This is a genomic window from [Phormidium] sp. LEGE 05292 (assembly GCF_015207735.1).
Taxonomy (GTDB): domain Bacteria; phylum Cyanobacteriota; class Cyanobacteriia; order Cyanobacteriales; family Aerosakkonemataceae; genus Floridanema.
Genome location: NZ_JADEWG010000009.1, coordinates 1 through 57,671 on the forward strand (window position 1 = coordinate 1; position 57,671 = coordinate 57,671).

The window sequence follows — 57,671 nt, forward strand, 5'->3', positions numbered from 1 at the left end:
CAAAAACTCCAAAGCAGCTATTAAGCGTCAAGTAGTTGCGCTCGTCATGGTAGGTTATCGCAATGCTTCCTTGCTGGTATCCCGTCGCGGCATCTTGGATAAAGGTAAAACAACCAACTTGGGCATGTCTAGAATGGTTGAGCTAGTCATGGAACGCACGGCGGGACTAACATCCTCCCAATTAGTTCCGGCGATATTGGCAGCAGGAAATCATCCAAAACCACAACATTTTCTCAAGTTAGTTAGCGGTAGCGAGCGATCGATCCGCGATACCGAGATAGAGAAGATAATATCTGCGGTAGAATCTGCCAGGACAGAGTATGCAACCTCACTTGCCTCATGGTTAAAGGAAGTGTTGCCACCTAGTAGTGAATTAGACGAAGCTATTGTCTGCGGTGGCACAACAGATTATTTGCACGAAGAACTAAATGCGATATTTCCCGGAACACCTGTAACGTGGCATGGCGGGGTAGAAATCCCCACATCGCTAAACGAACAATGGTTGGGTACTCGCTTGGCAGATGTATGGGCACTGTCAGTTTACCACGCAGCCAAGGTGAAGGCACTGGCTAAGTTGCAAGAACAGGAAAAGGAGGCGGTGGTAAATGGCTAACCGAAAAAAAGATTTGACCTGGCGTTATCAACCATCTGTTGATTCGGATAAAGCAAAGTTACTCAGTTACATCCAGAATCAAAAGCTGCATCCAAATCAAGACAAAACAGCAATGATTATCAATGCTCTGACTTCATACTATATGCCAGTAGCATTGCACAGCGAGGGCAGTTATTCGCAGGAAACTTTGGAATTGCTACTGCTAGATTCAGCAATGGCTTTTGCCAATCAACTCAAGTATTTATGTGCCGTATTGAATGTAGAACCAATGCGGGTAGGCAGCGTTTTGTGCAGTGCTTTTCCCATATCGAATCCAGACTACAAGCAAGCCAAAGTTTCAGATGCAGCACGGAATGAAATTGTGGATGAATTGGATGATTTTGACCCACAAGCTTGGAATTTGTCAGGAATCACAACTGACAGCGAAACTTTTGAATTTATTAATTAGGAGAGAAGTTGATGGCAAGAATACACTTAATTGATGGAGAAAAAGGCGGCGTTGGAAAATCATTATTTGCCCGCGTTATGGTGCAGTATTGTATTGAAAATAAGATAGAACACGCCTTAATAGATGCTGATATCACCAATCAAGATGTGAAGCGGTTCTATCACTATGCCGTTAATGCAGAATTTTCCGAAGCTCTGAATAAGGGAAATAAAGCTGACATTATTTTTGAGTTAGCTAGGGAAAAAGCGGTAATTGTTAACCTTCCGGCTAATGTATTTCCCTTGGTAAATAACTGGGTTACAAAGGGGAGATTGCTGGATGTGGCTGATAAATACGGTGTTGATGTGTGCAAGTGGTTTATCTGCGATGGTGGATTTGAATCGATCGAGTTATTCTATCAATCAATGGAGCAATACAAAGACAAAATGCTGCACGTTTTTGTCCGAAATTTAGGAAAAACGGACGACTGGAGTTTTTTAGAAAGCGAATCTAAGTATCAAGAATTGAAAGATAAGTACAAAAAGACTTTGCAAGTTATTGATTTTCCATTGCTGTATCCAGGTGATAGATATTTCATCGACTCGAACAAATTCAAATTCAATGACCCTCAAATTGAAGAGAAGATGCCAATTATGTCCCAACAGCGATTGATGACATTTCTCGAAGATTCCTACTTGCAAATTGCGGTTACAGAACTATGGACACCGGATAAGCAACCTAAAAAAGCTGAGAAGGAAAAAGCAGTAACTTCTAGTAAGTGAGCCAAATGTACCAAATCAATCCGATACGCGATACCGCTGCGACTCTCAACTGTGATGTTACCCAGGATGGACAATATCTAGGACGGCTGTATGTATTTCCAACCACTAATCCCAACTTCATAGCAATGGGAATTGAGAAAGAGTGGTTTTTAGCTCATGCAGAAGGAGAGTTTGTTATTAGCGGTTACATTAATACTAATGGACAGTGGAGTTTATCACCTCACCAAAGCTTGCAATTGTCAGAGGAGTATACCGCTCAATCTGCAATATTTGACCGAGTATTTAGCCCAGAATACATTCAAGATGTACTGGTATCCCTATCTTTGGCTGTAAAAGATATGGCGGTTGCAAATCATAGTAGTAGCAATGGTAATGGAGAATCTGGTGAGGGTCAACTAATGAAGTTTGACAATAAATTAATGGCTGATTGGAATGTGATGATTCCCCATCTCGATGTGTTAAGAGAATTGCTAGTTCATGAAGTTGAACAAGAAGCGTTTTTCGATCAATTTGAAGAAAAACAACCCAACGAATTAGCGGCAGAAACTGAACGTCTTAAGGTTCAAGATACTTTAATTGACGCAGTTTTGCAAGAATACCAGGAACAAGAAACAACAGAATTTGTACTGCCACCTTTTGGCATTGTAACAGTTCACGCGGAAGAGGAATATTTTGTACTGCGTTTTGAGAATGACGGACAGACAATACTGGTTGCTAGCTTAGATGGGGAAGTCATCGAAGAACTTTCACAGAATGATGCTGCCAAATTCGAGGAGGTTTTGAAGCAGTCGGAAGTAGAGATAACTAAATGGCTTGATACGAATAGCAATCTAATCGGTCAAAAAAGTAAACAAGTGCAGGATGTGGAATATGGTGATTAATTTTAAAGAAGGCGTACAAGCCAGAAATGAAAATGCTCTGTTGCAGTTATTGGCAGATAAGGATGCTGAGTATCAAAAGCGGGTACTAGCAGTAGCAGTTGAATATGGTTTGAAAACAAACGACCCCCTGTTCCTAGTGATGTTAGCGACAGGACAATTGCAAGTAATTTTAGAAGATAAACCGCACGAACTAAGTGCTTTGTTTGATAGGTGGACTGAAGCCATTCACGACCAATTAGAAACAGCAAAGCGTATTGCTACTAAGGGTCAAGAAATCGAAATTCGCAAAATGGTAGACCGATTGATTGCTTATTGTTCTGCCAAAGAACGCAGTCGTCTTTCGTTAATGTTACCTGCTTTTGGGTTGTTTGTGGCGGCAATGGGATTGGGTTTTCTAGGCGGAATGGCTGTTCCAATTTGGTTGGAAGGTGGTTATGCGCCAGGACAAAAAATCACAATGGATGCAGCTGAAAGTTTACGCTGGGCACAAAGTCCTCAAGGTCAGTTGGCAAGAAATATTGTGACTTGGAATTCTGAAAGTTTAGCTAATTTGAATTGTACCAAATTAGCTGCTCAACAATCGTTGGTAGCTAAAGAAAAGGGAAAAGCAGCTGTGTCTCAATACTGTTTATTACGAGTAAAACCAGTTCAATAAAGGAGTAATTGTGATGAAAAGTGAAAGTAAGTTGATGCGAGTGTTGGGGAGAGTACAGGATATCTGTGGATGGGTGCTCGCAGTTAGTATGGCTATTTTGGCAATCGTGCTAATGTTTTTCTTGCCCCTGCGTGCGGCTTTGTTTGGGTTAATTGCAATCGGTGTTTGTCCCAGAGTGAATCTTCCTGATACTGTGAGGGTTGTGGTGGCAATTGTCGCTTTGATTGGTTTGAGTGTTTGAGTATTGTTGGTTTCTATGATAGCCGATACTACTTATATTATCGGCTATCGTCAGCAACTTAGTTTATTACAATTAGTGAATCAGTTATCAAAACTGACACAAAATTCCATTAAATCTAAATTATTTAGTTGACCGCTCCCCATCAAGGTAACGTGCATTAATTTATCCATAAAAAATCAAACCACTTCCCATTAGAGAAGCGGTTAAATAAAGTTATTAAATATACTGGTGATAGCCCAAGATACCTCTATATTCGTAAATATCAGGATATCCTTTATGTTCGTCGCCCAGAGTGCATTTACCTAAGTAGAATGCGATGTGGTCTGAGTTCCAGTCAAAGCTACCATCAGAACAGCGATAAAACCGAGTTTCGAGCCAGTTCTTACGGCGAAAACTTAGCCCGTATTGGTTAAACTGCAATGCAGGTGCAAAGCAATTACCAGAACAATTAGAAAACCAAATTCCCAATAATTTGAAATTAAATTGCATAAGTTTTGTATATTTTGGATAACTTGTTCAGTTTTCTTTACCCCGTTAGGGGAGATTGTTGTCACTTGAAGCATAAATTGGCGTGAAACGCCAATTTATGCTTCATAAGTGGGTAAGCCAATTTATACTTCACAATTCATTTTTTGAGTAATAGATGTCTCAAATGCTCTCCATATAAGCTTTTGATTTAAATACTGCTGTTGACAACTCCCAAAACTATAGCTCTCCTGTTAGTAAATTTTTGCTGTGGAAGATAATAGTTCAAAAAAAGTTTTTGTGTACAAAAACTTCTTTTGAACCATATCTTGGCTGTTTTAAACCATATATTGGCACAAAAGTTCCCATATAACGGGCAAAAAAATAATATTTCTGACTTTTTTATTTTCCTTTTAGCTAGGAAACTTATAGCCACTTTATCATGCAAAATTTGAACTCTAGCCAAGATTTGATACAAAGTTTCAGACGGCTAAACCGTCTGAAACTTTGTATTTCCGTGGCGGTTTAGCCAGTTTATGATTCACAAACTACGCCATTTTATGTTGCAAGTGACAATTGTATTTATGCTGAAAAAAAGCTAGCCCGCCCTCATCGTAAGAGCGGGTATAAGTTGGTTAAAATTCGTCAGCAGCTGCAACTTCTGGTTTGTTAGCTTTAGCAGCTTGGATGCGTTCGTAACGATCGCTAGAACGCTTACCAACTTCAATTAGTGTTAGTAGTTGATGGCATAATGTTAGCAATTCATCATCGCTAACTTCTTCAAGTTGCTGATACAGTTTGGCACGTACAGCTTTACCGTTATGAGATTCTACTGTACCATCTGCTAATGCCTGGAAATAAAGGCGCGATTCTGCTAATTCCACAGCAGTATTTAGCAGTTTACGAGAATTGGTACGAACGCCCAAAGAACCTAATGAAATAGCCATAATGTTTGTCCGTTAATTAACTAATTTCAGTATTTTTTTGCCGTTAGGCATGGCTTGAAAAACCATTAATCAAGGCTTCTAAATGTCAACCTTTACATCAATCTACAATTGATAAAAAAACTGCTCCCTACAACCAGGGAGCAATGTTATTGGCTATGAAATTTCATCAATTGCAACCAATCTAACAAGTTGAGGAACTAGCAGTTTATGAGCAGTTTCTAGATTTTTCGTCATGCTAGAACGACCTTGAATATTATGATTAGCAGCTAGTTCTTTGAGCTTGGTCAGTGTTAATTGTTCCAGTTGTGACTCGGTAGCAATTGTCAAACCTGAACTATTGGATAAATGATTGGCTTCAGGTTCGTTACTTGGCTTGGAGAGTACCAACCATTCTGCGACCTCAACAGCTACTTCATCGATTGATTCATCTGCAACTATCGCCTTAGTTGCTTGAATTGTTGTTGCTAAATCCAAAGAATCAGTAGAAGTTTCATCAGTTGACGATAGCTTTTGCAACAGTGCCTTAGTGCTATCTCTAACTACCTGCAAATTCGATAGACGTGCAGTTTTTAGCAGCTTTTGGTAAGTTGATAGAGGTGCATTAAATACCAAACTTGACCATCCGGTAGTCGCTATTGCATCTCCAACGCATTGCTGCGATAAAACAGTACCTTGATTTTCTACTAATTGCGCGATAATTTCTCTAATTGCAGTACGAGCGCATAATGGTGGAAATCGTAGACGACCTGCAATAATTGTTGCATTATTTTCTGCTAACTCAAATTCAACTAAACTAAATTCTGCTAGTTTAATCGCTGCTTGACATTCGGTGACAATGGTGGGATTAGCGGTAGCAATCATGTACAATTACCTCTGCTTGTTGTTCGATAGACTTTGTGCGTTAGCACGCTTTACTTATTACTCATAATGTTCTATCAATAGCCTAATTTGACGTTGTAATTTGTACAAATGTTGCGTTAACATTCTTCTGACGCGATGTTTTTTCTGGTGACGACGTTGGTAATAATAATGCCGGAATTCTTTAATTAATTGGTCGAGGCTTTTCTTTTTGTGATAGTTCATAAAAAAGTACCTAAAAAAACTTCCATTCCTACTGCGCGTGTGAACGCAGTGAGAATGGATAATTAATTACAATTGAATAAAAGTTTCGCCTTGGATAACACGACGTAGGTTTTGGATAAATTCAGTTCGATTGGCTTGACTACCAACTTGGGCGACTACTGCACGATCTATTTGCAATGCTTGTAATAATGGTTGCAATAGTGCGAGTTTGGATTGCTTTTGGGCAACTGCATTACTGTTAGTGGTAGCATCGATACCAATGCACCATCCCCGCCAGAGAAATACAACATCTAGTCCATACACATAATCGAGAATGATAGCAGCTGGTACGGCATCCCATTCCACAGCATATTTGCCATTTTTGGTATGCCGTCCGTATTCTGATAGCAGGTAAGGAAAAGCTTTTTTGAGACGCTGCCATCCGATTCTGGTAGCTTTGGCAACACGCACCAGTTGTCTAGTATCAAAGCGAACTGGTTTTGCACCTGCTGTAATTGCTAGTCGTTGCACAATGCTTTCTGCGGCAAAACTGTTGATTTTTGTGATTGTAGACATGATTGATAAACAAGTGAAATGTTTGATTACCAGCCGTTTTGGTGGCTGTGCTTGCTGTTTCACTTGTTTTCTTGCGTTAGCAATAACTAAGATATCTGTGGTAAGGGCAAGGTTTTATACTACTATCAGAGGATTTGTCTTATGTAACGCAATGGAAGAATTATGATGGGAAGCCGTTACATAATACGATTTAAAAATGATCTTAATGGTAAGTTGGAGATAAGTCAGAGATTTCTTAGACCAAGCTTCTAAAAGTTATTGCTAGAGTAAAAGAATCCATAAATAATCTGAAAATTAATTATGTCGAAACGTTCTTTGAGATTATCTGACCAAGGTTCAAAAACTGCCCAAATCGCTCTCAATCTAAAAGGGTGGACTAAGGAAAAATTAGCGATCGAAGCTCAATTATCTAATGCAACTATCTATAACTTCTTCTCTAGCAAGCCTGTTGATAAAGAAAATTTTATGAAACTCTGTAATATCCTACAGATAGAGTCCGAAGTTGTTGCTGATTTATCCGAACTTGAAAATGCTGAATCAATCGAGGAGCTAGTTGTAAATGTTCGGCAAAGATGTCAATCAAGCATTATTCAAAAATGTGGAATAATGCGGATATTAGATATGCAGTACTCTATTGAGGTGAATCATATTTATACAACTGTCAATATTCTAGAGAAAATTACTAATAAACAACGAAAAAGCATTGATGAGCTTACCAAAGAATTTTCAGTAAATTATTTTGAGCGCTTAGGACTTCCTAAAGTTGCTCAAGAAAGAGTGCCTGGATTAGAGGCAGTGACCAAGTATGACAAATTGATGGTTTTAGGAAAACCAGGAGCAGGGAAAACGACTTTTTTGAGGTATTTAGCAACTCAATGTATTTCAGGAAATATTTTTAATAATTATGTACCAATGTTCATATATCTCAAAGACTTTGCTAACCCTGATGTTAAAATAGGTTTACTCGATTACATTGGTAAGGAATTATCTAATAACCACATTGACAATAACCAAATAGTTCGGTTATTTGAGCTAGGACGAATACTATTATTGCTAGATGGATTAGATGAGGTTCGGCAAGAATACGATCGCCGCGTCTTAAAAGAAATTCGTGATATTTCTCAAAGATTCCCTAATAACAAATTTATCCTGACTTGCCGAATTGCAGCCAAGGAATATACATTTGAGCATTTTACAGATGTAGAAGTTGCTGATTTCAACCAAGAACAAATCCAAGCCTTTGTCAGTAAGTGGTTTTCATATAAAAATAATATCTCTAATTCTGACCAACGGTTTATGGAAAACCTCCAAAATAACCAATCAATCAAGGAACTAGCTAATAACCCACTACTGTTAACTTTGTTATGTATTGAATTTGAAGATGCTGGAGACTTTCCTAATAGTCGTGCTGAGTTATACAAAAGGGCAACTCATACACTCTTAAGGAAATGGGATGCTACTCGTATTATTGAACGTGATAACGCTTATAAACATCTCTCTGTACCGCGCAAAGAAGATTTACTTAGTTATTTAGCTTTAACAACTTTTGAGAAGGGGGAATACTTTTGGAGACAACAGGATGTGCAGGAATATATAGCTTCTTATATTAAAAACTTGGCAGAATCTTCTCAAGTTCCAGAAGCTTTAGCGCTAGATAGCGAAGCTGTATTAAAATCTATTGAAGCACAGCATGGGTTATTAGTAGAACGAGCTAGAGAAGTTTATTCCTTTTCTCATTTAACATTTCACGAGTATTTCGCTGCCAAAGAGATTGTATCAAAAGCTAATCCAAATGAATTTAATGATTCGGCTCTGAATAATTTAATCAAATACGCTTTTTATAAACAATGGCGTGAAGTTTTCTTACTAACTGCTGAGATGTTAAGAAGTGCTGATGTTCTTTTGCTATCAATGAAATATCAAATCGATCTAGCCGCCGCACAGAATAGAACCATTCAAGAATTGTTAACTTGGGCTAGTCAAAAATCGCGTCAAATATCTAGCTCTCATCAGCCTAATGCAATTAAAGCATTTTACGTTTGTCTAGCTGTAGGTATTTGCATATTAGATAATACAAACTCTTTTCCCTATTCAACTTGGGAATTTTTAGAGATGAGCGAGCTATTACAATCTTTAGATTCCCATATTCAGTTAAGTTTTTATGAAGGATGTGCTTCAGGATTTGGTATGGGAGATTTCCGTGCTTCTCTTGACGATCCAAATCTAGCTTTAGACCTTAATTTGGCTCATGCTCGCGCTCAAGCATCTTTGTTAAATCGCATTGCTAACAGGAATTCTGAAAATGAGGAATTTACATCTATTAGCCTTGATGAAGGAGATGAGGATTATGAAATTGATGAAATGTATAACAAGCATCCGATTGACGATACTAATTTTTACACCTTATCTGATACGTTATATTCAGCTATAGCATTGACTGATAATCAAGATTTTCAGCAGGAACTTATCAAACTAGATGAAGAATTGCCAGAAGGTGTTTACGATCATTGGGATGAATATTACCATTGGTATAAGCATGATAGTGCTGCTTGGGGTGATAAGCTTAAAGACTTGAATCGTAAATATCGCAATATTGATTATGATTGGCAATTAGATACCGAGCAAGAATGGGGAATGTTACGAGCATACTGCTACGCTAACAAATTGTTGTTAGATTGCCTTCAATCACCATGTTATGTCAAGCGTGAAACTAGAGATTTTATCCAATCAACATTGCTTTTACCATTAAATGAAATTGAGATAGACGCTTTCTTAAAATGCTTTTAATTATGGTATTTTCAGATTAGACAACTTCTGCCATAAGCTGCAAGATGTTCTTCAAACCCTAATCATACCAAATCCGCTTTGATTACTCCCTTTTTAAACTAACCGCAAAGGACACACTAGCGATAGGCGTAAGCCTTTCCGTAGGGTAGCTATGTACGATAGCGCTATAGAGTGCAAAGAAGAGAAAAAATTAAAGCGGGTAGTTAACCCGGATTTGGTATCAAATAAGAACATGAACTCGTCCTCGACATTGCTACCGGATTCTTCCGCATAAAGGTATGGCTGTGATTAGAAATTACTATCAATTGTGGAAAATTGGTATAAGTTTCCAAAAGACCTAATACTCCTATCATGAATTAAACTTACGCTGCTTTAGTTGGTTTGGCTTTAGCCCTCTGTTTAAAACTTTCAAAGTCTACAATATTAGACTTTTTAGCAGAAGATGAAAATGCTAAAACTATTCATATTTACGGTGATAATTATGGTAACAATACGGGAGCAACCGTAAGTGAAACAAACATCGATCAAAGTAAATCTTCTATAGGAATTGGGGTTAACCAAGGAGAAGTCAAAGCAGATAAAATAGCTGGTATTATCAACGAAAAGGAGATTATGATGTCACAAGAATCAAAAAAGTCCTCAACTTTTAATCTACAAAATGCCCAAATTGCTGGAGGGATTGTAGACGCTGAGACAGTCCACGCGCAGCACTTAGGCGGTAATATAAACAACTACGCACCCGAACAAAGACAAAACTTAGTTGAAGCCGCAGTAGAAATTCAGCAGCTATTGCAACAACTAGAGCAAACGTATCCGACCAATACCCAGCAAGAAAAACAGACAGTTGTAACAGAAGCGCTCAAGCAAATTGACAGTAATCCATCTCTCAAGGCGCGAGTGGTTGGAACGCTAAAAGCAGGGAGTATTGAAGCTTTTAAAGAATTGATTAACCATCCTTTGGTTAATATCTTTATAGCAAGTTTAGAGGGTTGGAAAGAAGGCAAGTAATCATCTTATTTGTAGAGGAAACAAACTTAAGTTTTGGTGCAATAAGATGATCAATGAGAAACATCTTGCTCTGCTTAAGCAGGGCATAGAGGTTTGGAATAAGTGGCGGTTAAACAATCCTGAAATTAAACCCGAACTTTGCGGAGCAGACTTTAGCAATCTAAACCTACGCGGCATTGACTTTAGCCAAACAGACCTTGGTATAGTCAACCTAAGTGGTGCTGACCTCTCGAATGCTAATCTTAGGGGCGCTGACTTTCGGAGTGCCAAGCTTAGTAGGATAAAACTTAATGGCGCTTCCTTGGATGGAACTAACTTTAAAAGTGCTGATATTAGCAATACAGACCTCTGTGGAATCGATTTCAGCAGGGCTATTGTCAAATGGGCAAAGTTTAATAGGGCAAATCTTAGCAGAGCAAACTTCCGTCGAGCAGACCTTGATAGAACTAGCTTCCAAAATGCTTGCTTAAAAGAAACTAACTTCACAGAAGCCAAACTTACAGAGGCAGATTTTAGTAAAGCTAATCTCAGTGGAGCTTACCTTCAGAAAGCAGATATGCTAAATGCTAACTTCAACAAAGCTAATCTGAGTGAGGCAGATCTCAGGGAAGCAGAGTTAGGGATGGCCATCCTGAATCGAGCTAACCTTAGCAGAGCAAATTTTCAGGGAGCTAACCTCAGCATTGCTAAACTTCGCGGCGCACGCTTTACGGAAGCCAATTTCTGTGAAACAAATCTCTGTTTGGTTAATCTTCAAGAAGCTAATCTCAGTGGAGTAAACTTTCGTCAAGCAAACTTGACAAGGACAGACTTAACAGGAGCAGACTTAACAGGAGCAGATCTCAGTGGCGCATTCCTTACTATGACGAACCTCACCCAAGCTAATCTCAGCAATGCGGTTTTGTACAAAGCCAACCTGAAGGGGGCAATTCTCAACAAGTGCAACCTCGATCGAGCTAATCTTACAGAAGCAATTCTCGTTAGCGCACAAATGTGGGAATCATCCCTTATATTGGGTTCTCTAAATCAAGCTAACCTCACAGGGGCGTATCTTACAAAAGCTGATCTCACAGATGCACAGTTAGTTGAATCCTTGCTTGTGGCGACTTTACTAGGGGAAGCAGACCTCAGTGGAGCAAACCTCGGCAAAGCAGACTTTTGGAAAGCATCTTTGAGTAAGGCAATATTGGCAAACACTAATCTAGCTAAAGCTAATCTGGCAGAAGCCGATCTCAGAGAATGCCACTTGTGTAATGCTAACCTCACTCAGGCCAATTTATCTACGGCTCTAGTAATGGGTAGTAACTTTCAGCAAGCAACATTAACAGGAGCCTGCATCCAAGATTGGAATATTAATAGTACCACCCAGTTGGATGGGGTAATTTGTGACTATATTTATCTTCAAGAAAGAGGACAAGAACGCCGCCCTAGTAGTGGAAGCTTTGCCTCAGGAGAATTTACTAAATTATTCCAACAAGCAGTAGCAACAGTCGATCTAATTTTCCGTAACGGCATTGATTGGCAGGCATTCCTTAATTCATTTCAAAAGCTGCAAGTTAAGTGTGGTAGTGAGGAGCTATCTATTCAAGCTCTTGAAAATAAAAATGATGGTGCTTTTGTCATTCGGGTTAATGTTCCTTATAATGCGAACAAAGCAGAAATTGAGAAATACCTCAAGCAAGAGTACGAACTGCAATTAAAAGCATTAGAAGAAAAATATAGATACCAGTTAGAAGCTAAGGATGAACAGATAGCTATCCATCGTCAGCAAAATGCAAATCTCACGGAAATTGTTAAGATATTGGCTAATAAACCCATCACTGTAGAGGCAAAAGCTGTGGTTAAATCCTCTAATTACGACCTACAACACTCTCAAATAGCTGGTGGAATTGTAGATGCCGAAACAGTTCATGCCCAGCAGATAGGCGGTAACATTGACAACGCCGATCGCTAGGAGATTTTCAGATTATATTAACCTATCTACAATCCTTTGCTAAATGTATGTCTGAAGCGCAAGATCCTAAAAAAGTTTCTAATCATGACCTAAGAGGTTCTCAATTTGGGGGCGGTATTGTAGATGCAACAAATGTTTATGCTAATCAAATAGGCGGCGATATCTACAATAATATTTTTCTGGGTCAGCAGTTTGCAAAAGGAAACAATTTAGTTCGAGCGCGTAAAGAACAATTCCTGTTAGAGGAAATGAAGCAAATGGTTAGCGCTTGGCTAAAGAAATCTCTACTTTATACTGAGCCGATAAACTTGGCTAAGGAGTTGCAACCTCAGCAGGTAAAGCAGCTTTGTAATATTGAAATTAAGATCGGCGAAAAACCTTCCTCTCTTTTACCATCGAATACTAACATTATTGAAATCTTTGACTTAGAAGAAATCGCAGGTAGATTGTTAATCCTGGGTGCGCCAGGAGCGGGAAAGACTACTATTCTGTTAGAACTAGCTAAAACTTTGATTAGTCGTGCTGAAGCCGATCCTAACCCTGTTTTGTCACTCTAGGCAGACGAAAATAATAAATTAGGGTTAAACGGAGAAAAGAATGTTGAAGGGGTGAGGCAATTAATAATGTCTTGAAGTTGAGAAAATCCCCAAGATAATTGGGGAATAGTAAAAACTAATAACCAGGGTTTGATAAGATTAAATAAGATGAAAGGTTGAAGGATTAAACGAAGGTTATTACAGCGCTTTGCGCTGTTATAAGGTACAGTAGCAGCAACGAGCAAACCAATTCCTTAAATGTTGAGGATTGATTAAATGGAGAGCTACCTTGATGATTCTGTCAATCATCAAGGTGTTAGTAGGAGCGAATTTACGTAAAAAAGATTTGAGTTGTGACCACCAAAGTTCTATGGGGTTAAAATCTGGAGAGTAAGGAGATAAACAAATAACACTTGCACCTACAGATTGAATCATAGGCTCAATAGATGCTAGTTTATGGGCAGGTAAATTATCCATAACTACTACGGCTCCTGGCCATAATTCAGGGCATAAAAATTTCTCAATAAATACGGCAAATGCTTGGCCATCCATTGAATCATTCATGGTCATCAATGCCAGGACTTTGTTGATACTTATTGCGCCAATAGCTGTGACTTTAGCTGCCCGATAAAATGGTTTTAGTTGAGTTACTCTTGTGCCTGGATATGAGCGAGCATGAGTTCTGGTCAACCCCAATAGAATCCCAGTTTCATCCAAAAATACGAGATTTTCTGGCTCGATATGCTTGATTTTTTCCCGATACTCAACTCTCAATTTTTGCACTCTTTCTGTGGCTGCTTGGCTACTGTAGCCAGTTTTTTTTTCGATTTAACTCTAATTTTTGCAAATAGCGACACATCGCCGATTTACTCACCCAATTTCCGGTTTTAGAAGCAAACAATTCACATAACTCTGCTAACGTGGCATCTGGATGCTCTGCTACCAATATTTTGACTTCTGCTTCCGCATTTTTTAGGTGACTGAACTGTGGTTTTCCCCTTTGTTTGGGCTGTAAATTTCCTTCTGTTCGTTGTTGTTTTACCAACTTTTGGACTAAACTTGTACTGACAGCAAATTGGGTAGCTACTTTCCTGATTGACATCTTTTCTACCAAATGTGCTACCACTATTCTTTTGCGGAACTCAACCGAATACGCTTTCATTAGCTTTGGCTATAAAATGATATTTTATTGTACCTCATAACAGCGCAAAGCGCTGTAAGTAAATTTTTCCAGCCCAGTCCTTGATCCCACCACTGGTGCAAAGAAAGTTGTGAGTCTGATTGTGTTAAACTACCGTGCATCTGTTCCGAATGCAGACTCACCATCAGGTAAACGCTACAGATAATCTCCCACCAGCGTTCAATTTGGCGATAGTTAGTTACACGAAAGTCAGCCCAACCTAATTCATCTTTACTTTGTTTTAAACCATATTCTACCCAAGTTCTTAGTCCATAATAGTTTCCTACTTCTCTCGGTGTAATATCGGGATATTTACTCATCACATACCAAGTTGAGTTACCTGGTAGCTGCGCAGCATCGGTGGTGATCTGCCAATACCTAACTTCGCCACGTTTACCAAATATTATTTCACGAGTAAATCGAGTTTCTTGGCGCAGATCACAGAAAACTCTCTGAAATTTGTGCCATTTGAGATATTGCATTCTTTGCCTGGAAAGCAACTCCACATAATGGTTTGAGCGAATCGCTACAATATATTTTAATTGATGTTCATTTAATGATTGAATAAAATTCTTTCCGCTCTCTCCATACAAGCTATCTGCTAATACTAAGTTAAACTTAAACCCCATTTTCTTGAGTTTTTCCAATAGCCTAACTGCTATTTCTGGTTTACTAAGATATTTATCTCCTGGCTTTAGCCTTTCATGAGGTTTGTATACTTCAAATAGCAAAGGAAATGTCATTCCACAAAAGACACCATAAGCTGTTACTGCCACAATCCCATTATCTGTTTTTCCCAAATTTCCTATGTACTGCCGTTTCACATAATCTGTCTTATTACCTTTTTTTCTATCGCCTGTCTCATCAATGATTAAAACTATTGGTTTTCCTTTTAGTACTTGCAAAATTAACTTTAATCTGATGTTTCTTAAATCTTCTATTTCCCAAGGCGACTCTGTTAAAAAATGATGTAATCCTTGATGGTTATCTAATCCTGTTACCTTAGCTATTTCTGGTAAAGTTTTACGTTTTATTTCTGATATACATCCTACATGAAGATGCTTAAAAGCTTCAAAGCTCCTCACATCTGAAAACAAGTTTTTATACCACTGGCAATATTCATCGATAAATTTAGTTGTCGCTGCGGGTGAACGAGGCTCTACCATGCTCCCTGCCTTGCTTCTATCACTTAGTCTTCATTATACTCCCGCGCTAGTGATAAAAGAGGGCTAATTATCCAATTCCTTGGGTGTGCAACCTTTCATCTTGGAGGGACGATCGCCAAACTATAGCTGATTGGTTGGTAACTACGATCGAATCACAGTTTTTACCCTTAAAGGGGTTGATCAGAGAATGGCTAAAGAATCAACGAATTATACCACTATTGGATGGTTTGGATGAACTACAATCAACTCGTCAAGAACTTTGCGTGCAGGCAATTAACGAGCTAATGAAGGGAGAATACCGTCCTAAACATCTAGTTGTTTGTAGCCGCTTAGGTGAATATGAAAATTATGATACTCGCCTTGAACTCAGCAACTCCATCAGCTTAAAATCCTTAACTAACTCTCAACTTCAGGAGTACTTATCTAATATTAGCCATACCTACTTTTGGCAAAGTATTAGCAACAACCCCAATCTATTAAAGTTAGCCAGAAATCCTTTGCTGCTTAATGTTTCTATTCTAGCCTATGAAGAAATATCTTTTGAACAATGGCAGAAGCTAACGTCTGTAGAAGACCGAACTCAATATTTGCTTGATAGCTACGTAGTACGAATGTTGAGCCGGGACATTGATAGTAAAGCCTACATCAAACAAAAGTTTCCTAGCTCTCATCAAACCAGACTCTGGCTTATTTGGTTAGCGCAACAGTTACAAAGAGAGTCTCAAACTGAATTTTTAATTGAAAAGATGCAACCCAATTGGTTAAAGCCAACTGATTTAAGAATTTATAATATTACTCTTTTAATAATTATTATATCAATCTTTTCTTTAACCACCGTCTTGCCTACCATTACACAACAGTTGTCATTTTCGGATATTATTGGACTTGTAATCGGCTCTATAGGAGCATCATTTCCTTTTAAATACTTGTATAAGCAAATCACACCAATTGAGAGTTTTAAATTTCCTCAAGTAAAGATCTATAAATTATTTTTAGGTTACGGAGTGAGTGTATTAATTTTAAGTTTGGCATTTGGAGTAAATACGCAATTAATTCCCAGATTAATTTTCGGAGGCATATTTAGTTTAGTTTTGTTAGGTAATTTAGCTTTCACGAGTGAGCGGCTAGAAATCAAACAAAGAAAAGCTCCCAATCAAGATATTTTTTATTCAACACGCATCTCATTAATATTTATACTAATAAGTTGTTTGGGATTAGGTTTAACAATTACTTTGACAGATGGAATAGCTTTTTCCACGCTAATTACTGGAGCAACAGTAGTGCCAACGATAGCACTATTAACAGGCGGAATGGCTTGTCTTCAACATTTTTTGTTGCGATTCTTGCTTTGGCGCAATGGTTACATACCTTGGAACTACGCTCGCTTTCTCCATTATGCAGAAGAACGCTTATTTATCATAAAAATTGGGGGTCGCTATCAATTCTTCCACAAACTATTACAAGACCACTTTGCCAATATGAAGAGCGAAAAATTTTAGGGTAGATGGATAATAAATAAGATTTTATATTACACTATGGTTAGCCAACAATATGTACCTCATAAGTCAGAGAAAGGCTATATATTGAGAGGCCAATTGAATCTAACAAAATAAGTAATTGGACAGAATTAATTACACACTAGTTTTTTGAAGATTCTTTACTAGAGAAGACGGTTCTCCCGAACTTATGGTGATAAATTTTGCTAATAGGTTAGTTGTTAAGAGTATTAGGATAGAGCTAATGCCTGGTCACGGCAATAATTGCAGCTAAATAGGAGCTTTCGTAATCTGGCTATTATAGAGGTAGATCGGAGTAGAAAGTAAATTTGCTGATATATCAATCCAGAGCCAAAAAGCTAAACGGCTTTTTATTCAAGGTGTTGATAACTATTACCAACCAACAAATTCAAGGAATTCATGCGAGGAAACAACGATGGGGATCCGAAGGAATGGTATCTCCACCTGCTAAATGATTAACTTGGTTGTGAGCGAACCAGAGCTTTCCAAGTATCAAAACCAATAATGCCATCAGGAGTAAGTCTCGCCTGGGTTTGAAATTGTGCTACGGCTGCCTGTGATTGGAGGCCAAAAATACCATCAATGGCTCCTGTATAAAGTCCCGCCTGCTGGAGAAATTTTTGTACATCCTCTACCACTACCCCGCGACTGCCAAGTTGTAGAACTGGTATGGCATCTGTAGCAGCGTATTCCGTCAAGTTACCATCACTCAACTGCGGCAGCGTATCATAAATGGGTACCGATCCAGTTAACGGCTGGGTTGGTTGTGTTGGCTCTGGGTAGAAATATTCTCCTGGCGGTGGAGCTTCTGCTCTAGCAGAGAGTGTACCTGCAACCAAAAACAGTAAAACAGAGCTACCTGTCAGAAGTGATTTGAGCATTTTAACTTCCTCTTTTAGCTCGACAGATGTTGCACAGTTTAATACAGCTTAACTAAATAATAGTTCCACCCATAGGTGTCTTCTTCCTCAAGACGTTAGATAGATGCAATATGAATTTATTAACTCAAGTTGCTAGTTATCTAAAGTGCGAACACCAGTTCCTTAAGTTGGAGGTGGCACTACAACCTTCTTTTTGATTGCAGGCTTGGGCTTATCAGTGACCGTAGGCGGCGAACTTCTTGCTTCATCGACGTTACTCGCTTCCTGGGCTTTAGCCCGCTTCTGCTGTTTCTTCAATTCCAGTACTTCTGCCTTCAATGCCTTACCAGGTTTGAAGTGTGGCGGGATCTCCTCGGTAGGTATCCCATTCAAAGATTCAAATCCGAATATATCCCTGCTTGAGGTAAAGCCGAGATACGCGCAAAATAGGACACGACGTAAAGAAATGTAACAATCGCTGCTGGCACGAATACTGAGTCACCGAAAGCAGAGTAGTAGTACTACTCTACTTAGGGCTTTGTCAATACCCTTTGATTCAAACTTGTCCTCATGATTATTGTCTCAAATTTTATCTCTACTATTAGATAGCGATCTCACCCACCAACTACTTTTGACCACACCCTTTACTTTGTTCAAGGTACAAGCAATTGGAATATCCACTTTCATCTCCTTAATCCAATTCATTCAAATGCTCTGCGACTTCTCGGTACAGGTTCATTACGTGGCTATCTGCCAAGCTGTAGTAAACATTGCGTCCAACCCGGCGATATTTTACCAAGCGTTGCGATCGCAAAATTCGCAATTGATGGGAAACCGCAGATTCACTTACCTTCACTGCTGCCGCTAAATCACAAACGCAGAGTTCTTGACTGGCTAATGCCGACATCAACCGCAAACGACTCGGATCGGCAAGTGCATTGAAAAACTCGGCCATCTGTTGTGCCCGATCTAACGACATCACCTCTGGTTGAACCTGCCGCACCTGCTCTAGATGAACCAGAGGTGTATCGCAACTGGGTACCTCTTCACTTTGGAAGGGTTGTGATTTTGGCAGCGATGATTTGTTCATAAGCGTTAGTGACTAAGGACAGAATAGGGGGTCAATGCAGAAAATGATTCTCATTCTAACACTTTAATATCTGAATATATCTTCAGATATTTCAGAATTTATGCTACAGTTCAAAAAAGTTCTTTTTCAAGTCGTATTGAAAACCTATGGCTCAATCGTCACCGCTCAAAACTCAGCAGATGCAGGTCGGCGGTATGGACTGCACAAGCTGCAAAATGAAGATAGAGGGTAGCCTGGAACGATTGAAAGGGGTTGCAGAGGCATCTGTAACCGTGGCAACTGGGCGGTTAACCGTAACATATAATCCAGAGCAGGTGAGCGAGGCAACGATTCAAGAGCGAATCAAAGCTTTGGGCTACACCCTTGGAGATCCGAAATCGTCTGCACCGCTTAAAGTGCGTGAACACGATCGCTCTCATGCAGAAGGACACAGCCATGAAGAAGGGCATACCGATCATGAGCATGACGAGGAAGAGGGACAGGATCGTGAGCACAGTCATGGCTCTGGCGAATTTAATCTCAAGAAAGAGTTACCGCCTGTACTGATTGCGATCGCTTTCTTTGCCATTGCCATCCTGTTTGAGGAACCCTTACACAACACGCCTTACAACCTTGCCGAATTTGCGGTTATTATTCCTGCCTACCTGTTGAGTGGTTGGACAGTGCTGAAAACAGCGGGACGCAACATTCTCAGGGGGCAGATCTTTGACGAAAACTTTTTGATGACGATCGCAACCTTGGGCGCACTTGCCATTCATCAACTTCCCGAAGCCGTTGCAGTTATGCTGTTCTTTAGAGTAGGGGAGCTATTTCAGGAATACTCCGTGGGGCGATCGCGCCGTTCCATCAAAGCCCTACTGGAAGTGCGACCCGATACCGCTAATCTCAAGCGGAATGGCACAGTTCAACAGGTTTCGCCAGAAACAGTGAAGGTTGGGGACTTAATTTTGGTGAAACCCGGTGAGAAAGTCCCACTGGATGGCGAGATCTTAGAAGGAACTTCACAGGTAGATACGTCAGCCTTGACCGGAGAATCGGTTCCACGCACCGTTAAGCCTAGAGATCCAATTCTCGCAGGCATGATTAACCAATCTGGTGTGCTGACGATTCGAGTCACCAAGCTGTTCGGAGAATCCTCGATCGCGAAGGTGCTTGACCTAGTTGAAAATGCTTCCAGCAAAAAGGCATCCACTGAAAAATTCATTACCCAGTTTGCTCGCTACTACACCCCTGTGGTTGTCTTTCTCTCATTAGCCGTTGCCCTGTTACCACCGTTATTCATTCCGGGGGTAGATCGTTCCGATTGGGTTTATCGTGCCCTGGTACTGCTAGTCATCTCCTGTCCCTGTGGATTGGTAATTAGCATTCCGCTTGGCTATTTCGGTGGAATTGGGGGAGCCGCTAAGCGTGGAATTTTGGTCAAAGGGTCTTCCTTCTTGGACTCCCTTACAGCGGTTAAAACTGTTGTGTTTGATAAAACGGGAACCTTAACCCAAGGCACGTTTAAAGTTACCCAAGTTGTCACTAGAAATGGGTTTTCTGAATCTGAACTGCTGACGCTAGCAGCAAAAGCAGAATCTCACTCAAATCATCCTGTGGCGCAATCGATTCGGGAAGCTTATGCTCAACCGATCGCTGAGTCTGAAGTGACGGATTACGAAGAAATTGCAGGGCATGGTATCCGAGCTACTGTGCAAAATCAAGTGGTGATTGCGGGAAACGATCGCTTATTGCATCGAGAAAAGATTGACCATGATACTTGTGATGTGGCAGGTACGGTCGTTCACGTAGCAGTTGATGGACGCTACGCCGGATACATTCTGATTGCCGATCGGATCAAAGAAGATGCGGCTCAAGCGGTTCGAGACTTAAAACGAATGGGTGTTGAGAAGACCGTAATGCTGACGGGAGATAACCAGATGGTTGCTCAGTCCGTCGCCCGTCACCTTGGTTTAGATGCGTTTGTCGCTCAATTACTGCCAGAAGGAAAAGTAGATGAAATTGAGAAACTGCTAGATCGATCGGGCAAAGTAAAACTGGCATTTGTTGGTGATGGGATTAATGATGCGCCAGTGATTGCCAGAGCCGATGTCGGCATGGCAATGGGTGGATTAGGATCGGATGCTGCCATTGAAACAGCGGATGTTGTGTTAATGACCGATGCTCCCTCTAAGGTGGCAGAAGCGATCAAAGTTGCCCGCAAAACTCGTCAGATTGTGGTGCAAAACATTATAGTGGCGCTGACGATTAAGGTAATCTTTATTGCGCTAGGAGCCATTGGAGTAGCGACCCTGTGGGAGGCAGTGTTTGCTGATGTCGGTGTAGCTCTACTGGCGATTTTGAATGCAACCCGAATTGCAAAATAGATTCTTCTTTTCTAAAAAGATCGCTTCAGGTGCTTAAAGAGAAACGAATTTTTTGATGTAGTTCATTGAGAAATTATGCCCCGTAAACGTCCTACTCCCTGGATTCATCGCTGGTCGCGTCTCATTATGGCAGGGCTTGCCACAATTGGAGCTGTCGTCACTGCCTATCTAACCTACAGCAAATTGACGGGTAACAAAGCTGCTTGCCCAACTAATGGCTGTGATATCGTACTTTCCAGTCCCTATGCAACGGTGTTTGGATTACCGTTGGCGCTATTTGGTTTTCTTGCTTATGCCAGCATCATTGTCTTTGCAATCGCACCTCTGGTTTTCACACCTTCAAAGCTTTCCTTACTGGCAGACTCATCCAAACAAAAGCAAGCTTCTAACTCTCTGGAAAACTGGACAGGGCTGCTGCTGTTTTTAGGCAGTACTGCGATGATGATGTTTAGCTTTTATCTCATGTATTTGCTGGTGTTTGAGATTAAAGCAGTCTGTTTGTATTGCCTTGCCTCCGCAATTCTCTCTATCAGTTTGTTTATCCTCTCTTTGATTGGGCAGGAGTGGCAGGATGTTGGGCAACTGATCTTTAGTGGGGTAATTATTACAGTAATTGTATTGGTGGGTACTTTAGGGATTTATGCCAATGTAAATAACCCAGCGAGCGGTGAATCTGGAACTGAGCAAGCAATGTCTAGATATAAAGTGACCACAACTTCTGGTCAGGCAGAGATAGCTTTGGCAAAACATTTAACCCAGGTTGGAGCTGTATTCTACGGTGCTTTCTGGTGTCCTCATTGTCATGAACAAAAGCAACTCTTTGGTAAAGAGGCGGTTCAATACATTACCTATGTTGAGTGTTCTAGGCCAGATGGTCGAGGACAAACACCTGAATGTCAGCAGCAACAAATTCAAAGCTATCCAACCTGGGAAATTAACGGTCAAAAGCTGCCCAGTGGGACGAAATCTCTTAAAGAATTAGCCCAACTCTCTGGGTACAAGGGACCCAGTAATTTTCAGAATAAGTTGTAAAAGAAACAACGTACATGGGCTATCTCCAAGCCGTTCAAAGTAACTTTCAGGAAGCAGCAACGTTGAAGCCGTGTTACGTGAACTGCAAGAGGATAGCTGACTCTACTCCCAATAACACCTGCCCAGCCATGTATACATCTACACCTTCAATTGACAGGAAAGAACAGCCCATCAAGCTCCTATGGATTGTGTTGGGAATGCGGAATGCGCTTTTCCTGGCAGAATTGATTGTTGGGCTTTGGGTTCATAGCTTGTCTCTACTTGCGGTTGCCGGACACATGATGGTTGATGTCTTTGCGATCGCGGTTGCGCTAGTAGCGGCTGAATTAACCCATCGTCCGTCAAATAAGCTCAACATCGATCCAGTTCATCTAGATGCCTGGGCAGCTTTAATGAATAGCCTGCTTCTACTTGGAATTGCTGTATTTGTAGCCAGCGAAGCGATCGACCAGATTCAAGAACCGCAGGTTAGTGCAGGTCTACCAATACTCATAATGGCTGTTTTATGACTTGTGGTAAAAGGGGTAAATGCTGCCTTGCTCTATGAGGAGAGCCATCACAGCTTAAATATACGGGGTATATTCCTTCACGCGATCGCTGATGCGGTTAACTCGATTAGCCTTTTATTTGCATCTTTGGCAGTCCTTTTGTTGAACTGGCTGTGGGCTGATGCGATCGCTAGCTTGTTGGTTTCCCTAATTATTTGCATCAACGCATTCTCTCTCCTTCGCGAGAGTCTAAACGTTCTCAAAACCGATTTGAATTGAGGATAGGAGATCGCTTTGCCTAACGCCTTTCTAAGCGTCTTAACCTTTACCTCGATCCCAGTTTAATTACTGCGGTTGGGGTAGATGTTTTCATTGACGGACTCTTTAGTACGATTGGGAGCCTGCTGGATTTGCTGAATATATCCTAACGTTAGACTGTAGCTATCTCGATCGCCAGCCTGCTGGAACAATCGGGCAGCCGTTTGTAAATCTTGCAGTGCCGCCTGCTGATTTCCAGTTTTGGCATAAAGAATTCCCCTATTGCCATAGGCATCTGGGAGATTAGAGTTAAGCTGAATTGCGAGTGTAAAATCAGAGATAGCACCTGTTGCATCTCCTAAAGCCATTTTCGCTTTTCCGCGGTTATAGTAAGCATCAGCGTAATTTGGCTTTGCTTGAACAGCTCGATCTAAATCACTAATAGCAGCCTGTAAATTGCCCATTTGGGCTTGAATAACACCTCGATTGTTATATGCCTCTGCATAGTTAGCATTGAGACGGATTGCCTGTGTCATATCTGTCAAGGCACTGGATAAATCCCCTATATCAGCTTTTGCTTCTCCTCGATTGTAAATTGCTCTAGCGCTATCAGGATCGAGTTTCACTGCCTGCTCAAAATCTGCGATTGCTTGTCTAAAGTCTCCTAAATCATGGTGTGCCAGTCCTCGCTCGATATAAGCCTGGGTGTATCTTGGATTAGCAGCAATGGCTTGAGTATAAGCAGCGATCGCTCCCTGTAAGTCACCTTGTCTTGCACGAGTTTTCCCTTGATTGAGTAGTTCAACTGCTCTAGTATCTGCTACCTCGACTGAAATTGCCTTTTCAGAGGCTAAAAAAGTAGTTGCCGCGATCGACAGCAGGATGCCACTCATTACACCAGACTTATGCAGCCAGTTCATTGTTCAAACCCTCACAGCTTCTTTTTATATTCTGACTCAATATTCAAGCAAGCTATAGCGGCTGTTTCTCATCCTAGTCCGTTTCTGTAGAGCTTGCTGAGTAAGTAACAGAAAAGGAAAAGAATGATTAACTAACAGTCAGTAGATCGCAAAACTTTTCGGTCTACTGACTGTTAGTTAATCATTCCAAAGATCGTCCTAAAACATACTGTTATTCGGCTATGGTAGTGTTTGAGGATGGGTGAATTCCCAAAGGCAATCGAATAGTAAAAGTGCTACCTTGACCCAAATCACTCTGTACAGTAAGGCTACCCCCATGTGCCTGAACGATCGCTTGAGCAATTGCCAACCCTAAACCAGCCCCACCTGTATTGCGGGAGCGATCGCTACTCACGCGATAGAAACGCTCAAAAATTCGCTCTTGCTCCGCCAGTGCAATTCCAATCCCCGTATCTCGAACCTCAATCAAAGCATGACCGTTGCTGCGATCCAAAACAACGATGATTTGACCCCCAGTTAGCGTGTATTTAATTGCATTAGTAATTAAGTTAGAAACCAGGCGATAGAGTTGATTTTCGTCCCCTACAACATACAGCGGCTGGTGTAGCCGCACTTCCGATTTTAGCGTTACCTTGGCAGCGAAGGCCATATCAGCGAACTCTTCTACCAGGTCTCCCACCAAATCGTTGAGAGAACAAGCTTTCCACTGTATCAATATTTTCGGCTGCTCTAATCGGGAGAGGAGCAATAAATCCTCAATCATTTCAATCAATCGATGATTCTGACTCACTACGTTTTTTAGAGTATCTCGCGCCTCTGATTCAGATAGATGAGGCATCCTGAGTACAGATTCAACCGCTGCTTGAATTGCTGCCACAGGAGTCCGCAATTCATGGGCAGCATCAGATGTAAACTGTTTCATTTGTTGATAGGAGTGGTCAATCGGTCGCATCGCCAACCCCGCTAACCACCAACTAGAACCCCCAACCAGAAGTACCGTAATTGGCAATCCCAGCCCTAAAAATAATTTCAAGGCAGCAAGACGACTATCGAGGTCTTTGAGACTCCGCCCGACTTGTATATAGCCCCAAAGTTGATTGTCTTGAGTATGCAGCGGCAGAGACATTTGATGATAACGCTCGCCTTGTCGATCTTTGAGCGTTTGCCAAGCATCTTTGCTTACAATCAACGGCAGCCCTTCAGGTTGGAGACCTGCCATAGCAATCAATTGTCCCTCACCATTGACAAACCGAATGTAATAGTAATTCCCTTGGTAAATAGCACTCAGAATGTGGCGTTCGGTAGAAGTGTGGTAACTTTGTCCGTAAATCTTTTGAGTAGAGCAGCTAGACTCAGCTCGACAAATATTGGGTAAAAGCTGCTGAAAAATTGGCTCCAGCACTCCCAACTGCTTCAGATTGGGTTCAATGCTGTCATGTAATGTTCCCGTTACAGACTTTAGCTCTCGGTCAATTGCTACCAAATGGGCATAGATCATTACTTCATAAACCCCAAAACCGCAAATACCGAGAATGAAACCCATAACGATTGCATACCAAAGGGCCAGTCGCCAGCGAGTTTGACGAAACGGTTTAGTTTGCATCATTAAGATTGAATCGATAGCCCATGCCCGGAACAGTTTCAATTAAACCATCACAGCCAAGTTCTGACAGTTTGCGTCGCACCAGTCGGATTTGAGCCGCGATGACATTACTAATGCGTTCTGCATTCATTTCATAAAGATAGTCCAAAAGCTGGTCGCGGGTAATATATTGGTTGGGGTGTTTCAAGAAGTATTCCAGCACCTGAAATTCTTTTCTGGTTAGAGGAATAACTTGTTTGTCACCATTGGCGTGCTGAAGGCAAACCGTACAAGTGCCGTAATCTAAGATGAAGTGACCGACTTGAAGTTGCTGGGGTTGGAACTGAGGGGAGCGTCTCTGCAAAGCCCGCAGTCGCGCTAACAATTCCTCCATGCCAAATGGCTTCACCAAATAATCATCTGCCCCTGCATCCAGTCCAGTCACCCTATCTTCCATGCGGTCTTTTGCTGTCAGCATCAATACGGGCAAGGGATTATTGCGAGTACGCAGCCTACGCAGCAATTCTAAACCGGATATTCCTGGCAGTAACCAATCGAAGATAGCTAGCGTATACGGTGTTTTTTGGTCTTCTAAACAGTCCCAAGCCTGAGTGCCATTTAAAACCCAATCAACAATATATTTTTCCTGGTTCAAGGTTCGCTTAATTGCCTCACCCAGGACTGACTCATCTTCAACTAGCAGAACTTTCATAAAAAAATCCCCGAGCCTATCTACCAGAGGTTTGAATTCGAGCGGTTCCCAGAGGAATTTCGATATTCCCAGCAACGACAGTCCTGAATAAAATCAGTATGTCTCTCCTGACTGTTTATCTGTAGGTCGCAATATCAACTATGCCAAGAGGAATTTGTGCGCTCATGCCTACCTTTTCCACAGAGATATGGTACTGCCAAGTTTGCTCGTAACCTGGGGTAGTAACGCCTCTCATAGAAACTAATATCGTTGTTTCAGGAGCTACGGGTTGTGAGAAAACTACCTTAGCTGTTCTATCATTGATGGAAATTGTAGCTGCAACTTTTTGACCAGATTGATTTGTTACTTCAATTCCTTCAGTGATGTTCACCCCTTCTGGTAAATCAATGGAAAGTTCTGAAAGGGCTTTTCCCTGCACATGAACCTTAAACTGATGAATAGCCCCTTGGTACTGAGGGCTTATAGGGTAGGCAGTACCGTCAAAAACATGGGTGAACTTTGCATTTTCCTTAGCCCATACACTTGGAATTGAAGTGCTGAATATTAGAGCGATTGTAGCGAGGCAAAACCACTTATTCATTTTATTCATTGCGGTAATTCAAATTCTCCTATCTATTAGTTTCATCTATGAGAATAAAACCGTGATGAAATTTCTATGCTTTTACTCTAACGAGGAGACAACAAGCTGTAAAACCCTCACGAAGTAATGATTTTACAGCTTGTTATCAAAAAAATAGATCTAATAGACACGAAGCCGAGCTATGCCAATGGGCATCTCTCTATCAGTTCCAACAAATTTAGCAGAAATTTGATAAAGCCAAGCGTTAGAAGTTCCTCTTCTTCTTACATTATTCAGGTCAAGTTCGAGTTTTGATTCAGGAGTAACGGGTTGAGGAAAATTCACTATAACTTTGTTGCCTATGATAGAAAAATTAGCGTTAATTTCCCGTTCTGACTTTTCTTTCAAGGTGATATTGTTACTAACTACTAATCCTTCTGGAACGGCAATAATTAGCTGAGAAAGAGGACTACTACCTTGAGGAATGTGCAACCGAATTGTATGTCGAACGATCCGCGACTTATTTTGAGGAAATTGTACAGAGCCATCGATATGAGGAGTAGATCCTGTCCTAGCACTAGCATAGCTAGCAGAAAATGGAGCTACCAGAACCAAAGCTACAGCAGTCGAAAAAATTAGTGTTCTCACTATCTAACTCCTCTGAGGAATTGACCGGGTTAATTAAGTTACAGATTCATTTTTAATCAATTACTCTGTTATTACTAGAATGACATAGTGAGGTGAAATCAGCGTGAAATTTATGTTTATGAGAGGAGATTATTATAAAAATCAGCTGTCATGAATTTAGGAATACTTAAGAAAAATGAACTACTGCTAGTACAGACGTTAAAGACGTAAAAATAACGGGTCTGGAAAGCATAAATTAAAACGTGAGAAATCTAGCTTCACCTATGTAAATTTCTGTGTTACTGCCAACAACTTTAACAGAAAATCTATAGATAGAAGCCGAACCCTGAATTGGTTGTCTTACTTTGTTGAGTTCAATGAGCATTGTATTAGAACTAATTTTTTCAGGAAAATCTAGGATGATTTTTTTCCCATCGGCAGAAATATTAATGTTGATTTTTTGACCCGTTTCATCCCGCACATCAATATCATTACTAACAGCTACAGTGGATGGAACCTCAATAATTAGTTGAGAAAGGAATTTGTTATTTTGGGGGATGCGTAAGCGAAAGGTCTGTTTAACAATACGCCAGCGATTAGAAAAAATCTGCCCATTACCAACATTGGGACTTCCACCCTCATTCATATTAGCACTCACATAGCCAGCAGAAATTAAAACGGCGGTAGCCAGAGTCAATGCAGTCGTGTAAATCAGTGTTCTCTTCATCTTGGCTGTTAGAGTAATAAGTATTGTGGTGAATAGCAAAATTTAGTGACAGATTTCATTAGGGCGATCGCAACATTTATTGGACTCACTGATATATCACTTGTAACAACAGAAAGGACAGCAAACATCAATGAATAAATAAGCTAAAACTAGTTTTGAACGAAAATGAGAGTCGAACTGGTTAGGGTAAATTGACTATCGCTTAAAGTTAAAGCGACCGTTAAACTTTTCGCCGTTAATCTCACTTTGGACTACCACTTTATAATCTCCTGGTGTAGTTTCTCTGAGAACATTACCGTAATGCTTTTCATCAGTTTTATAAGGAATTTCTAAAGTTTTATTACTCCCGTCTGGTAATTGAATTTGAGCCGTCAATTTAGCGTCTTTAATTTCCTTGTCTTGTTCATCGTGGACAAAAACATCTAAATGAGTTCCCTCTTTTTGAATATCAGGTTTAAACTCTAAATGATATTTACCCACTTCTACCACTTGACCCTTATGAGCAGCATTATTGCCATCTTTAGAGTGATCGTGACCATCTCCTTCGCTGTGTTTTTCGCCATCTTTTGCTGTAGCTTCAGTTTTAGCAGCCGTTTCTGTCGGTGCTTTTTCCTGGCTATTAATTGGAGAATTTGTTGCTTGATTACTGGCACTACAAGCTGCCAAGAAAAGTAAACTTATCCCACTGAAAATGATGAAGCTTTTAGGAAAAATATTCATGGGTTTAGACTCCTGATAAACTTGCAAGATTCAAACTAGACACTAACTCTTTCAGTCATTTCAATCTGAGCAACAGATTCAACTTTTTTGGGAACCAAAAACTTACGAAACTGCACGTAACAAGCCGGAAGTACCAACAGAGTTAAAGCAGTAGAGGTAAACAATCCACCTAATACCACTACTGCTAACGGTTGGAGGATTTCTTTTCCGGCTCCACTACCAATTACCAAAGGCACCATACCTAGAGCCGATGCTAACGCTGTCATTAAAATAGCAACTAGGCGTTCCATTGACCCTTCCAGCAAAACCTGCCCTAAAGGTTGCCCCTCTGCTAATCTGGCATTGTAGTTTTCAACCAACAAAAGTCCGTTACGCGCTGCCACACCAAATAAAGTAATAAATCCTACCATTGAAGCTACAGAGACAATGCCGCTAGTCAAGGCGATGGAAACCACACCACCAATTAATGCTAAAGGCAAATTGATCAAAATCATAATAGTGGCAGGAATTGACTTCACAGCAAAGTAAAGTAAAACGGCGATCGCTACAAATGCTAATACCCCAGCCCAAAGTAAAGTTTTTGTCGCTCCCTCTTGGGCTTCAAATTGACCGCCGTATTCAATGAAATATCCGGGGGGCAATTGTACCTGTTGTTTAACCCTATCCCGAATATCCCTAATTACAGAACCCAAATCTCGCCCAGCTACGTTGGTAGATACAACTATGTAACGGGAGACGTTCTCGCGGTTGATGGTGTTAGGGCCTGTACTATAGTCGATTTTGGCGACTTGGGCTAAGGGAATTTTTTGTCCGTTGGGTGTATCAACTAACAAATTACTGATAATTTCAATATTGTTACGGTATTTTTCTGGCAACCAAACCACCATATCAAAGGTCTGTTGTTGTTCCAATATTTGGGAAACGACTCGTCCGTTGAGTGCAGTTTCTACCGTCTCTGAGAGTTCCCCAATGGTTAGACCATAACGAGCCGCCGCATCCCGATCGAATTGAATTTGTACCTGTTTCATTGGTACTTGCGGTTCTAATTGCAAGTCTGCTAAACCCGAAACCTCACTCATAGCTGATTGAACTTGTTGACCAAGGGTACGCAGTTGTTCTAAATCGGGACCGAAGATTTTGACAGCGATCGCACTTCTTACCCCCGACAGTACCTCATCCATCCGGTGAGAAATAAAACCACCGATATTAGGAACGACTCCAGGAATTTTCTCAAATTCTTTACGAATCATTTCAATCGTTTTATCTCGGTCTTTTGCTCCCTCCTCACTCAGTTGGACATCCAATTCCCCAGCGTTAACACCAGCTACCTCAGTATCTCCTTGAGCGCGTCCAGAACGGAATTGAGCGGTTTCAACTCCGGGATTTTTTTTCAAAGCTTTTTCTATCGCCAACCCTGTTTGATTAGTAGCTTCCAAAGATTCACCAGGCATGAGAACTGTGGCAACTACGAGGGCGCGGTCTTGAAATTCTGGTAAAAAAACTTGTCCTAAATTAATTAGAATTACTACGGAAGCGATAAAACCAGCGATCGCTGTTGCCAAAACAATTTTCGGGCGACGAATAGAAAACTTTAAAGCTGGACGGTAAAGTTTATGCGTTTGTTTTTCTAACCAAGTTTCTGTACTGGGCAATCTTGTATTCACCAGCAGTAAGGCGCACATGGCTGGGGTCAATGTCAGTGCTACCAAAGTAGAAGCAGCAATTGACAGCAGATAAGCTAAACCCATCGGTGTAAAAATCCGACCTTCCACACCAGAGAGGGCGAAAATTGGTGCAAAGACGACGGCAATAATAATTGTGGCGAAGAGGACACTAACGCGCACTTCCACCGAACCATTGAAGACTACTTGCAAGGGCGGAATGGGATTTCCAACGAGTTGGTTTTCCCGCAGACGGCGGTAGACGTTTTCCATATCAACAATTGCGTCATCTACCACTGAACCGATGGCTACCACTAGTCCACCTAAAGTCATAGTGTTTATGCCTTGTCCCGTCCAGTTGAGAATCATCATCCCTAGTAATAAAGACACAGGTAGAGCGCTCAAACTAATGATTACTGTGCGCCAATTCATCAAAAACAGAATCAGGATGACGGAAACGATGATAGTGCCATCACGCAAAGCTTCTTCAACGTTTTTGAGCGAGGCTTCAATAAAATCTTCTTGACGAAAGGTAGTTGTAATTTTGACATCCTTTGGCAGACCAGCTTTAAGTTCCTCTATTGCTGTTTCAACTGCTTTCGTTACGGCAGGTGTATCGGCAGTGGGTTGCTTGTTAACTGTCAAAATAATTGCTTTTTTCCCAGCAAAACTACCGTCGCCACGTTTGAGGGCTGCGCCAATTTGCACATCAGCAATCTGTTCCAACAGTACTGGCGTGCCATTTTGGGCTTTAATTACTGATTTTTTTAACTGTTCGATCGACTCAATCCGCCCCACACCTCTAACCAATGTTTCTTGGTCGGGAGTAATTAAAAATCCTCCTGGTGCATTAGCGTTTGCGGCAGTGGCAGCTTTGGTGACATCATCAAGAGTCACATTAAACGCTTTTAGTTTATCTGGGTTAACCAGTACTTGATACTGACGCTCATCCCCACCAAATATGACGATATTACTGACACCAGGGACAGCCAAAAGACGGTTTTTGACTTGCCAGTTAACAATACGCCAGACCTCCATTAAAGGAGTGGTTTCGGAGGTAAAGGCGTATTTGACAGTCCATCCTAAAGCAGAACTGACAGGAAGAATCTCTGGATCTTCTACACCTTGCGGTAGCTGACTGCGTGCTTGTTGCAATCGTTCCGTCACCAATTGGCGGGCGCGATAAATGTCCGTATCCCAACTAAAAGTGGCTCTCACCGCAGAAAGACCGACAGCAGAGGAAGAGCGTAACGCTTCAAGCCCAGGAGTTCCGTTGATTATACTTTCTATCGGACGAGTCACCAGCGACTCTACTTCCTCTGGTGCCAGTCCTGGGGCTTCAGTCATAATTTCGACTTGAGGCGGAGAAAAGCTGGGAAAAACATCCAGCGGCATTTGAGTCAGGACGCGAAAGCCCCATAAGCTAATTAAAATGGAGGCTAGAACTACCAGCCACCGTTGGGCGATCGACCATTTGACAACAGAGTTAAGCATAATGTCATTCGTATAGGTATAGTTAGAACGGATTTAAGCAAGAAAATCAATTTTCCAAACTAACTTTTGCAACCCGACCATTCTCCTCAACTGTCTGAGTCGGTTTTGTTAGTAAAAACTTGCCAAATTTAGCGTATAGGGCTGGTAATACCAGTAGAGTTAAAGCGGTAGAAGTAAACAACCCACCTAACACTACAATGGACAGCGGTTGCAAAATTTCCTTACCAGGCCCAACAGCCACTACTAAGGGCACCAAACCCAAAGCTGAAGTTAAAGAAGTCATCAAAATAGCATTGAGTCGTTCCATTGAACCCGAAATCAAAACTTCTTTTAAAGGCATTCCATCTGCAAACTTAGTGGTGTAATTGTCCACTAATAGCAATCCGTTCCGAGTTGCCACTCCAAACAAAGTGACAAACCCCACCAACGAAGCAACCGAAATAACGCCCCCAGTGAATGCTACTGCAATGACTCCTCCAACTAAGGCGATGGGTAAATTAATCATAATCGTTGCAGTCGAAGCAATTGATTTAACAGAAAGGTACATCAGTACGGTAATAACTACAAAAGAAATGGCACTAAAAATAAAGATGTTTTTAGAAGCTCTTTCTTCTGCTTCAAATTGACCGCCGTACTGAATAAAATATCCAGGTGGTAGCTGAACTTGTGCCTTCACGTTATTTTGAATATCGGTGACTATCGAGCGCAAATCTCTCCCTTTGGCGTTGGCGGCAACTACTATCAGGCGCGAAACATTTTCCCGGTTGATGGTATTCGGTCCAGTGCCGTAAGCAACTTTAGCTACCTTCGCCAAAGGAATTTTATTGCCATCCGGCGTATCAACTAACAAATTTTCAATTGTTTCCAAATTGTTCCGATATTGGGGTTGCAACCATACAACTAAGTCAAAACTTTGTTGTTTCTCCAAAACTTGAGAGACAACTTTGCCATTCAGAGCGGTTTCAATAATATTGGAAAGTTGCCCAATTGTTAACCCATAGCGAGAAGCAGCCACCCGATCGAACTTAATTTGAATTTGTTCGATGGGAACTTGCGGTTCGAGTTGTAAGTCTACAATTCCCGGTACAGATTTCATCGCCGCTTCGACTTGTTGGCCAACGGTGCGAAGTTCTGCTAAATCCGCTCCAAATATTTTGACGGCAATTTGACTTCTAACTCCCGATAATATTTCATCAATTCTGTGAGAAATAAAACCACCAATATTAGGTGCAGCCCCCGGAATTTTATTGAACTCTTCCCGCAACATTTTAAGCGTTTCTTCCCGATTTTCCATGCCTTTATCGCTCAATCCAATATCCAAGTGAGCCAGATTTACAGGTGCAGCATCGGGGTCATTGGGGGCGCGTCCCGCCCTTAATTGAACGTATTTTAAGCGAGGGTCATCTTTGAGTTTATTTTCTAAGACAAAAGCCGAACTGTTAGTAGCTTCTAAAGATAAACCCGGATAAAGCGCTAAAGTATTAACCAATGTTGTTTCCTGAAATTCTGGGAGAAATGCCCGTCCCAAAGTAGGAAAAATTATTATTGATGCCACCATACCAGCAAGGGCGATCGCTATCACAATCGCCGACTGCCGGAGTGCTAAATTTAAAAAAAGGCCATAAATTCTTTTACAAAATCTCGGAATCCAAGCTTCAGTTTCTGGCATTTTTCCCTGGGGCAATAAAACAGCGCACAAAGCGGGACTAATCAGCAAAGATTCTAAACTAGAAACAATCACAACCACCAGATAAGTTATTCCCATCGGCCCAAAAATTCGACCTTCCACGCCTTCTAGAGCAAACACTGGTGCAAAAACAACAATAGTAATTAAAGTAGCGCCGATCAACGATTCGCGAACTTCCTGACCGCTTTCAAAAATGACTTCTAGTAACGGACGGGGGTTTGATGAATATTTATTTAGTCGCAAATTACGATAAGTATTTTCCACATAGACAATGGCATCATCAATTGCCGTGCCAATTGCTACTGCTAACCCTCCCAATGTCATTGTATTCAACCCCAAACCCAACCAAGATAATATCTGCAATGACAATAAAAATGTGAGAGCAAAATTTAACAATACAAGTGTCAGCGTGCGCCAATTCATTAAAAAAGGAATCAGAACGATCGCCGCAATTATGCTACCTTCAAGTAATGCCGAGCGAACATTTTCTACGGAAGCATCAATATAATCTGCCTGCCGGAATGTTTCGGTAACTTTGATTTCTTTGGGTAGACCTGCTTTTAACTCTTCCATTGCTGAGGAAATGGCGCGAGTAACGGTAGGAGTATCTGCAAGGGGCTGTTTGTTAACCATCATCACCACAGCATCTTTCCCATTCAAACTGCCATCGCCAATTTTGACAGCGCCACCAATTTTTATCTCGGCAACATCCCCTAATCTAACTGGCGTTCCTTGACGCGCAACAATGACAGATTGCTGGAGGTCTTCAATAGTTTCAACTCGTCCAATTCCCCGAATTAAAGTTTGTTTGTCGGGAGTAATTAAAAAACCCCCTGGCGCATTAACATTAGCAGCTTGTACGGCATCGCTAACCTGCTGTAAAGAGACGTTAAACGCCCGCAATTTATTGGGATCTACTAATACTTGATATTGGCGAATTTCCCCACCATAAATCAATACCTGACTAACTCCAGGAACGGCTAAAAGACGATTTCTGATTTGCCAATCGACTATTCGACGCACTTCCATGAGGTCGATTTTGGATTGTGCTTCTGGTTTGGCTTCGACGGTTAAGGCATATTTCAATACAGTTCCGATCGGAGAGCTAATCGGCGCTATTCTGGGAGAGTCTACACTTTCTGGTAAACTGCTAGCAGCTTGTTGCAATCTTTCCGTTACTAACTGGCGAGCTTGATAAATATCAGTTCCCCATTTAAAAACAACTCGCACAACTGAAAGACCTGCGGATGAAGAAGAACGAACTGCTGTCAATCCCGGCGTTCCATTAATTGCGCTTTCAATCGGTAAAGTGACTAAAGATTCGATTTCTTCTGGTGCAAGTCCTGGAGCTTCTGTTTCGATTTCTACTTGGGGGGGTGCGAAATTGGGAAAGATATCTAACGGCATTTGAGGGATAGTGTTAAAGACGATGATTAATGTAGAAACGATCGCCGCAATGACTACAAGCCAACGTCTGTTGATGACCCATTTAGCAATAAAATTAATCATTTGAGTTTAGAGATGAGATTTAATAAAGAGTTTCCCTGGTGAGGCTGGAAAACTGGTTGCTTTGATAACGCTAATAAACTTCTCAAAAAATCTAGTTAAAAGGCAGTATGCCTACCCCACAAGAGTTTTTGGATAGATACAATAAGCAAAACTTCAGCTTTCTTTGGGTAAGCTTTCATTTTTTAGTGGGAATTGCGGGGATTTTCGCGGTCTTCCACTGGTACAGATGCAGCAGACAAAGTTGGCTGTTTGTGATTATCGAGATAACCCTCTGTTGCATCAATAAAGGATACTTGTGCGTTCGGGTGCGATTCCCTTATAGGGACGCTGCGCGATCGCATCTGACGGCGATTCCAAAAAGCACCAGCCAGGAACGCCGCCCCACCAAATACACCTGCTCCAACTAATCCCAATGACAACAAAGGTAATGACAATGGCAATGGGAAGCTGTTAGTTTTAACCTCTTTAACTGCCGATTTCTCTTCTTCCCCATCTGCGTGTCCGTGTTCATCTTCTGTGGATTTACTACCTCCCCGCAAAGACTGAGCATAAAGTTGTGGCGCACGCTGAGTTACTACCAAATCTCCCTCAAACAAACCACTTTTAACTTCAACTAAATCCCCAGACTTTTGGCCTAAATTCACCTCAACCGACTGGAAGGCTTTACCATTTTGGACGTAGACCAATTTTTTGCCATTGGCATCTACCACCGCTGTAAAAGGAACTGCTAATAAAGGTGTGGATGTTTGGTCTGTGAGTACCTCTAGTTCAGCAAACATTCCAGGCTTTAATTCCCCATTTGGATTACCCAATTCGGCTTGGACTGGTACTACTCGCGTTTCCCCTTCCACCACCGAACCAATCCGTGTAATTCTGCCTTCAAAAGTCCGGTCAGGTAGAGAAGCAATTTTCACCCTGACTCGTTGACCCATCTTAACTTTGTTTAAATCTTTTTCGTAAATATTCGCTGTCGCAAAAACCCGACTGTCATTAATAATCGTCATCAACTTGCCACCCGCATCTTGGAGCGATTGACCAATAGTAATAGAGCGGTCTGCCACTGTGCCAGAAATGGGAGCCGTTACCGTCACCAATCCCTTACTATTGGCGCGAGTTCCCAGCTGTTGCAATCGGGTTTCATAAGTGGCATTGCTGAGTTTGAGACGAGACTGCGCTGCCTCAAGCTCCGACTGGGTGCGTTTGAGTTCGGCTTCAGCAGCGATGACTTCTCGGCGGCTGCTGGCTTTGGTAAGCTCGGCTCTAGCTTGAACTAATAAAGTTTGCGATTCGAGGGCTTGACGACGCGGGAGAGCGCCTGCATCCGCTAACTGCTTGTCTTTGTTATACCTTTCTTGAGCAAATGCCAGTTTACTGCTTGCCTCTGCTATCTCATCTGTGGCTATCTGTGAAAATCGCTGATAGTTTTCTTGGGCTAGCTTTAAGTCGGCTTGCGCCTTTTGTATAGCGGCTTGCGCGTCCGCCTGTTTTTCCTGGGAGTTTACCCGCAGTTCCACCAATTCGGGGCTAGATAAGACTGCGAGGGGTTGACCCACCTTCACTTTGGCTCCTGGTTGCACTAATAACTCAGCCACTTTTGCTGTCAGCGGTGCCGTCACTTCCACTCTTTGGTTGGGCAGGGTTTCGATCTGACCTGTGGTTTTGATGCCAATATCTAGCCGCTGACGAGTAGCTGGCTCGATTTTAACTTCTAGCAATTTGGCTGTTTCTGCATCGATTTCCACAGAACCTGTTGGTTCGCTTCCACCTTGAAATTCACTTGCACCACTATGATCGTGTCCTGCACCCGCTAACACAGCTGTGGGAGCAGTTAGCACCACGAGTTGCACCATTACCAAAGAGACGCAACCGAGTAATGACAAAGAATGAGAACGGTTGGAGATACCCATCGCTAAGATCGTCCTGGAGTCACTAAAGAGCAGAGTTGCGCTTGGATCGTTGACATTTTGAGTAGAAAGTTGCACAGCTATTTTTTTTGGAGGTTAACCACGGTTGACCCTACAAATTTCTTAGAGAGATTTATAAGCTCTAAATACCCAGTTTTTCATATTCAAGTGAAATGAGGATGAAATTTTTCAGAAAGTAGAGATTAGGTAGAAAAGACTTTTTAAAGCTCTCAACCGAAAGCCAAAGGAGACTCTTTACACGGGTTTATTGTGCGGGGGTTTTACTGTCAAATCATCAACGAGCGGTGGCTTAATTACTGACATAAAAAGTTGAATATGTTTCGATTTTGACTTAAAAAATTACCGAAAATTAAAGATTAAGCTGTATTTGGCTGAAATTAATCTATTTTTCCTAAAAATTGAGTTTTAAAAACGTAAATTATTTCAATGAGTATTAGCTTCAAGTAGGGAACGAGTTAGTTGAGGATAAGAATGTGTCAAGAGCGATCGCATTTTCACAAGCAGCAACCCGATTAATTACTCATAATTTGCTTAATCTGTTGCATCACAGCTAAATAATCAGGATGGGGATAACCATAAATTTGCATCAGATTCTTAGCTTTCCTGTGTAATTCAATTAACACTGTTTGTTCCACTTTGTTGTCGTTTCGCATAAAAACACTACTAAATTACTAAAAAACTTTTCCCCGTAAGGGGAAGCTTAACCACTTTCTAAATCAGATGAATTTTGTGATAGTTTAGCAGTACTAAATCGAGCAAAAGCTTGTTTTTCAGCCTCAGCGAAATTGCAAGTAATTGCAGGCAAACCTTTATGAGCCTTATAAAGCGTACCCCGCTCAGATAGTTCATCAACAACTCGCAAAGTTTCAGTCGGAGTATGAATAATTACTCTATATTGATGATTTTCACCAAACGTAGCAGTTTGGATTTCTTCACCTGTATTAGCAACATTAGCCTTCAAGCTAGTAATAGCAGCAGTCAGCATCTTCTTTTCCCATTCTGACCGCAATGGTGTTAATTCTGGAGATGCAGCCAGAAGCTCAACTCCTTGTGGAGAATTAGTTGCTAATTGAGTAGCAGTATTGAGCAGTTCTAGCATTTCCGGTAAAGGAACAGCAATTAATTTTGTATGCTGTCCTCCTTGCATTTGTTCGTATTTCAAAGGAAAATTAAAAGCTTCTGTCAGCCTATCAGCTGTCTTTACCTCCGCTTGAGCAGTTGGCAATAAAACACCAAAATAAAGTTCTTCTTGATTATCCTTACTAGCAACGCCTACAAAACTATTTGCTCCAAACTTCTGCTCAATTTCCTGAGATAATGCCATAATCGATTCCTCAGAAAGACTGCGAGACTGCATAAAATCTTTCACTTCATCGCTACCGATTAGATAAGCTTTTATTGCCGCTTGTTCATCGTGCATTAACCCTACAAATTTCTCTGGATAACGTTGTTGTAGTAGTGGTTGAATCGCCTCAATTAAACTAACTTTTTTCGGCTGAACTACAGGTTCCTCTTTCGTCCACAATTGCGGATATTTAACAGTTGATGAATCTACTTTAATGTTAGCAATAGTAGCAGGTGCAGATTCTAAAGTAGCCGAAAACTGAAATCCCTGCACCGAAACACCTTTTTGAGTTAACTTATCAGCTAATTCTGTAAATGATGCTTTATCAATTATTCCTAAAGGTTTACCATCAACTAAAGCTATAGCTGTAGGCTGTTTACCATGCTGAACTTGAATACTAATAAACCCAGTTTCCCCATGCCATTCCTTATCAGCAAAATCATACTTTTTCAACTGTCTTACCTTCAATTGATTGCCTTTAGTACTAGTAATAATTACACTAGCACCAGGAGGTGAACTGATAGTTGCTTCAAAAGAAGTACCAATAGGTAATTGCGCCGATTCACTCCGAAATACCCCTAACTTCTTACCTTCTACCATCAACCAACGCTTATTTTGAGAAGGATTAGCTGGGTCAAGTGCTTGAACAATTTCACAACTAAGTTTTTCGCCTACCCAACGTCTTCCCAGGTGTTCGTTACTTGGTTTATGAACACCAACTACTGCAAAATCAGTAAATTGTAATTCCTGTAATCTTCCAGTTATTTCATCACCAAATATAGCAAATGCTGCCGATAACTTCTTGGTAGCATTTTCATCCTTACCACTAGTAGATAATTCCCATATAGCTGCTGCAACTGACTCTTTTTGTGAATCAGGAATACTATCTCTAGCAGTATTAGCAAATTCTTTAGCTTGTTTAAAAGCTGCCTTCACTTGTGCTTGTGTTAATCCAGGTAAAACTTGTGCTGTTAGTCCTTTAAGTTCTGTCCATTGTTTCATCCGTTCGGGATATTTAGCCACACTTTCTGTAGCAATATAACCTAATTTTTTATACTTAGGTTTACCATTTTTTAATTCTGGTTTCCCTTGAGCATCAAATACAGGTGCTAATGCTACCCAGCGATTTTTGATTTTATTATCTGGCTTGTTATTTTCAACAATTTTAATATCCAATTTTCTTTGGTTATCAAAAGCATGAGGATGATGACATTGCGCTAATCCAATAATTTCAATAGAATTACCTTTAGCACTAGTTGCCACAATTCTTGGTCCCGGTGCTTCTGCTACTTCTCTCTTCATTTCAATAGCACAATTGAGCAAAGTATCATAATTTTTCTTTAATTCAACAGCTTGTTCTTTCTGGGTAGGTGTAAATTCTACTCCCGTAAACAAGTCTTGAAATTGTTGAGTAGAACGAGCGACTAACGCACTTTCTGCAAATGCTTCATTGGTTGGTTTAATCATCAAATCAATCGCACCATGACCGATAGCATTCATACTTCTTGATGAATAAACCGCATCAGTTTTCTTCTCTTCTACCCAAGGTGCAATATCAAAACTTTTAATAATTGCCTGACAAGCATTAACAATTTCTGGGTCAGCACGATTAGCACTTTTCCCCCTATCCACTTCTATTTGCAGTTGACCACCTAATATCCCAACTACATCATGATAAAATTGGCGAGATTTTTCTAAGAATTGATTAACATCTGCTGAACTAAGCTGCGGTAAATCAACTTGTTTATTGGCAATCACAAGGTTATACTCATCAATACTATTACATTCAGCTACACTCAATCCTTTATTATGCAATTGTTGAGAAAAACCTGCTAATTGAGTAATTTGCTGTTTAATTTTTGGTGGATATTTTACAAGTTTTACTACATCATGTTCTGCGGCTAACATTCCGGTTGCACCAAGAGAAATATCCCGCATTAATTGAAATGCTGCTGTTGGTGGTACTGCATTACATTCATTTTCTAAAGCAATCCCTTTCATGCAGAGATTGGCAATTACACCAATCTTGTTTTCCATTGCCGATAAAGCAATACTCTCAAAACTACCAAGGTATGCTTTCTTCTCTAATTTAACAATCTCTGCATAACGATTCTCTGCTTTCTGCCGTTGTTTGATTTCACTGACTGTATGGGGGAATTCTGATGCTAGAATGTAAGCCATGCGATCGCCATCGCAATCGGATAAGGAATGCTGTAATCCTTTTGGTGACATCTTGATTGTGCCCACATCATGCGGTTCGTGAGGCAGATGTTTGTTAACATAGACATCAACTGTATTAGAATTAGCAGTAGGGCCACGATAAACGATAACTTCAGCACCATCAGGATAGTTAGGAATATTAACTTCATTTTCTGCTAAATCGTGACAAGTTTGAGCCATCGCGGAATCAAACTTAATAAATCTGCCAGTCGCACAATCTAAGTACTGTTCGCGCCAATGTTCCTGAAGTTTATCGATAACTTTGGGTAATTCTAGCACTTGATAGTGACCATCTAAATCAGCTTTCAAGATACGATATAACAGTTGGGAATCGCTATTACCAAATGCTTGTTCGATTAGTTTATCGAAAGCGTCTAAATCTAGGTTATCAAAATCAACATCTGAGGAGGACGTACTATCTTCCTGTATCCGATATTTGTTCCTTTCATCCATAACTTTGATGTAATCTCTAGCAATCTGGCGCGGGTCAGATGCCATCTCTTTAAGTTCTGCCAACCGTTTTTCTAACCGAGGTAATACATCATTTTGCACTCCAAAAGGGAAAGAATTCCAAAATTGCGAACCAGTAGAAGTAATCCCCAAATAAGCATCAGTTTTATTACCGATGCCAATCGTCATTGTATATTCCCCTGGTTTGATTTCATTCCCACTTTTTATTGCTTTACCATCTGTCCCCAAAATCCCCAATTTATTCTCTTGATTCTTGCGTCCTTTGAGTTGGTCAGTGCTAATAATTAAATCGTAACCATTGCCAATTATAGAAAGGTCGCGGGGTGCAAATGTACCTTTTCCTACTTGCCAAGTTTGATTAACTGGGGTGTCTTCTTGTAGTTCTAATCCTGCTTGGCGTGACTTAATCCCAAACCGAGTTTGAAATGGTGTATTTGCTGCATTTCCTAATGCTTCATGGGTGAGAATATCTATTTTTCCATCCCCATCTCCCACCAGTTTTATTGCTTCTTGATTAGGGATGATTCCCCCATTTTCACCAGTAGCAGCATCTACGACTAGCACCCGCAAACCTTTAATTTCGGCAAAACTTTGACAAGGAGTGAACATATTAGAACCATAAGCAGCACCAAAGTGTGCTTGGTCAAAGACTTTCTCCCGCAATTGTTTATCCATAAAATAAAAGCGGTCATCAGAAGCAAATTGTAAAGTTAAACCTTGTGTTTGCAGGTTTTGTAAATCAGCTTCTGTGGTAATGCCGGGATAAACTGCACCAATTTTATAAGTAGCATCAGGAGCAAAATATGCTGCTAAACAATGTTCTATAGTTTCGGTTACAGGTTGTCCATCAACGATAATTGGTTGATTAGTTTTGGTGCAAAAATGTTCTAGCGTAATCGCCATAGTATCGCCTCAATTTTTAATTCTTAATTTAGTTTTTAGTTGAGGGATGTCGAATAAACCTTCAGATAGAAGTTGCTCTATCGCTTTAGTGATAAAAATAATTTAATGGTTCAAATTTACTGTGGTTTGTTAATATAGAATTTAGGTTTAAGTTAGTAAAAGATAGCGGATTAATTATGAGTAATAGTGAACCAAAAAAGCCAATTCAATTACCTGTTTCTCGGTGGCATTCTGATAACTTAGGTGACTTACTAGCAGATGGTACAGTAGATATTGATGAACTGTGCGGACAAGCTGTTATTGCCGAACAAAGGGAAGCAGCTTGGTTGGAAGAACAAAGAGCGTTTGAAGAATGGTTAGAACAGAATCCACCACCTGAAGGAAGTTCTGTTAATAATGATGATTTTTGAATTAGCAGCACAAAAGATTGGGGTGTCGGGTGTCGGGTGTCGGGTGTCGGGAAAAATTTTGGACTTACCCTATTGGAGGAGGAACGATTGATAATGGTTTTGTGCTGGTTAATTGACTAAATCTTCCCCACACCCCACACCCTATCTCCTAACACCTTCACTGATACTTTGCTTGGGCTTTTTTGTAACCCATTTGGTAGAAAGGATTCTCCGATTGCGAGGGAATCCCTAAATCTCCATCTACTTTACCTTTGTCATAGTAATACCAATCATTACTATGCCATAAGTTTTGATTTTGAATCCTTTCTGCAATCGGTAGAATTTCGCGTTCTACTGGTTCTGTTGCTCGGTCAACGTAGTGGAATTCTTCGTAATATTCGGGATACATGAAGAGGGTTTGGTGTAATTTTCCCTCTTTGATAAGCGTGAGCTTTAATAAATTTCATATTTATTGCATGATAAATATTTTCTTATGATAACTTTCAGCAGACTATGGACACTTTAGAAAAAAAATGTCGGCACGGGAATTTTTGATTATTTGATTCGTGCTGGTGGCTAGTCAGAGCAAGTTATGTTGATTCACTAAGATACCATCCAGCCGGAATTACTTCAAAATTCCATTCATCTTGGAAAATAAACATTCGCTTGATAATCTCTGATGGAGGAACTGAATCTTGATTATTTGCTTGCCAATCTTTTCTGTCTATTGTTCCCATCACCAAATAATCGTTGCCTACGATTTGAGGATTTGTTGAACTGAATCCAAAAGCCATTAACGATTCTATTTCCTGCTTTTTAGCAATAATCAAATCACAGTTGGCACAGTATTTACATTGTTTATTGAGCAAAAACAACTGCTGTGGTTTGATATGAATAACCAAGATAAATTTGCGAACTTTAGTTTTTGTTTCACATTTTGGGCATTTAGTAAACGCACAATCTGTATAGGGATTGAGAAAAAATTTGTGTTTTTTCGGGGGAGTTTCTCCTGAAGATTGTTTTGGCTTTTTTTAGGCATCTGACCAACTCTCCAGCAACAGCAAACAGTAGAATATTACTACAACTAACAGTAAAGATAGACAATCCCAGAACTTCTGTATACTAGAAGTCATAGGATTGCCAACCCAGTTCTGGAGAACTGATTAACAGCGAAATTGGGCTTTATTCATCAACAGCAAATGCAGAAGTATCCACCGTTTGTGGTGCAATCACATTTGTCGTTGCCTCATCAAGAGTATCAGCAGCTTTGAGAAGATGTTTACTAAAGTTAGCTGCTTCACCTGCTAAAGTCCATAATTCCTCTTGTTTATCTAGAGATATGAACTTACCAACCGGATTAATTTGATTAGGAATCGCCACCATTTCTGGGATTGCTACCCAAGATTTCTTATCACCATTAGGTGGTTCCAATGATGGTTTAAAAGTGGGATGGAAAACTGTTAAGCAGTGGAATCTATCATTCAGACTGCGATATCCAGTTCCCATTGCTTTGGCATAAGCGATTTCCATCTGCACTTTAAATTGATTATACGCTTCACCAAATCTGGCAGCTGCCACCCCATGCACTGATAACACCAAAGGTACAGAATGCAGAAAACAGTTATTGTCGTCTACTAAATAAATAATGTAAAACGAGCGCAAAGTTGCTGGTTTCTTGGGGTCAGAATTAATCTCTTCATATTTAGCACGACCTTCTGCTGTTTCGTAGTTAGCAACAATTTCTCCAGTTTCTCGCATTTGCACATAACGGTCAGATTTAGCCAAAATGTGCATTCGTGGCGATTTGAATAGCACTCCTTTTTCTACTGTACCGCTAGAAAAAGTATGTTCGTAATTTGCTTCTTCACCTCGCCAATCAATTAATGCTAAATTCTTCTCTTTGATGAACAATCCCACCGAAGTTGGTGTCTTTTCATTGAGGATTTGACAGATAGCTAAGGTAGTTAATTTACCACTAAATTCGGCGGCAATAAACTGTGTTAAACGCGGGTCAATTGTTGTTTCATCAACTGTATTTTCTGTAGCAGTTACAGGTTCGGTTGTCTTGCTGTTTTTTGTAGGCATAAGTCGTTAAAGAGAAAAACTTCTTTCATCTACGTGCGTTAGCACTTCTAGGGGCAGGGAGTAATAGTTATGAGTTTTAAGTTTTAAGTTTTAAGTTAAAAACTCATAACTCAAAACTCAAAACTTAAAACTTATTGACCTACCCTCTGCCCCCTTAAAACTCGTTATCAGCTAATTGACCATTCTTGGGCAGTTGTTCTTGCAATTTTTGAATCTGCCAATGCCGAATTTTAGTTTGTAGTTCTTGCAAAGCTACTACTAAAGCTTGGACAGTTGGCAAATTCTCTGGCACAAACTGAATGATGATTGATTCATTTTGGTTATGCAGATACAAATTAACTGTATTATCTGCGGTAATACAGCTAGTGCAACTGTTGGATGTTAAACTAATGAAAGTAGTTTTAGAAATGTTCATTTCTTACCTCTAGAAGACTTAGTTAAATGACGAAATCGGACGTGCTTTTCTGTAGTAATCTGGGCAAATTTACTGACATCTTCACCTGCTTTATGAGCCGCCATAATTTCGGAATTTTTGGCACTAACTTTCACGGCTTGAAATTCGGGAGGCAAGCTTTCAGGTTCTACTGTCAGCACAACAGAAGGTGGACTATTTTGAAAATCAATCCGCCGCTCTGTGCCTACCACTTGCTCTGGTAACAATCCGAGTTTGTACAATCCCAACAAGTAAGCTTTCAGACTGTTCAATTGATTACGTCGTCTTTGAATGATGTTTGTATACAACTGGGTAATTCGCTTCACTCTTTCTTCCCAGATTTCTAAATCCAACTTCAATTGGTCAGCAACAAAAGCAATAGCATCTATCTTGGCTTCACTAGCATTCTGGATGTCTAATAGTTGGGAGTAAACATCAGTTAAATCTGTATCTTCTGGACAGTTTTCCAGTTGTTGCCATAGTTCAGCAGCACTAATAGATAGCTGTGCTAAAGTAGCACGATTGATGTTAGTTTCACTCAAAGATGAGGTGGCATTCATAGGAATATATTCCGTTGTTCATGGTTACACTAAGCGGTCGGCATACAGGAATTGGTCGTGATAATATTCCTGTTCTGCTAACATCTGAGCTTCCATTTCTACTAATGCTTGGTATTCTGGCGATTGCGGGTCATCAATAGCAGTTAACCATTGACTATCTAATTCGTCGTACCACTGATTAAGTGCCGTTTCTTCTTCTGTTGTTAATGGTGCAATTGTGCTTTCTCCAACAGGTAAAATGCTTTTTGATAACATATTATTCACACTCAATGACTTCACTTTTCTGAAGAGCGTGAGCGGTTTTTTCTTTGATGAGTTTCCACAATTTTCTCCCAACTACATCTTCCGCGACCTGGGATAACTGTTAATTGATTGCGCTTGTAAGGTAAAATCAAATTGCTGTTGGGTACGAGTCCGTTACGTTTGGGAAAATAGATTAAATAATCACCTGTTTTTTGGCAGTATAAATCTACCACGCCCACCGTACCTGTTAAATCGATAAACTGATAGCCATCATAACCTTTGACCTGAACTTTTGTGCCAACTTTGAGTACAGAAAAGTTGATTTCCAGTTGAATAAATTGTGGCGGCTTCATTCAGATATTTTTATGTAATTCTTTTCTTTCCTCACGTCAGTGAAAGAATTATGTTTGATGCGAGATATCTTTACTTAATGCCATATTCAGTTTCGAGAAAAGCTAACAAACGTTTTTGTTTTGATGTTAGACTTGCCGGATTAGACAACCTGGCAAATGCTTCCAATGCTGCTGCATGAGTTGGGTCAAAATCCTGATAAACTTTGTTCGCTAGCTGACGAATTCGCTGAGATATTACGGCGGCATCAGCTTCAGAAGCGTTCTCAATTGGTTCTAAATGTTCCGGTTTCATCATCACTATGAATTAATCTTTTGAATGTAAGCTTTCCATATATTCTAAATAATCTAACTGCCTAGAAGTAAATAAAACTTGTTGTTGCATAAAATTTAACATAGTTACTTCCAATTCATCCAATTGAGCCATGCGGAGTCGGAGAATTCGCTCTGCTACTTCTGGCAACTGACTTAATTGTTCATCAGCTAAATCGACTGATTTTAAATCACTAGATTTTACATTAATTACCTCAACTCCCATATTGACTTTTATCCCCATGTTATTTGACTGTACTACTCCCCAAAATCCATTCCATTTTCTTTCAGGAATTCCCGCTTTCTCTTGCCAGGTTATATTGATGAAAACTACATCGCCTACCGCCAAAGATTTTATCCCATCTACTTCTGGGGAAGTTGTGTCAGAATTTTCCACTGCCAAATCAGAGTCGAATGGCTTTTGGGACATTAGTTTTGTTAACTTTAATTTGCCACCCGTATGAGCAGATAATATTTGCTGACGCTTTTGGGATGGTTGTTTGAGCAGTTGGTAAGCTGCATCTACACTTTGAAGATTTAACACCTGACGCAATGCAAGAGCCACTTCTGAGTTACCTTGGCTGAACTCGCTATCGATTAAATCTACCACCTGAGAAGCTTTCGAGTAAGTACGCGCTTTCATACCAACACGAGCAGATACCCGCTCCCTCGTTTTTCCTGTCTCCCGACCTTGTGGCAAATTTGCCACAAGGTCGGATGTTTTTCTTCGCCGATGATTTCCCGCCAGTTCGACTTGCCTTTTTTTGGCCTTCTCCCTTTCCACAACCTCCCAAGCTTTTCCTTCTCTCACCTTTTGCTCCACAGTCTTTTCCCGGCTAGCATTTTCTAAAAGTAATGCCTCCAATTCCTCTGCTTCCGTCTGAAACTCCCTAACTTCCACTCCTACAGAATGCCATCCTAAAGTTAGTACTGCCTTCCATCGACGATGACCAGAAATAATGGTTCTATTGGGAGTAATTACCAACGGTTTTACCCAACCAGAAGACTCAATTAATGCCACTAATTCAGAAATATCTTCCTCTTCTCCATAAATAAAAGCATTACGAGGATGCGGTTGCAGGGTATGAGGATCTACCCCAAACGTAGATTCAGAGGCAAGATTAGCAGCATTAGGCAGTGCAGAATGCAAATTTTTCTCCTGACAAAACTTGTACTCAAGTAATTATTAAAAAAAAGCTTTCCGGCAATTCTGATTTCATTTTCTTACAAGTGTACACTATATTTTACACTTGTAAACAAGAGAGATTAGTTCTTCATACAACACAGGCTTTTGGACGCAAATGAGGAATTTATGGCAGAATAAGACGTACTTGGTTATCGAAAGGGAAGGTAGCTGGTGAGATCTCTCCCAAGTCGGCAACTACTTTTGAGTTGTCTAATTGAGCAACTTTTACGTGAAGGAAGCTGGAATCAGACTTCCCTTAGTCGAGCTTTGGGAGTTAGCAATGCAACTGTGAATCGGTGGCTTAATGGTGTAAATTTACCAGACCCTACTTCAAATAATTTTAAAGTTTTAGCGCAAGTCAGCGGCGGTACACCAGAAACCTTACTGACTTATTTAGAGGGAAAAATCTCTTTACAAGAGTATCGACAAGGAGCGGGTATTCCTGAGTGGCAAAGACGTAAGCCAACTTTAGAAGAGATTTTGGCAGATATTTCCTTGCTGGAACCAACAGAGATTGTCTCTTTAATTGCATCCTCTGCTGCACTCTTAGCTAATAAGAGTATATCTGCTAGTTAAACCTACTTAAATCCCAGAATCGATTCGAGCCAAATAAAACAACGTGCCAATGCTAATTCTAGTAGGATGAAAAGTAGCCCATTTTTGCGTACATTCACCAGGCTGATATTTTGATGATTGTTGACTCCACCAATCCCACTCTGGTAACAACGATGGCGAGTAAGAATGTAATGCCATGCCAATCCGAATCCACTCATTGTAATCATCTGCTCTCCAAGGTGCTAGTTGAGCTAACAAAGCAGCGATTCGCTGATTCTTAACTGTCAATTGCGGTGCAGACTTAGAAGATTTTGGGATTAACTGATTCAACCATTTAGGAACAGTAGCAACTGTGCATTCTACCGGACTAACTACCCAACGATATCTCCCAGTCTGAGGATGCACAGAAGGTGGTAAAACTGACATCATCCCCGCACCTCTAATTTCTAAAGCTTCACCTGACATTGGTGCTTTAATGCGCCGCGATCTAATTTCAGTACCATCAGGAATCGAAAATAGGTACTGACAACGCCCTGGTTTACCGCTAGTAAATGCGACAGTTTGTGGCATATTTCCCTTGGTGATTGTTTGTAATACCTTCATTGCCGAACTACCATCAACATCTAGAGCAACCATTCCCCGACCTGTTAATACACCTATTCCTTGAGGATAAACACGCACTTGATTACCTGCTTGATTGCGAACTTTTACTCCACCTGTTGATTGCAATTGTCCGATTAATTCATCTTTATGAAATGGGTTTTGTTGCCATTTGTAGCCTAAAGGTTGTTTATTTCCATTAGTCGGCACAATTGACCAACTACTAGGAATCAACGACAGACCTTGTAACAACCTTTGTGTCAGATTGTTAGTCATTGGGTTGAATACATTTTAATTGAAGTGAAAATTAGCAGCCAAAATTAGCTAAAACTATAATTCTGGCTGCTGATGAATTGCTACCTAATGCTTGATTTCAATCGGCATCAATACTTGAGTTGTCGGAATCAAGCTTTCTACTGGCGAGATAATTATGGGAGTAGTTGGTTCATCCAGTAGCAATTCTACCCAAGCAGTATCCAATTTTTTCAAACCTTCTAGCAGATACTTAATATTCAAACCAATCCGTAAACTTTGACCAGTCACCAATGCTTCTATTACCTCAACACCACTACCCCAATTTGCTGTTTCGACAGTTAATTGTATTGATTGTTCTGATTGATTGATATCAGCCACAACCACATAATTCTTATCAGTAAGCACTGCCAAACGCTCCAACAAACTTATCAACTGCTTGCGTTCAAAACGAACAGTTGTTTGTTGTTGTTGAGGAATCAACTGTCGATACTGAGCATATTCCCCAGCTAATAATCGCATGACTAACTCGGTTGTACCAATCGTTAACCAAGCTTTGCTTTCATCAAATGCTAAACTGATAGTATGAGCAGTAGTTTCTGAGAGAATCCTTTCTAATTGTTGTAATTTGCTAGCTGGGATAGTTACACTGAACTCAGGAATAGCTTCATCTTCAACATAAGGGTTAGCGATAGTAGCAAATGCCAACCTGTGACTATCAGTAGCAGCTAATTCAATGCTATCTGCATCAAATTGTAAATGAACCCCAGTGAGTACCTGTCTTGTTTCCTCCGTAGCTGCTGCAAACAACACATAACGTAATGCAGTTGCTAATAACAATGGTTTCACCTGAAAGCTATGGTTATTAGCATCTAGTGCAGGTAATGTAGGAAAATCATCTGGATTTGCACCTCTGATTTGGTATTTACCACTAGCACAAGACAAGCTGACAACTGATTTAGCATTAGCTGTAATTGTTAGTTTACCAACTGGTAAGCGAGAGGTGATACTTTGTAATAGTTTGGCTGGTAGTATCACCATCCCTTGATGTTCTACATTGGCTTCACAACTAACTGTAATTCCTAAGTTATAATCAAATCCAGTTAGCTTTACTTGCCCGTCGATTGCTGCAATTAATACATTCCCTAAACTAGGATGAGTAGGTTTAGTCGGAACTGCTAATAGGGCAGTTGATAGTTTAGAATTAAATGTTTCTACCTCTACTTCAAATTTAAGTTTAACTTCATCGCTAGAGGTTGATTGACTATCAACTTGGCTAATTTCGGCCTCAGCAATTGTTAATTCTTCATCTTCAACAGGGGATGGAACTACTTCGTTAACAGTAGGCTTTTCTAGAACTTGTGTGGGATTTTTCCGAGGCATAAGTTAAGAGAAATAACTATCACATTCTCCTAGCGTTAGCTAGAAAGATTTGTGATAGTTACTCGTTCAACCTGCAATAGTATTTGCTAATGTAATCTCCCAAATTAAGCGATTTTGAGCTAATTTTAGGAGTGCATCTTTAGCTTGGACAAGTTTTTCTATTAAGTCAACCCGGTGATAGGAATGCCACCACAAGAATTGCAGATAATCAATTAACCATAATTGCTGAGAGTGTTCTAAACTATGGTCAATTGTTTTAGCCAATGACAATGCTGCCCTTAAATTGGATGGTAAACTACTACATTGTTGGATAACTTCTTCAGGAATTGATTGCAGCATTTGATAAGATGAAATTGCTGCACCAGGACTTCCCTGTGCCATGTTGAGTAACATCGGGTCATCCAAAATATGCTGTTCTCCGACTTGGGTTAAAACTCGAGCAAAATCATCATCCGATAACCGACGGAAAGGAATTAACTGACACCTAGATACAATGGTTGGTAATACTTCTTGAATCCGAGAGGTAAGCAAGATAAACAACGTATTGATTGGTGACTCCAATGTTTTTAGTAATGCTGATGCTGCTTGATGATTTAAGCTATGTGCTGATTCTATAACGACAACTTTTTGTGCGGCAATTATTGGTTGAGTAGCGGCAAATTCCACTAATTCTCTCACCTGAGAGATGCGAATTACTGGTGCAGTTTTCCGGTAAATTCCATGCGCGATAGCATCGGTTTGGGTTAGCAGTTTATCTAGCTGTTGATAGGTAGGCATCACCCATAAGATATCTGGATGTTTGTTGCTAGAAAGTTCAGCAATATCAACCGATGTTTGTGCAGACATTAACAATGCTTGAATTAAACATTTGGCAGCCAAACGCTTACCTATACCATTTAAACCAGCAAACAGAAAAGCATTAGGGATGCGCTTACTATTAATGCTGGCTTTGAGTAGTTTGATAGCTGTTGGTTGACCAATTACTGAACTGAAATGTTGGCAGTTGACTGTTGTTTCCATAACTCAAATGCTTGCCAATTTCTAGGATTATTGGGGTCTTTTTGGGTTTGTTCGTAAGCAGCATTTATGGTAGAATTGTCATATAATTCTAATGCTGCTCTCATTCCCACATCAATAAATCTTTGATAGCACTCCTCACTCCAAATCGTACTCTCAGCAATGGCAGCTAATAACAACAGAATTTCTCCGCCACATTCTTCCGATTCTAAATACTCAATAGCTGAGAGTAATTTCGCTTTCGGAGAGGTGGGATAAGGTGGCAGAAAGTAAGTGATGTGACTCATTCAATCCTCCTAAATCTTGCATATTTTCTGGATTTGAAAGCTGAGCGAATTTCGCGCATCCTGACCGCTTTTGAGCATGATTTCTAACTCTAAAAGACCCGATAAAGCATCTTTTAATTGCTCGATTGTGCAATTTTGAGTTTCCTGTTTCAGGTAATAAATGCGATTAGGATTCCCGATTTCTGCTTCGGATGCAATCAACTGGTTAGATGCACCTTGTTGTGTCATCAGCTTCACCCATAACCAAGTGCGAAATTGAGTTACCAGCGTAGCAACTATTCTCAAACCAGGTTCGTTACTATTGAGCAAATCATTCACGCAACTAAGTGCAGCTGGTAGATTTCTTTGCAGAATAAAGCTAGCCAATTTGAGACTGCTACTAGTATTAGCAGAAACCAAGGTTAAGACATCTTCTATTTCAATTGTTCTATCACCTACATAAAGGCTTAACTTTTGTAATTCCGAGTGCAATAATCGAGTATCGTTTCCTACGGCTGCTACTAATGCTTCAATTGCTTGAGAACTAAGATTAATGTTGAGTGATGATGCTATTCTCTGCACGTTTTGTGCTAGTTGTTCGGTTGCCCAGATGGGAATGATAGGATACTCTTTAAATTGGGCATACTTCTGCAATAATTTGGTTGATTTAAGCCTGCTATCTGGCTTGGTTTTACTAGTCAGTAATAGAGTATTAGTTGCAGATAAATTCTTCAGGCAATTTGACCAAGCTTGCAGTTGATTTTCACTACATTCTCCTCGATTATCTTGTAACCAAACTAAACGACCTCCTTCACCCCAAGGACGAGTCATAACAATGGTGATTCCTGTCATTAATGCTTCGGGACTAGGAGGGATTTTGGTGTAGTTAAAGTTTAACCAGTTGGGATGACAAATGCTAGACCGCAGTTGGTTAATTTCCAGGGAAGTAGCAAATTCATCTTCTCCATATAAAACGATTACTGGCATAGAAAATACCCTCTTGGTGGACGTGCTTCTCTAATGCGATAAATTTGATGTAAGGGATGGGGTTCGATTTTATCGATGATTGCCAAATAACATTTAACATCACTTCCTTTTGATGCTGTTACGTACAATTCTTCTGGCATCCGAATACTGATTCCTCCTACCAATTCAAACCATTTCCTAAACTTTTGGTAATATCCCTGTTTCGCTTCAAATGCAGCATTGCTCATCAAAAATACCAGTCGTCCACTTGGAGCTAAACAGTGATAATAAGCATGGGTAATGTGCAATTCCTGTGCTGGAAATGGGGGATTGGCAATAATTCTTGAATAAAGCTTGCTGGGATAATAAGTTAAGAAGTCATCCCAAACTACTAAATATCCTTTGAGCGTAAGGATTAGCTGATTGAGGTAAAATTGTTCTACACAATGCAAGTTTGAACTACATTTTTGGATGTACTCGCAGAGGATACCAGCACCAGCACTCGGTTCTAATACAGTTGCATTTGGCTGGATATTTGCCTTGTTTACCATTATTTCCGCAACCCATCTGGATATGGGATAGAAATAGTTAGAATGAGGAGCAACCAGTAATGCTTCTTCTTCTAGTAACTTCAAATTTTCAATTGAAACATTCCCTAAGTGTTCATTCACTTATTTATTCGCGTTAGCGAAATGTTTGATGATGTTGATAGCTGTACCAAAAAGTCGTAAGCTAAAAGCTTGTAACCTACAAATGAGTAGAATATGGCACAATACGAACGTTTAATTTTAATGGCAGAAGATGAATTGATTCAGTACAGTACCGATGCTCGAAAAATTGAAAAACTCCGCCAAAAAATTGGCTTATCTGTCACCCCAACTGAACAAAAGCAAGTCAAAGAAGCATTACTTGCTGAAATGCCAACAGATTTTTTGAGTCAACTGGTAGAAAAACAACGTCAGACTGTAGCTTTACCATTCTGGGGTATAGCAGGCTTGGGATTACTATTTGGTATTTCTCTCTCCCAACCTCTTGATTATATTGCCACTATTGCAGGTGCTGCAATCGCCATCGCCGTGCAAAAATGGGGATGGCGATTGCAAGCTAAACGTTTAGTATTGCAAACTCTAGAAGATATCGAACAATTAACTCGTAAACCAGATTAAAATAATGACAGTTGGGTGTAATTTCTTTCCTTGTCAGCATCCAAAACTGTTCTAATTTCATTTCGTTTTTTTGCCATCAAATTCAGGTAGTAATTCACCGCATATTCTCCGGCTGCTGTTACTCCATTCATCCCCTGGTAAAATGTGACAATATCCCCTGGTTTACCTAAAGCTAACAAAACTTTTTCATTAGCTCTAATCTTGCGAGTAATTTGGATTTCTTCTAGTGGCAGTTTACCAGATAAAATCACTTTTTCCAGTTGTTGATAATATGCTTCTGCTGCTGTTTCTGATTCTATGAAATGAGTCAGGTAGTTAACTGGGAATTCCTTTTCTAAACGAGAGCGATCGCGTTTTTTCCAAATCCCTTTTTTTGTTATACTACCATCATGATGCCACAATATATAATTTTTAGCACCTTTGCTGGGAACAAACATAGCTAAAGCTGTTGTTTCTAACTCAATATTAATCCCAGAAGGCATCGCATCAGATACCGTTTGCCAAACTAATTGGGGTGTGGGATGGCTAAAGAATACCCCATCAGTATCCGATTCAATTTGAATGGCATCAACCGATTTGAGTACCGATATAATATGCTGAAGAATCCGCCTACCATAAGCTGTTACCAATGCCGCTGCTGCCATATCATTAAAGCCAACTCCACCCGTACCATAAAAGCCAAATAAGGAATTGATTAACACTTTTAGCGCACTGTCAGCTTGTTTAGCTACCATGTCACCAAGTTTCCCTTTAGCTTTAAGTTTCAGCCTTTCTTTGGTTAAGTAATCCAGAATATCTAAAGCAACTCTTTTGTCATCTTTTTGCGAACAAATGCCATATTTGAGCATTATTGAAGGGTAGAGGCTCGACACATCAATTTTGACAATATTACGGTACAATCCCGGTACTGAAATTACCAATCCGCCGACAAATTTCACCTTCAAGTCAGCTTTTGGTTTAACATCAGGATAAAACGATTGTAATACCCGTTGCCATTTAGTCGCATTACCAGCCAGTGCTAATTGTTGCAAATTCATTCCCGCTACAATCAACGATTCATACCAATAGCTAGGAACTAACTGTTCGGCAATTAATTTAGTATCCTCTAAATCAAATTGCAAATATTGTTGAATAGTTAACCATCCTTGACTTCCCTCTCCTTGCTGCCAACATTCTTGAATTTGATTGTAGGATAGAGTTAATCTCCGTTCTTTCCTCAATCCCATTTCTAGCACCACATTTTTTAGAGAATAAGAAGGAGTCAAAGATTTGGTAATAAAATCCCAGCGCAATACGCAGATATAAACATCTACATGATTGCTATTTTTATAGCTGACTTCATTAACTTTAATCGGCGTACCAAAAGTTTGAGCACTGGGAATTTGACGAGAAGAAGTTGAAAGCTGGAAATGATGTTTGATATTTAACAAATTCAGCCTGGTAATGATGAATGGTAAATCAAAAGCCATGCCATTGTAAGTTAACAACACTTCAGGATTGACTGATTCTAAATAAGCTAAAAACTCTTGCAATAAATACGCTTCATCTGCGTGCATAAAGATTTGTACATCCAATGATTCTCTAAGACAACCAATCGCAATAATTCGTTCTTTTGTAGCATCTAAACCTGTAGTTTCGATATCTAGAATCACCTGACGCAGTTGATTGTATGGTTTAAGTTGAACAGTTGGGAACCATTCATGTTTTGCTGTATTGTCAGTATAAAAGATATCAAGTTCCTCTTCTTGGACAATCATTTCTTTACCAATTAACTGACAAAATTGACGATGGTCGTACATATTTTTTATTCCTCCAATGCTAAATGAAATTAGGCTGAAGCTAATTACTTCAGTCTGAATTGTGGTTATAAAGAAGCGTAGATTAACTGATTAATTGCAGACGAGTATTAGTACCAACTGCTTGCGATAATGCTGACTCCAAACGTGCAACTGGAACTTTATTCTTTAATGCTTCCGAACTAATTTTGATAGTAGCAGTTCCCGCTTCTAATGCTACTAATTTTCCATGCTGTTGCAGCAATGCCTTGATACTAAGTGGCAATTGTTTTAGTGTTTGCGTCCAGATATCTGTTGACGAAGATTGCTGATTGACAGTAGGATTTTGATTCCCTACTGTCAACAATCCAACCAACGTGATTTCTAACCATAAATGAGGACAGTTAGAACTTTTCAGTTGTGCTTCTGTAGCACGCAGATATTCTTGACCTGCTAAAATATCAGCTACTTGCCAACTAGAAGCATTTGCACATAACTGCTGCCAAGTTGCTGCGGTACAAGCTGCTAAATCTTCCCGATTAGGTGCAGTTTTAGCAATTAACAAATCGCGGTAAAATCCAACTAAATCTTGTAAAATAGTTAGAGGTTCTCGTCCGCTTTCTATTAATTGCCGACTTCGGTCAATTAACTTTTCTGGGTTATTGCTAATTACTGCTTCCAGCATTGCCAATAAATCATCTTCTGGTACTGCACCAACTAACTCCCAAATTTGTTCTTTGCTAATTTCACCTGATAGTAAGCTTAATTGTTCTAGCAAACTTTCAGCATCTCGCATTCCTCCTTGTGCGATTTGACCAATTAATGTTAATGCTTCATCTGTAATATTGATATCTTCTGCTGTAGCAATATAACGCAGATGATTGACCATTGCTGTCAATTCTATGCGTCGGAAATCGAATCGTTGACAGCGAGAAATGATTGTAGCTAAAACTCGTTGCGGGTCAGTAGTGGCTAACACAAATACTACTGCATTTGGAGGTTCTTCTAGTGTTTTGAGTAAAGCATTCATCGCCGCACTAGAAAGTCCATGAACTTCATCAATCACATATACTTTATAGCGACATTGTGCGGGAGTAAATTGGCTAGCAGAGATAATTTCTCGGACATTTTCTACTCCGGTATGACTAGCCGCATCAATTTCAATTACATCTAAGCATGACCCTGATGCTATGCTTTGACAAATCTCACATTTACCGCATGGTGTTGCCGTTGGTTGTTCGCTTGCTTGGCAGTTGAGAGATTTAGCTAGTATTCTAGCACTAGAAGTTTTTCCTGTTCCTCTAGAACCAGTAAATAGATATGCAGGTGCTATTTGTTGGCTATTGATGGCATTAGTTAAGGTAGTAGCAATTGCATTTTGACCTACTAATTCGGCAAAGGTTTGGGGACGATATTTTTGATGAAATGGGATGTACATTGCTGTGGTGTTGTGAAATTAATACTCGGATGGCAACAGTAGGATTTGGTCGGCTAAGAACAACTTGATAGTAGTTAATGGGAAGTCTGTATAAGGAATGTTTTGGGTAACTACTGGTTCGTTGTTACTATCTGATTGGCAAGTGAGAACAGCAGATTTATCTGGTGCTACTGTTAATTGCCAAAGTTGAAATTCGGCTAAATCTTGTTGGCAAAGTAGCTGTGGGGTTTGATAGGAAGCAATGGCATCTAGTAACCAAAATGCTTGTCCTTGCGTTGTTAAATACTTGACTCCATCGGTATAATAAATATTGCCCAAAGAATGCTGATAAATGTTATCAGTTCCGGTAAAGGCATCTAATTCTGCTTGGGTTAAAGCCATCAGTTTTACTCCTTTAATTCTCACCTCTTATGGCGTTAGCCGGAGCAAAACTGGAATTGATGGGATGACAAATTGGACAAAATCTTCGGCTATTTTTCTGGCGTTTGAGTGTTCTTTCTAAAGAACGGTCTCCAATCCAAACTTCTGCTAATCTAAAAGTTATTCCCCGTTCTTTTGCTACTTGACACAGCCTCGCACCTCGACCAAGCCGATGTTCCCTAATTCTTTCATCCAAATCTTTGGCATATCCTAAATAATGTTGAGTTGGTCTAGTAGGATTGATGCGTCGATCGAAATGTAGTAAATAAACCATGCGAAAGTATCAACAAAATCATCAATTCCTCTCAGTGCGTGAGCAACA

Annotated in this window: 55 protein-coding genes and 4 pseudogenes; 17 read left to right on the forward strand and 42 right to left on the reverse strand. The window is 40.3% G+C overall.

Translation table 11 applies throughout. The features are described from left to right. The 6 genes and pseudogenes from IQ264_RS04430 to IQ264_RS04455 form a co-directional block, all read left to right on the forward strand. Window positions 1-613: pseudogene (locus IQ264_RS04430) on the forward strand (hypothetical protein); the annotation flags it as partial. Then, window positions 606-1,061, forward strand: a complete 456-nt coding sequence (locus IQ264_RS04435) for a hypothetical protein (RefSeq protein WP_193979011.1) — start codon at window positions 606-608, stop codon at window positions 1,059-1,061. The pseudogene IQ264_RS04430 and the gene IQ264_RS04435, both read left to right, overlap by 8 nt. An 11-nt stretch (window positions 1,062-1,072) precedes the next feature. Next, window positions 1,073-1,822, forward strand: coding sequence for a mobilization protein MobD-like protein (locus IQ264_RS04440; protein ID WP_193979013.1), 750 nt, complete (start codon window positions 1,073-1,075; stop codon window positions 1,820-1,822). Between the two features lie 5 nt (window positions 1,823-1,827). Then, window positions 1,828-2,703, forward strand: coding sequence for a hypothetical protein (locus IQ264_RS04445; RefSeq protein ID WP_193979015.1), 876 nt, complete (start codon window positions 1,828-1,830; stop codon window positions 2,701-2,703). Then, complete coding sequence (locus IQ264_RS04450) at window positions 2,693-3,358, forward strand: DUF6753 family protein (RefSeq protein WP_193979017.1); 666 nt, start codon at window positions 2,693-2,695, stop codon at window positions 3,356-3,358. Before IQ264_RS04445 ends, IQ264_RS04450 begins: the two co-directional genes overlap by 11 nt. A gap of 13 nt (window positions 3,359-3,371) precedes the next feature. After that, entirely contained in the window at window positions 3,372-3,599 is a 228-nt protein-coding gene (locus IQ264_RS04455; protein ID WP_193979019.1) for a hypothetical protein, read from the forward strand. Between the two features lie 216 nt (window positions 3,600-3,815). Here IQ264_RS04455 and IQ264_RS04460 read toward each other — a convergent pair whose 3' ends face one another. From IQ264_RS04460 to IQ264_RS04480, 5 genes are all read right to left on the reverse strand, one after another. Continuing rightward, a complete protein-coding gene (locus IQ264_RS04460; RefSeq protein WP_193979021.1) occupies window positions 3,816-4,088 on the reverse strand; it encodes a hypothetical protein in 273 nt (90 codons plus the stop codon). 611 nt (window positions 4,089-4,699) lie between these two features. Then, on the reverse strand, window positions 4,700-5,011 hold the full coding sequence (locus IQ264_RS04465) for a hypothetical protein (protein ID WP_193979023.1): 312 nt from the start codon (window positions 5,009-5,011) through the stop codon (window positions 4,700-4,702). A gap of 153 nt (window positions 5,012-5,164) precedes the next feature. Beyond that, window positions 5,165-5,872, reverse strand: a complete 708-nt coding sequence (locus IQ264_RS04470; protein ID WP_193979025.1) for a hypothetical protein — start codon at window positions 5,870-5,872, stop codon at window positions 5,165-5,167. A 57-nt stretch (window positions 5,873-5,929) separates the two neighbouring features. Continuing rightward, window positions 5,930-6,094 carry a hypothetical protein gene (locus IQ264_RS04475; protein ID WP_193979027.1) on the reverse strand — a complete coding sequence of 55 codons (165 nt, stop codon included), beginning with the start codon at window positions 6,092-6,094 and terminating at the stop codon, window positions 5,930-5,932. 66 nt (window positions 6,095-6,160) lie between these two features. Next, window positions 6,161-6,649, reverse strand: a complete 489-nt coding sequence (locus tag IQ264_RS04480) for a hypothetical protein (protein ID WP_193979029.1) — start codon at window positions 6,647-6,649, stop codon at window positions 6,161-6,163. A gap of 300 nt (window positions 6,650-6,949) precedes the next feature. Here IQ264_RS04480 and IQ264_RS04485 point away from each other — a divergent pair, with 300 nt between their 5' ends. The 4 genes from IQ264_RS04485 to IQ264_RS04500 all read left to right on the forward strand — a co-directional run bounded on the left by IQ264_RS04485 (window position 6,950) and on the right by IQ264_RS04500 (window position 12,955). Beyond that, complete coding sequence (locus IQ264_RS04485) at window positions 6,950-9,436, forward strand: NACHT domain-containing protein (RefSeq protein WP_193979031.1); 2,487 nt, start codon at window positions 6,950-6,952, stop codon at window positions 9,434-9,436. 381 nt (window positions 9,437-9,817) lie between these two features. Further along, entirely contained in the window at window positions 9,818-10,444 is a 627-nt protein-coding gene (locus tag IQ264_RS04490; protein WP_193979032.1) for a hypothetical protein, read from the forward strand. Between the two features lie 46 nt (window positions 10,445-10,490). After that, the gene (locus IQ264_RS04495; protein WP_193979034.1) at window positions 10,491-12,398 is read left to right on the forward strand and encodes a pentapeptide repeat-containing protein; all 1,908 of its coding nucleotides are present in this window, start codon (window positions 10,491-10,493) and stop codon (window positions 12,396-12,398) included. A gap of 47 nt (window positions 12,399-12,445) precedes the next feature. Further along, window positions 12,446-12,955, forward strand: coding sequence for a hypothetical protein (locus tag IQ264_RS04500; RefSeq protein WP_193979036.1), 510 nt, complete (start codon window positions 12,446-12,448; stop codon window positions 12,953-12,955). Here IQ264_RS04500 and IQ264_RS32710 read toward each other — a convergent pair. The 4 genes and pseudogenes from IQ264_RS32710 to IQ264_RS04515 form a co-directional block, all read right to left on the reverse strand. After that, window positions 12,952-13,134 (reverse strand): annotated as a pseudogene (locus tag IQ264_RS32710) (IS701 family transposase); the annotation flags it as partial. The gene IQ264_RS04500 and the pseudogene IQ264_RS32710 sit on opposite strands and share 4 nt — an antisense overlap. 16 nt (window positions 13,135-13,150) lie before the next feature. Then, window positions 13,151-13,717, reverse strand: a complete 567-nt coding sequence (locus tag IQ264_RS04505; protein WP_193979038.1) for a transposase — start codon at window positions 13,715-13,717, stop codon at window positions 13,151-13,153. 19 nt (window positions 13,718-13,736) lie between these two features. Then, entirely contained in the window at window positions 13,737-14,096 is a 360-nt protein-coding gene (locus IQ264_RS04510; RefSeq protein WP_193979040.1) for a helix-turn-helix domain-containing protein, read from the reverse strand. Further along, window positions 14,096-15,280 (reverse strand): IS701 family transposase, encoded by a 1,185-nt coding sequence (locus IQ264_RS04515; protein WP_413470333.1) that lies wholly within the window; start codon window positions 15,278-15,280, stop codon window positions 14,096-14,098. Before IQ264_RS04515 ends, IQ264_RS04510 begins: the two co-directional genes overlap by 1 nt. Before the next feature lie 83 nt (window positions 15,281-15,363). Between IQ264_RS04515 and IQ264_RS04520 the strand changes: the two genes are divergently transcribed. Beyond that, on the forward strand, window positions 15,364-16,779 hold the full coding sequence (locus tag IQ264_RS04520) for an NACHT domain-containing protein (RefSeq protein ID WP_193979042.1): 1,416 nt from the start codon (window positions 15,364-15,366) through the stop codon (window positions 16,777-16,779). Window positions 16,780-17,252: 473 nt separating this feature from the next. Here the strand turns inward: IQ264_RS04520 and IQ264_RS04525 are convergent, their stop codons facing one another. Further along, complete coding sequence (locus IQ264_RS04525; protein WP_193979044.1) at window positions 17,253-17,678, reverse strand: peptidoglycan-binding domain-containing protein; 426 nt, start codon at window positions 17,676-17,678, stop codon at window positions 17,253-17,255. A 670-nt stretch (window positions 17,679-18,348) separates the two neighbouring features. After that, a complete protein-coding gene (locus tag IQ264_RS04530; protein ID WP_193979046.1) occupies window positions 18,349-18,747 on the reverse strand; it encodes an ArsR/SmtB family transcription factor in 399 nt (132 codons plus the stop codon). A 146-nt stretch (window positions 18,748-18,893) separates the two neighbouring features. Here IQ264_RS04530 and IQ264_RS04535 point away from each other — a divergent pair, with 146 nt between their 5' ends. The 3 genes and pseudogenes from IQ264_RS04535 to IQ264_RS32715 all read left to right on the forward strand — a co-directional run bounded on the left by IQ264_RS04535 (window position 18,894) and on the right by IQ264_RS32715 (window position 22,912). Next, complete coding sequence (locus IQ264_RS04535) at window positions 18,894-21,113, forward strand: heavy metal translocating P-type ATPase (protein WP_193979048.1); 2,220 nt, start codon at window positions 18,894-18,896, stop codon at window positions 21,111-21,113. Window positions 21,114-21,188: 75 nt separating this feature from the next. Beyond that, window positions 21,189-22,145 (forward strand): vitamin K epoxide reductase family protein, encoded by a 957-nt coding sequence (locus tag IQ264_RS04540; RefSeq protein WP_193979050.1) that lies wholly within the window; start codon window positions 21,189-21,191, stop codon window positions 22,143-22,145. A gap of 197 nt (window positions 22,146-22,342) precedes the next feature. Continuing rightward, window positions 22,343-22,912: pseudogene (locus IQ264_RS32715) on the forward strand (cation diffusion facilitator family transporter). 62 nt (window positions 22,913-22,974) lie between these two features. On the opposite strand, the gene IQ264_RS04555 reads toward IQ264_RS32715, so the two are convergent. From IQ264_RS04555 to IQ264_RS04610, 12 genes are all read right to left on the reverse strand, one after another. Beyond that, window positions 22,975-23,811, reverse strand: coding sequence for a tetratricopeptide repeat protein (locus IQ264_RS04555; protein WP_193979056.1), 837 nt, complete (start codon window positions 23,809-23,811; stop codon window positions 22,975-22,977). 211 nt (window positions 23,812-24,022) lie between these two features. Further along, window positions 24,023-25,417, reverse strand: a complete 1,395-nt coding sequence (gene rppB / locus IQ264_RS04560) for a two-component system sensor histidine kinase RppB (RefSeq protein WP_228061286.1) — start codon at window positions 25,415-25,417, stop codon at window positions 24,023-24,025. After that, window positions 25,404-26,105, reverse strand: coding sequence for a two-component system response regulator RppA (gene rppA, locus IQ264_RS04565; RefSeq protein WP_193979058.1), 702 nt, complete (start codon window positions 26,103-26,105; stop codon window positions 25,404-25,406). The genes rppB and rppA overlap by 14 nt, the downstream gene beginning before the upstream one ends. Before the next feature lie 115 nt (window positions 26,106-26,220). After that, window positions 26,221-26,694, reverse strand: a complete 474-nt coding sequence (locus IQ264_RS04570) for a DUF2808 domain-containing protein (protein WP_228061287.1) — start codon at window positions 26,692-26,694, stop codon at window positions 26,221-26,223. A gap of 150 nt (window positions 26,695-26,844) precedes the next feature. Continuing rightward, window positions 26,845-27,312, reverse strand: coding sequence for a hypothetical protein (locus IQ264_RS04575; protein ID WP_322744596.1), 468 nt, complete (start codon window positions 27,310-27,312; stop codon window positions 26,845-26,847). Window positions 27,313-27,547: 235 nt separating this feature from the next. After that, a complete protein-coding gene (locus IQ264_RS04580) occupies window positions 27,548-28,018 on the reverse strand; it encodes a hypothetical protein (protein WP_193979060.1) in 471 nt (156 codons plus the stop codon). Window positions 28,019-28,213: 195 nt separating this feature from the next. Beyond that, entirely contained in the window at window positions 28,214-28,738 is a 525-nt protein-coding gene (locus tag IQ264_RS04585; RefSeq protein WP_193979062.1) for a hypothetical protein, read from the reverse strand. Window positions 28,739-28,773: 35 nt separating this feature from the next. After that, window positions 28,774-31,893, reverse strand: coding sequence for an efflux RND transporter permease subunit (locus IQ264_RS04590; protein ID WP_193979064.1), 3,120 nt, complete (start codon window positions 31,891-31,893; stop codon window positions 28,774-28,776). Window positions 31,894-31,939: 46 nt separating this feature from the next. After that, window positions 31,940-35,089, reverse strand: a complete 3,150-nt coding sequence (locus tag IQ264_RS04595) for an efflux RND transporter permease subunit (protein ID WP_193979066.1) — start codon at window positions 35,087-35,089, stop codon at window positions 31,940-31,942. A gap of 182 nt (window positions 35,090-35,271) precedes the next feature. After that, window positions 35,272-36,996 (reverse strand): efflux RND transporter periplasmic adaptor subunit, encoded by a 1,725-nt coding sequence (locus tag IQ264_RS04600; RefSeq protein ID WP_193979068.1) that lies wholly within the window; start codon window positions 36,994-36,996, stop codon window positions 35,272-35,274. A gap of 530 nt (window positions 36,997-37,526) precedes the next feature. Beyond that, on the reverse strand, window positions 37,527-37,667 hold the full coding sequence (locus IQ264_RS04605) for a hypothetical protein (RefSeq protein WP_193979070.1): 141 nt from the start codon (window positions 37,665-37,667) through the stop codon (window positions 37,527-37,529). A 47-nt stretch (window positions 37,668-37,714) separates the two neighbouring features. After that, the gene (locus IQ264_RS04610; RefSeq protein ID WP_193979072.1) at window positions 37,715-41,953 is read right to left on the reverse strand and encodes a hypothetical protein; all 4,239 of its coding nucleotides are present in this window, start codon (window positions 41,951-41,953) and stop codon (window positions 37,715-37,717) included. Between the two features lie 176 nt (window positions 41,954-42,129). Between IQ264_RS04610 and IQ264_RS04615 the strand changes: the two genes are divergently transcribed. Beyond that, window positions 42,130-42,363, forward strand: coding sequence for a hypothetical protein (locus IQ264_RS04615; protein ID WP_193979074.1), 234 nt, complete (start codon window positions 42,130-42,132; stop codon window positions 42,361-42,363). A gap of 157 nt (window positions 42,364-42,520) precedes the next feature. Here the strand turns inward: IQ264_RS04615 and IQ264_RS04620 are convergent, their stop codons facing one another. The 9 genes from IQ264_RS04620 to IQ264_RS04660 all read right to left on the reverse strand — a co-directional run bounded on the left by IQ264_RS04620 (window position 42,521) and on the right by IQ264_RS04660 (window position 47,475). After that, a complete protein-coding gene (locus IQ264_RS04620) occupies window positions 42,521-42,751 on the reverse strand; it encodes a hypothetical protein (protein ID WP_193979076.1) in 231 nt (76 codons plus the stop codon). Between the two features lie 181 nt (window positions 42,752-42,932). Further along, the gene (locus tag IQ264_RS04625) at window positions 42,933-43,211 is read right to left on the reverse strand and encodes a hypothetical protein (protein WP_228061288.1); all 279 of its coding nucleotides are present in this window, start codon (window positions 43,209-43,211) and stop codon (window positions 42,933-42,935) included. Window positions 43,212-43,524: 313 nt separating this feature from the next. Then, on the reverse strand, window positions 43,525-44,427 hold the full coding sequence (locus IQ264_RS04630; protein WP_193979079.1) for a DUF5895 domain-containing protein: 903 nt from the start codon (window positions 44,425-44,427) through the stop codon (window positions 43,525-43,527). Between the two features lie 154 nt (window positions 44,428-44,581). Then, window positions 44,582-44,842 carry a hypothetical protein gene (locus IQ264_RS04635; protein ID WP_193979080.1) on the reverse strand — a complete coding sequence of 87 codons (261 nt, stop codon included), beginning with the start codon at window positions 44,840-44,842 and terminating at the stop codon, window positions 44,582-44,584. Beyond that, window positions 44,839-45,420 carry a siphovirus Gp157 family protein gene (locus IQ264_RS04640; protein ID WP_193979082.1) on the reverse strand — a complete coding sequence of 194 codons (582 nt, stop codon included), beginning with the start codon at window positions 45,418-45,420 and terminating at the stop codon, window positions 44,839-44,841. Before IQ264_RS04640 ends, IQ264_RS04635 begins: the two co-directional genes overlap by 4 nt. A gap of 24 nt (window positions 45,421-45,444) precedes the next feature. Next, on the reverse strand, window positions 45,445-45,675 hold the full coding sequence (locus IQ264_RS04645; RefSeq protein WP_193979084.1) for a hypothetical protein: 231 nt from the start codon (window positions 45,673-45,675) through the stop codon (window positions 45,445-45,447). 20 nt (window positions 45,676-45,695) lie between these two features. Then, window positions 45,696-46,016, reverse strand: coding sequence for a hypothetical protein (locus IQ264_RS04650; protein WP_193979086.1), 321 nt, complete (start codon window positions 46,014-46,016; stop codon window positions 45,696-45,698). A gap of 70 nt (window positions 46,017-46,086) precedes the next feature. Then, window positions 46,087-46,311 (reverse strand): hypothetical protein, encoded by a 225-nt coding sequence (locus tag IQ264_RS04655; RefSeq protein ID WP_193979088.1) that lies wholly within the window; start codon window positions 46,309-46,311, stop codon window positions 46,087-46,089. 9 nt (window positions 46,312-46,320) lie between these two features. Beyond that, complete coding sequence (locus tag IQ264_RS04660; RefSeq protein ID WP_193979090.1) at window positions 46,321-47,475, reverse strand: ParB/RepB/Spo0J family partition protein; 1,155 nt, start codon at window positions 47,473-47,475, stop codon at window positions 46,321-46,323. A 207-nt stretch (window positions 47,476-47,682) separates the two neighbouring features. On the opposite strand from IQ264_RS04660, the gene IQ264_RS04665 reads away from it, so the two are divergent. Next, window positions 47,683-48,087 carry a helix-turn-helix domain-containing protein gene (locus tag IQ264_RS04665; RefSeq protein ID WP_193979091.1) on the forward strand — a complete coding sequence of 135 codons (405 nt, stop codon included), beginning with the start codon at window positions 47,683-47,685 and terminating at the stop codon, window positions 48,085-48,087. Between the two features lie 6 nt (window positions 48,088-48,093). Here IQ264_RS04665 and IQ264_RS04670 read toward each other — a convergent pair whose 3' ends face one another. From IQ264_RS04670 to IQ264_RS04695, 6 genes are all read right to left on the reverse strand, one after another. Further along, complete coding sequence (locus IQ264_RS04670; protein ID WP_193979093.1) at window positions 48,094-48,942, reverse strand: bifunctional DNA primase/polymerase; 849 nt, start codon at window positions 48,940-48,942, stop codon at window positions 48,094-48,096. An 84-nt stretch (window positions 48,943-49,026) separates the two neighbouring features. Continuing rightward, a complete protein-coding gene (gene dnaN, locus IQ264_RS04675) occupies window positions 49,027-50,301 on the reverse strand; it encodes a DNA polymerase III subunit beta (protein WP_193979095.1) in 1,275 nt (424 codons plus the stop codon). A gap of 66 nt (window positions 50,302-50,367) precedes the next feature. Continuing rightward, window positions 50,368-51,321 carry a DNA polymerase III subunit delta' gene (locus tag IQ264_RS04680; protein ID WP_193979097.1) on the reverse strand — a complete coding sequence of 318 codons (954 nt, stop codon included), beginning with the start codon at window positions 51,319-51,321 and terminating at the stop codon, window positions 50,368-50,370. Beyond that, on the reverse strand, window positions 51,282-51,605 hold the full coding sequence (locus IQ264_RS04685; protein ID WP_193979099.1) for a hypothetical protein: 324 nt from the start codon (window positions 51,603-51,605) through the stop codon (window positions 51,282-51,284). The genes IQ264_RS04680 and IQ264_RS04685 overlap by 40 nt, the downstream gene beginning before the upstream one ends. Before the next feature lie 9 nt (window positions 51,606-51,614). Next, entirely contained in the window at window positions 51,615-52,571 is a 957-nt protein-coding gene (holA, locus tag IQ264_RS04690; protein ID WP_193979101.1) for a DNA polymerase III subunit delta, read from the reverse strand. Then, window positions 52,562-53,221 carry a hypothetical protein gene (locus IQ264_RS04695; protein WP_193979104.1) on the reverse strand — a complete coding sequence of 220 codons (660 nt, stop codon included), beginning with the start codon at window positions 53,219-53,221 and terminating at the stop codon, window positions 52,562-52,564. Before IQ264_RS04695 ends, holA begins: the two co-directional genes overlap by 10 nt. Window positions 53,222-53,314: 93 nt before the next feature. On the opposite strand from IQ264_RS04695, the gene IQ264_RS04700 reads away from it, so the two are divergent. Then, window positions 53,315-53,716, forward strand: coding sequence for a hypothetical protein (locus tag IQ264_RS04700; RefSeq protein ID WP_193979106.1), 402 nt, complete (start codon window positions 53,315-53,317; stop codon window positions 53,714-53,716). Here the strand turns inward: IQ264_RS04700 and IQ264_RS04705 are convergent. The 4 genes and pseudogenes from IQ264_RS04705 to IQ264_RS04720 all read right to left on the reverse strand — a co-directional run bounded on the left by IQ264_RS04705 (window position 53,713) and on the right by IQ264_RS04720 (window position 57,623). Then, window positions 53,713-55,515: a 3'-5' exonuclease gene (locus IQ264_RS04705; RefSeq protein WP_193979108.1), complete on the reverse strand. Its 1,803-nt coding sequence runs from the start codon at window positions 55,513-55,515 to the stop codon at window positions 53,713-53,715. The genes IQ264_RS04700 and IQ264_RS04705 overlap by 4 nt on opposite strands. A 91-nt stretch (window positions 55,516-55,606) precedes the next feature. Continuing rightward, window positions 55,607-56,929, reverse strand: a pseudogene (locus tag IQ264_RS04710) (DNA polymerase III subunit gamma/tau); the annotation flags it as partial. An 18-nt stretch (window positions 56,930-56,947) separates the two neighbouring features. Beyond that, window positions 56,948-57,310 (reverse strand): DUF6876 family protein, encoded by a 363-nt coding sequence (locus IQ264_RS04715; protein WP_193979111.1) that lies wholly within the window; start codon window positions 57,308-57,310, stop codon window positions 56,948-56,950. Between the two features lie 13 nt (window positions 57,311-57,323). Then, a complete protein-coding gene (locus IQ264_RS04720; RefSeq protein ID WP_193979113.1) occupies window positions 57,324-57,623 on the reverse strand; it encodes an endonuclease in 300 nt (99 codons plus the stop codon). Between the last annotated feature and the right edge of the window lie 48 nt (window positions 57,624-57,671).

Bases quoted from the DNA above. Each gene is read 5' to 3' on its own strand.
- IQ264_RS04435 (WP_193979011.1), top strand. From the start codon at position 606: ATGGCTAACCGAAAAAAAGATTTGACCTGGCGTTATCAACCATCTGTT.
- IQ264_RS04440 (WP_193979013.1), top strand. From the start codon at position 1,073: ATGGCAAGAATACACTTAATTGATGGAGAAAAAGGCGGCGTTGGAAAA.
- IQ264_RS04445 (WP_193979015.1), top strand. From the start codon at position 1,828: ATGTACCAAATCAATCCGATACGCGATACCGCTGCGACTCTCAACTGT.
- IQ264_RS04450 (WP_193979017.1), top strand. From the start codon at position 2,693: ATGGTGATTAATTTTAAAGAAGGCGTACAAGCCAGAAATGAAAATGCT.
- IQ264_RS04455 (WP_193979019.1), top strand. From the start codon at position 3,372: ATGAAAAGTGAAAGTAAGTTGATGCGAGTGTTGGGGAGAGTACAGGAT.
- IQ264_RS04460 (WP_193979021.1), bottom strand. From the start codon at position 4,088: ATGCAATTTAATTTCAAATTATTGGGAATTTGGTTTTCTAATTGTTCT.
- IQ264_RS04465 (WP_193979023.1), bottom strand. From the start codon at position 5,011: ATGGCTATTTCATTAGGTTCTTTGGGCGTTCGTACCAATTCTCGTAAA.
- IQ264_RS04470 (WP_193979025.1), bottom strand. From the start codon at position 5,872: ATGATTGCTACCGCTAATCCCACCATTGTCACCGAATGTCAAGCAGCG.
- IQ264_RS04475 (WP_193979027.1), bottom strand. From the start codon at position 6,094: ATGAACTATCACAAAAAGAAAAGCCTCGACCAATTAATTAAAGAATTC.
- IQ264_RS04480 (WP_193979029.1), bottom strand. From the start codon at position 6,649: ATGTCTACAATCACAAAAATCAACAGTTTTGCCGCAGAAAGCATTGTG.
- IQ264_RS04485 (WP_193979031.1), top strand. From the start codon at position 6,950: ATGTCGAAACGTTCTTTGAGATTATCTGACCAAGGTTCAAAAACTGCC.
- IQ264_RS04495 (WP_193979034.1), top strand. From the start codon at position 10,491: ATGATCAATGAGAAACATCTTGCTCTGCTTAAGCAGGGCATAGAGGTT.
- IQ264_RS04500 (WP_193979036.1), top strand. From the start codon at position 12,446: ATGTCTGAAGCGCAAGATCCTAAAAAAGTTTCTAATCATGACCTAAGA.
- IQ264_RS04510 (WP_193979040.1), bottom strand. From the start codon at position 14,096: ATGAAAGCGTATTCGGTTGAGTTCCGCAAAAGAATAGTGGTAGCACAT.
- IQ264_RS04515 (WP_413470333.1), bottom strand. From the start codon at position 15,280: ATGGTAGAGCCTCGTTCACCCGCAGCGACAACTAAATTTATCGATGAA.
- IQ264_RS04525 (WP_193979044.1), bottom strand. From the start codon at position 17,678: ATGCTCAAATCACTTCTGACAGGTAGCTCTGTTTTACTGTTTTTGGTT.
- IQ264_RS04530 (WP_193979046.1), bottom strand. From the start codon at position 18,747: ATGAACAAATCATCGCTGCCAAAATCACAACCCTTCCAAAGTGAAGAG.
- IQ264_RS04535 (WP_193979048.1), top strand. From the start codon at position 18,894: ATGGCTCAATCGTCACCGCTCAAAACTCAGCAGATGCAGGTCGGCGGT.
- IQ264_RS04540 (WP_193979050.1), top strand. From the start codon at position 21,189: ATGCCCCGTAAACGTCCTACTCCCTGGATTCATCGCTGGTCGCGTCTC.
- IQ264_RS04555 (WP_193979056.1), bottom strand. From the start codon at position 23,811: ATGAACTGGCTGCATAAGTCTGGTGTAATGAGTGGCATCCTGCTGTCG.
- rppB (WP_228061286.1), bottom strand. From the start codon at position 25,417: ATGATGCAAACTAAACCGTTTCGTCAAACTCGCTGGCGACTGGCCCTT.
- rppA (WP_193979058.1), bottom strand. From the start codon at position 26,105: ATGAAAGTTCTGCTAGTTGAAGATGAGTCAGTCCTGGGTGAGGCAATT.
- IQ264_RS04570 (WP_228061287.1), bottom strand. From the start codon at position 26,694: ATGAATAAAATGAATAAGTGGTTTTGCCTCGCTACAATCGCTCTAATA.
- IQ264_RS04580 (WP_193979060.1), bottom strand. From the start codon at position 28,018: ATGAAGAGAACACTGATTTACACGACTGCATTGACTCTGGCTACCGCC.
- IQ264_RS04585 (WP_193979062.1), bottom strand. From the start codon at position 28,738: ATGAATATTTTTCCTAAAAGCTTCATCATTTTCAGTGGGATAAGTTTA.
- IQ264_RS04590 (WP_193979064.1), bottom strand. From the start codon at position 31,893: ATGCTTAACTCTGTTGTCAAATGGTCGATCGCCCAACGGTGGCTGGTA.
- IQ264_RS04595 (WP_193979066.1), bottom strand. From the start codon at position 35,089: ATGATTAATTTTATTGCTAAATGGGTCATCAACAGACGTTGGCTTGTA.
- IQ264_RS04600 (WP_193979068.1), bottom strand. From the start codon at position 36,996: ATGGGTATCTCCAACCGTTCTCATTCTTTGTCATTACTCGGTTGCGTC.
- IQ264_RS04605 (WP_193979070.1), bottom strand. From the start codon at position 37,667: ATGCGAAACGACAACAAAGTGGAACAAACAGTGTTAATTGAATTACAC.
- IQ264_RS04610 (WP_193979072.1), bottom strand. From the start codon at position 41,953: ATGGCGATTACGCTAGAACATTTTTGCACCAAAACTAATCAACCAATT.
- IQ264_RS04615 (WP_193979074.1), top strand. From the start codon at position 42,130: ATGAGTAATAGTGAACCAAAAAAGCCAATTCAATTACCTGTTTCTCGG.
- IQ264_RS04620 (WP_193979076.1), bottom strand. From the start codon at position 42,751: ATGTATCCCGAATATTACGAAGAATTCCACTACGTTGACCGAGCAACA.
- IQ264_RS04630 (WP_193979079.1), bottom strand. From the start codon at position 44,427: ATGCCTACAAAAAACAGCAAGACAACCGAACCTGTAACTGCTACAGAA.
- IQ264_RS04635 (WP_193979080.1), bottom strand. From the start codon at position 44,842: ATGAACATTTCTAAAACTACTTTCATTAGTTTAACATCCAACAGTTGC.
- IQ264_RS04640 (WP_193979082.1), bottom strand. From the start codon at position 45,420: ATGAATGCCACCTCATCTTTGAGTGAAACTAACATCAATCGTGCTACT.
- IQ264_RS04645 (WP_193979084.1), bottom strand. From the start codon at position 45,675: ATGTTATCAAAAAGCATTTTACCTGTTGGAGAAAGCACAATTGCACCA.
- IQ264_RS04650 (WP_193979086.1), bottom strand. From the start codon at position 46,016: ATGAAGCCGCCACAATTTATTCAACTGGAAATCAACTTTTCTGTACTC.
- IQ264_RS04655 (WP_193979088.1), bottom strand. From the start codon at position 46,311: ATGATGAAACCGGAACATTTAGAACCAATTGAGAACGCTTCTGAAGCT.
- IQ264_RS04670 (WP_193979093.1), bottom strand. From the start codon at position 48,942: ATGACTAACAATCTGACACAAAGGTTGTTACAAGGTCTGTCGTTGATT.
- dnaN (WP_193979095.1), bottom strand. From the start codon at position 50,301: ATGCCTCGGAAAAATCCCACACAAGTTCTAGAAAAGCCTACTGTTAAC.
- IQ264_RS04680 (WP_193979097.1), bottom strand. From the start codon at position 51,321: ATGGAAACAACAGTCAACTGCCAACATTTCAGTTCAGTAATTGGTCAA.
- IQ264_RS04685 (WP_193979099.1), bottom strand. From the start codon at position 51,605: ATGAGTCACATCACTTACTTTCTGCCACCTTATCCCACCTCTCCGAAA.
- holA (WP_193979101.1), bottom strand. From the start codon at position 52,571: ATGCCAGTAATCGTTTTATATGGAGAAGATGAATTTGCTACTTCCCTG.
- IQ264_RS04700 (WP_193979106.1), top strand. From the start codon at position 53,315: ATGGCACAATACGAACGTTTAATTTTAATGGCAGAAGATGAATTGATT.
- IQ264_RS04705 (WP_193979108.1), bottom strand. From the start codon at position 55,515: ATGTACGACCATCGTCAATTTTGTCAGTTAATTGGTAAAGAAATGATT.
- IQ264_RS04715 (WP_193979111.1), bottom strand. From the start codon at position 57,310: ATGGCTTTAACCCAAGCAGAATTAGATGCCTTTACCGGAACTGATAAC.
- IQ264_RS04720 (WP_193979113.1), bottom strand. From the start codon at position 57,623: ATGGTTTATTTACTACATTTCGATCGACGCATCAATCCTACTAGACCA.